The organism is Streptomyces griseosporeus, from assembly GCF_014656055.1.
In the GTDB taxonomy this organism is placed as follows: Bacteria; Actinomycetota; Actinomycetes; order Streptomycetales; family Streptomycetaceae; genus Streptomyces; species Streptomyces griseosporeus.
This window is the reverse complement of the sequence record NZ_BNBR01000002.1, coordinates 55,583-97,663: the sequence shown is the minus strand read 5'-3', so window position 1 is coordinate 97,663 and position 42,081 is coordinate 55,583. Positions and strand designations below refer to the sequence as shown.

The 42,081-nt window shown below is 73.2% G+C and carries 35 protein-coding genes (1 of these 35 running past the window's edge); 26 read left to right on the top strand and 9 right to left on the bottom strand.

Features of this window, described 5'->3' with window-relative positions:
* On the top strand, positions 1-449 hold a 449-nt coding region (locus IE308_RS09505; protein WP_190217493.1), incomplete at its 5' end, for a DUF305 domain-containing protein.
* A gap of 122 nt (positions 450-571) precedes the next feature.
* Here the strand turns inward: IE308_RS09505 and IE308_RS09500 are convergent.
* The gene (locus IE308_RS09500; protein WP_190217492.1) at positions 572-1,123 is read right to left on the bottom strand and encodes a CGNR zinc finger domain-containing protein; all 552 of its coding nucleotides are present in this window, start codon (positions 1,121-1,123) and stop codon (positions 572-574) included.
* A 125-nt stretch (positions 1,124-1,248) separates the two neighbouring features.
* Between IE308_RS09500 and IE308_RS09495 the strand changes: the two genes are divergently transcribed.
* Complete coding sequence (locus IE308_RS09495) at positions 1,249-2,502, top strand: MFS transporter (protein WP_229908792.1); 1,254 nt, start codon at positions 1,249-1,251, stop codon at positions 2,500-2,502.
* Between the two features lie 66 nt (positions 2,503-2,568).
* Here the strand turns inward: IE308_RS09495 and IE308_RS09490 are convergent, their stop codons facing one another.
* The gene (locus IE308_RS09490) at positions 2,569-3,018 is read right to left on the bottom strand and encodes an Lrp/AsnC family transcriptional regulator (protein WP_190217490.1); all 450 of its coding nucleotides are present in this window, start codon (positions 3,016-3,018) and stop codon (positions 2,569-2,571) included.
* A gap of 93 nt (positions 3,019-3,111) precedes the next feature.
* Here IE308_RS09490 and IE308_RS09485 point away from each other — a divergent pair, with 93 nt between their 5' ends.
* The 7 genes from IE308_RS09485 to IE308_RS09450 all read left to right on the top strand — a co-directional run bounded on the left by IE308_RS09485 (position 3,112) and on the right by IE308_RS09450 (position 8,934).
* The gene (locus IE308_RS09485; RefSeq protein WP_190217489.1) at positions 3,112-3,924 is read left to right on the top strand and encodes an LLM class flavin-dependent oxidoreductase; all 813 of its coding nucleotides are present in this window, start codon (positions 3,112-3,114) and stop codon (positions 3,922-3,924) included.
* Positions 3,921-4,361, top strand: coding sequence for a nucleoside deaminase (locus tag IE308_RS09480; protein ID WP_190217488.1), 441 nt, complete (start codon positions 3,921-3,923; stop codon positions 4,359-4,361). Before IE308_RS09485 ends, IE308_RS09480 begins: the two co-directional genes overlap by 4 nt.
* Positions 4,362-4,617: 256 nt before the next feature.
* Positions 4,618-4,863: a low temperature requirement protein A gene (locus tag IE308_RS37205; protein WP_190217487.1), complete on the top strand. Its 246-nt coding sequence runs from the start codon at positions 4,618-4,620 to the stop codon at positions 4,861-4,863.
* Positions 4,797-5,507 carry a low temperature requirement protein A gene (locus tag IE308_RS09470; protein WP_190217486.1) on the top strand — a complete coding sequence of 237 codons (711 nt, stop codon included), beginning with the start codon at positions 4,797-4,799 and terminating at the stop codon, positions 5,505-5,507. Before IE308_RS37205 ends, IE308_RS09470 begins: the two co-directional genes overlap by 67 nt.
* Positions 5,483-5,737 (top strand): hypothetical protein, encoded by a 255-nt coding sequence (locus tag IE308_RS09465; RefSeq protein WP_190217485.1) that lies wholly within the window; start codon positions 5,483-5,485, stop codon positions 5,735-5,737. The genes IE308_RS09470 and IE308_RS09465 overlap by 25 nt, the downstream gene beginning before the upstream one ends.
* Before the next feature lie 127 nt (positions 5,738-5,864).
* Entirely contained in the window at positions 5,865-6,233 is a 369-nt protein-coding gene (locus IE308_RS09460) for a DUF805 domain-containing protein (RefSeq protein WP_190217484.1), read from the top strand.
* A gap of 304 nt (positions 6,234-6,537) precedes the next feature.
* Positions 6,538-8,934 carry an ADP-ribosyltransferase domain-containing protein gene (locus IE308_RS09450; protein ID WP_229908791.1) on the top strand — a complete coding sequence of 799 codons (2,397 nt, stop codon included), beginning with the start codon at positions 6,538-6,540 and terminating at the stop codon, positions 8,932-8,934.
* A gap of 72 nt (positions 8,935-9,006) precedes the next feature.
* On the opposite strand, the gene IE308_RS09445 is transcribed toward IE308_RS09450, so the two are convergent.
* Positions 9,007-9,459, bottom strand: coding sequence for a winged helix-turn-helix transcriptional regulator (locus IE308_RS09445; RefSeq protein ID WP_190217483.1), 453 nt, complete (start codon positions 9,457-9,459; stop codon positions 9,007-9,009).
* Between the two features lie 104 nt (positions 9,460-9,563).
* On the opposite strand from IE308_RS09445, the gene IE308_RS09440 reads away from it, so the two are divergent.
* Positions 9,564-10,793, top strand: a complete 1,230-nt coding sequence (locus tag IE308_RS09440) for an MFS transporter (RefSeq protein WP_190217482.1) — start codon at positions 9,564-9,566, stop codon at positions 10,791-10,793.
* Positions 10,794-11,005: 212 nt separating this feature from the next.
* On the opposite strand, the gene IE308_RS09435 is transcribed toward IE308_RS09440, so the two are convergent.
* Positions 11,006-12,271 carry a helix-turn-helix domain-containing protein gene (locus IE308_RS09435; protein WP_190217481.1) on the bottom strand — a complete coding sequence of 422 codons (1,266 nt, stop codon included), beginning with the start codon at positions 12,269-12,271 and terminating at the stop codon, positions 11,006-11,008.
* Between the two features lie 655 nt (positions 12,272-12,926).
* Between IE308_RS09435 and IE308_RS09430 the strand changes: the two genes are divergently transcribed.
* Positions 12,927-13,613 carry a PAS domain-containing protein gene (locus IE308_RS09430; protein WP_110625906.1) on the top strand — a complete coding sequence of 229 codons (687 nt, stop codon included), beginning with the start codon at positions 12,927-12,929 and terminating at the stop codon, positions 13,611-13,613.
* Between the two features lie 301 nt (positions 13,614-13,914).
* Here the strand turns inward: IE308_RS09430 and IE308_RS09425 are convergent, their stop codons facing one another.
* Together IE308_RS09425 and IE308_RS09420 are read right to left on the bottom strand one after the other, a co-directional pair.
* The gene (locus IE308_RS09425) at positions 13,915-14,433 is read right to left on the bottom strand and encodes an RNA polymerase sigma factor (protein ID WP_190217480.1); all 519 of its coding nucleotides are present in this window, start codon (positions 14,431-14,433) and stop codon (positions 13,915-13,917) included.
* Between the two features lie 60 nt (positions 14,434-14,493).
* Positions 14,494-15,792: a phthiocerol/phthiodiolone dimycocerosyl transferase family protein gene (locus IE308_RS09420; RefSeq protein ID WP_190217479.1), complete on the bottom strand. Its 1,299-nt coding sequence runs from the start codon at positions 15,790-15,792 to the stop codon at positions 14,494-14,496.
* A gap of 485 nt (positions 15,793-16,277) precedes the next feature.
* On the opposite strand from IE308_RS09420, the gene IE308_RS09415 reads away from it, so the two are divergent.
* The 4 genes from IE308_RS09415 (at position 16,278) to IE308_RS09400 (ending at position 30,309) form a co-directional block, all read left to right on the top strand.
* Positions 16,278-24,911 (top strand): non-ribosomal peptide synthetase, encoded by an 8,634-nt coding sequence (locus IE308_RS09415; RefSeq protein ID WP_190217478.1) that lies wholly within the window; start codon positions 16,278-16,280, stop codon positions 24,909-24,911.
* On the top strand, positions 24,904-28,806 hold the full coding sequence (locus IE308_RS09410; RefSeq protein ID WP_229908790.1) for a type I polyketide synthase: 3,903 nt from the start codon (positions 24,904-24,906) through the stop codon (positions 28,804-28,806). The genes IE308_RS09415 and IE308_RS09410 overlap by 8 nt, the downstream gene beginning before the upstream one ends.
* Before the next feature lie 11 nt (positions 28,807-28,817).
* Positions 28,818-30,047 (top strand): crotonyl-CoA carboxylase/reductase, encoded by a 1,230-nt coding sequence (gene ccrA, locus IE308_RS09405; RefSeq protein ID WP_190217477.1) that lies wholly within the window; start codon positions 28,818-28,820, stop codon positions 30,045-30,047.
* Positions 30,048-30,114: 67 nt separating this feature from the next.
* Entirely contained in the window at positions 30,115-30,309 is a 195-nt protein-coding gene (locus IE308_RS09400) for an antitoxin (RefSeq protein WP_190217476.1), read from the top strand.
* Positions 30,310-30,358: 49 nt separating this feature from the next.
* Here the strand turns inward: IE308_RS09400 and IE308_RS09395 are convergent, their stop codons facing one another.
* The 3 genes from IE308_RS09395 to IE308_RS09385 are packed head-to-tail and all read right to left on the bottom strand — an operon-like array spanning position 30,359 to position 32,872.
* Positions 30,359-31,120, bottom strand: coding sequence for an enterobactin synthetase (locus IE308_RS09395; protein WP_190217475.1), 762 nt, complete (start codon positions 31,118-31,120; stop codon positions 30,359-30,361).
* A gap of 19 nt (positions 31,121-31,139) precedes the next feature.
* Positions 31,140-32,624 (bottom strand): class I adenylate-forming enzyme family protein, encoded by a 1,485-nt coding sequence (locus IE308_RS09390; RefSeq protein WP_190217474.1) that lies wholly within the window; start codon positions 32,622-32,624, stop codon positions 31,140-31,142.
* Positions 32,624-32,872: an acyl carrier protein gene (locus IE308_RS09385; RefSeq protein ID WP_110625900.1), complete on the bottom strand. Its 249-nt coding sequence runs from the start codon at positions 32,870-32,872 to the stop codon at positions 32,624-32,626. The genes IE308_RS09390 and IE308_RS09385 overlap by 1 nt, the downstream gene beginning before the upstream one ends.
* Positions 32,873-33,195: 323 nt before the next feature.
* On the opposite strand from IE308_RS09385, the gene paaA reads away from it, so the two are divergent.
* From paaA to IE308_RS09330, 11 genes are all read left to right on the top strand, one after another.
* The gene (gene paaA / locus IE308_RS09380; RefSeq protein WP_229908789.1) at positions 33,196-34,257 is read left to right on the top strand and encodes a 1,2-phenylacetyl-CoA epoxidase subunit PaaA; all 1,062 of its coding nucleotides are present in this window, start codon (positions 33,196-33,198) and stop codon (positions 34,255-34,257) included.
* A complete protein-coding gene (gene paaB / locus IE308_RS09375) occupies positions 34,254-34,565 on the top strand; it encodes a 1,2-phenylacetyl-CoA epoxidase subunit PaaB (RefSeq protein WP_190217473.1) in 312 nt (103 codons plus the stop codon). The genes paaA and paaB overlap by 4 nt, the downstream gene beginning before the upstream one ends.
* A 25-nt stretch (positions 34,566-34,590) precedes the next feature.
* The gene (gene paaC / locus IE308_RS09370; RefSeq protein ID WP_190218252.1) at positions 34,591-35,364 is read left to right on the top strand and encodes a 1,2-phenylacetyl-CoA epoxidase subunit PaaC; all 774 of its coding nucleotides are present in this window, start codon (positions 34,591-34,593) and stop codon (positions 35,362-35,364) included.
* A gap of 8 nt (positions 35,365-35,372) precedes the next feature.
* Complete coding sequence (paaD, locus tag IE308_RS09365) at positions 35,373-35,873, top strand: 1,2-phenylacetyl-CoA epoxidase subunit PaaD (protein WP_229908788.1); 501 nt, start codon at positions 35,373-35,375, stop codon at positions 35,871-35,873.
* A gap of 10 nt (positions 35,874-35,883) precedes the next feature.
* The gene (locus tag IE308_RS09360; RefSeq protein WP_190217471.1) at positions 35,884-37,053 is read left to right on the top strand and encodes a 2Fe-2S iron-sulfur cluster-binding protein; all 1,170 of its coding nucleotides are present in this window, start codon (positions 35,884-35,886) and stop codon (positions 37,051-37,053) included.
* A 29-nt stretch (positions 37,054-37,082) separates the two neighbouring features.
* Positions 37,083-37,859 (top strand): SDR family oxidoreductase, encoded by a 777-nt coding sequence (locus IE308_RS09355; protein WP_190217470.1) that lies wholly within the window; start codon positions 37,083-37,085, stop codon positions 37,857-37,859.
* A gap of 25 nt (positions 37,860-37,884) precedes the next feature.
* Positions 37,885-38,733 carry a tryptophan 2,3-dioxygenase gene (locus tag IE308_RS09350; protein WP_190217469.1) on the top strand — a complete coding sequence of 283 codons (849 nt, stop codon included), beginning with the start codon at positions 37,885-37,887 and terminating at the stop codon, positions 38,731-38,733.
* A complete protein-coding gene (locus tag IE308_RS09345) occupies positions 38,723-39,571 on the top strand; it encodes an alpha/beta hydrolase (RefSeq protein ID WP_190217468.1) in 849 nt (282 codons plus the stop codon). Before IE308_RS09350 ends, IE308_RS09345 begins: the two co-directional genes overlap by 11 nt.
* Positions 39,568-40,827: a kynureninase gene (locus IE308_RS09340; RefSeq protein ID WP_190217467.1), complete on the top strand. Its 1,260-nt coding sequence runs from the start codon at positions 39,568-39,570 to the stop codon at positions 40,825-40,827. Before IE308_RS09345 ends, IE308_RS09340 begins: the two co-directional genes overlap by 4 nt.
* A gap of 360 nt (positions 40,828-41,187) precedes the next feature.
* Positions 41,188-41,814 (top strand): 2OG-Fe(II) oxygenase, encoded by a 627-nt coding sequence (locus IE308_RS09335; protein WP_190217466.1) that lies wholly within the window; start codon positions 41,188-41,190, stop codon positions 41,812-41,814.
* Positions 41,811-42,081 carry the start of a hypothetical protein gene (locus tag IE308_RS09330; protein ID WP_190217465.1) on the top strand. The gene runs 470 nt beyond the window's last position, so only the first 271 of its 741 coding nucleotides appear in the window; the start codon lies at positions 41,811-41,813; its stop codon lies beyond the right edge, outside the window. The genes IE308_RS09335 and IE308_RS09330 overlap by 4 nt, the downstream gene beginning before the upstream one ends.

Below are 42,081 nucleotides of genomic sequence, written 5' to 3'. Positions count from 1 at the left end.
CGGAGGCGTTCAACGCCACCGACACCGCGTGGATCCAGCTGATGATCCCCATGGACGAACGAGCCCAGCTGCTCACCGCCCTGGCGCCCACCCGCGCCGCCCACCCGGCCCTGGCCGGGTGGGCAGCCCAAGCGGGAAGGAGACTGAAAGACGAACTGGCGGACCTCCAGGAGCTGCTGAAGCTCTCGGGCGTCCCCGACACCCGCCCCCACGAGGGCCACAACATGCCGGGCATGATCACCCTCGACACGGTGCAGCGAGCGAAGACCGCCACCGGAGGCAGCTTCGACCGCCTCGTCGTGCCGAGCCTGCGGGCCCATCTCGTCCATGTACGTGTCCTGTGTGCGAGCGAACGCACGTCGGGCAGCGCGAAGAGAGCGAAGGAAACCGCCACCGCGATCGAGAGGAGCGCGACCGAACAACTCACCCGGCTCGACGCCGTGCGCTGACGATGCCGCCTTCGGCCGTCGCGCTTCCGCGATCGTGACGATTCGGTGCTCGAAACAAGAAGCCACTCTGTGAGCACCGTCTCCAGCGACCCGGCCTCGGAAGGCGTTTCAGCGTGTCGGGGTCAGGTCGGGAGGTCCTCGCGGGTGCGACGGCGGTAGGCGGCGGAGTTGATCCTGCTGCCGCAACTTCGCTTGGAGCACCAGCGTCGGGTGCCTGCTCGTGAGCGGTCGAGGAAGAGGCGGGTGCACGGCTCAGCGGTGCACTGCCGGATGAGCAAGCGCTCGGGACCGCCCAGCAGATCGCTGGCGCTTGTCCCGAGCGTGGCCAGCACTTCCCGCACCCCGCCCCGGCGTTCCACCCGGCCCACGGCCTGCAGCGCGAGGCGCACCGGAGGGTGCTCGGCCGCCTGCCGGACCAGGGCGATGTCCTCACCGTCGGACGGCCCGCCTTCCACGGCGGACAGTGCCAGCCGGTAGATCGCCTCGCGTAGCGCACGCGCCTCGGCCAGGTCCGCCCGGGCCACCGCATCCAGCTCGTCCACCACGCCGGCTTCGACAGCCCACCGGACGAAGTCGTGCGGCTCGGCCAGGAGTTCTGTGCGACGCGTGGTGCGCCAGGCCATGGTGGCAGCGAAGTCGAGAGCCAGATGATCACTGACGAAGGCGAAGCTCACCCCTTGAGTATGAGCATCGTGAACGCCCACCACACATGCCGTCATACCTTCAGGGTATGACGAAGAGTGGCAGGACAAGCCACGTGGGGCGTCCCGGCAGCGGGGTCCCGGTCGGGAGGCACGCAGTGCTTTTACAGACGTCCGTGGAGCAGCGCAGGCGTCGAGGCGCGCAGAGGTGGGTGCTCGTCCGCTACCTCCAGGTAGCCCTGTTGGTCCGCATCGCCTCAGAGGGGGCGCGGGTCGCCCTGGTGGTGCTCGCCGTGGACCGCACCGGGAGTACCGGCTATGGGGGTGCCCTCAGCGCGGCCCTGCTCGTGCCCAGCGTCTTGGCTGCCCCGCTGGCCGGTGCCCTCGCCGACCGGGTCCGGCGACGTCGGCTGTTCCAGGCGGGTGGCCTGGTGTTCTACGGGACTGGGCTGGGCGCCGTCGCCCTGCTGGTCGGGAGGGTGCCCGCCCCTGCGGCGCTGTTGGTGGCCGCGGCAGCAGGCTGCTGCACCCCTTTGCTGACGGGAGGTCTGACCAGTCTGTTGAGCGACCTGCTGCCGCCCACGGCGTTGAGCCGCGGCTTCAGCCTGGACGCCGTCTCCTACAACCTGGCCGGGATGGCCGGACCCGCCCTCGCGTCCGGGCTCGCTGTGTCGACGGGTCCCGGCCGCGCCCTCGTGCTTCTGGGCGCCGGTGCCGTCGTCGGCGGGCTACTCGTCTTCGCCTTGCCGCTGGGCCCTCGCACGGGGGGAAACCCCGCGCTGCGCCCCGCGGACCTGGGTGCCGCAGCCGTCCTGCTGGTCCGCGACCCCCCGCTGAGGTCGCTCTCCTGGGCCAGCGGAGTGGGACAGCTCGGAATCGGTGCCCTGCCCGTGATCTCCGTCCTGCTCGCCGCTCATTACCGGGCGCCCTGGGCCGCAGGAGGTCTGATGACCGCCCTGGCACTCGGCTCACTCACCGGCTCCCTGGCCTATGCCTGGCGGCCGTGGGGGAGTCGGCGCCCTGAATGGACCGTCATCGGCATGCTGTGCGCGACCGGGGTGGCGCTGGCCCTCGTGCCGTGCGCGGACAACGTTGCCGTGGCGGCCGGCGGCTTCGCGCTGGCCGGGTGCTGCACGGGCCCGCTCTTCGCCGCGCTCCTCGCCGGGCGCGATCGCTACGCGCCCCCGGCCGTTCGGACCCAGGTGTTCACTCTTGGAGCAGGTATCAAGAGCACGTTCGCCGCAGGGGGAGCCGCACTGGCGGGCTGCTGGCAGTCGCCCGGGTCGGGAAGCCTGGTTCTCGCAGCGGCCGGCTGCCAGGTTGCTGCGGCTGTGCTGGGCGCGTGCTTGCTGAGGGGACGGAAGGAGACCAAGGCGAAGTGCCCGCCGTCGACGACGAAGGCGAGGCGCTGACCTCTCCCTTGCTGACACACCGTGCACTCCGGATCGCCGAGAACCTGGGACACAACGATGTCCGTGTCACTTCGGGGCGATGGGACCGCGGTAGGGGAGGGTCTGGCGGTAGACGACGCTCGTGGTGGTGCTGCCGAAGCCGGCGAGTTCGTCCATGAGGGTCTCCAGGTGTTCCATGGACGTCGCGGCCACCTTCAGGGTGTAGCAGTCGTCGCCGGTCGTGCGCAGGCACTCCAGGATCTCGCGGCGTTCGGCGAGGAGGCGGCGCAGCGGTTCGTGGCGGTTGCCCGGATATTTGAGGCGGACGATGGCGAGGACGGGGTAGCCGACTTTGGCCAGGTCGATCTCGGCGCGGTAGCCCGTGATGATGCCCGAGGCCTCCAGATTGCGCACGCGTTCGGTGGTGGCCGAGGGGCTGAGGTTCACGCGGCGGCCCAGTTCGCTGAGGGAGATGCGGGCCTCCCGTTGCAGCTGCTCGATGATCGCCCAGTCGACGTGGTCAAGATTCCCGGCCATGCGGCGAAAGTACCAACAAATTCACGGAGAAGCGGCAGCTACGCAAGGAGCTTCCCGTTCCGTCCGCCATGATCACCGGCATAGGCTCGGCCCATGCAACTCGGCGTCAACGTACCGAATTTCGGCCCCGGAACCGATCCCGGCATCCTGCGTGAATGGGCACGGCTCGCTGAGGACCTCGGCTTGGGAGCCCTCATGGTGTCGGACCATGTGGCGATCACCCCGGACGTGGCGGAACGGTACCCGGAACCGTTCTACGAGCCGTTCACGACCCTGTCCTGGCTGGCCGGCCTCACCACCACGGTGCGGCTGGGCACGACGGTGCTCATCCTGCCGTACCGGCATCCCCTGCTGGTGGCCCGCATGGCTGCCAACCTCCACCAGCTGAGCGGCGGTCGCTTCGTCCTCGGGGCGGGCGTGGGCTGGGCCCGGCAGGAATTCGAGGCACTGGGCGTGCCGTTCACCGCGCGCGGCCGCCTGACGGACGAATGCCTGGGCGTCCTCCGGGGGGCCAGGGGTGCCGGGCGCCATGAGGGGGAGGTCCCCCTCTGGATCGGCGGCCACAGCGAGGCGGCCCTGCGGCGGGCGGTGAGGTTCGGTGACGCCTGGCACCCGCTGCGGCTCTCCATGCCCCACATGCGTGAAGTCCTGCGACAGCACGAGCTGCCGGGGTTCGCGCCCCGCATCGCCCTGCGCGTCACCAGCGCACCGGTCGACGCCTCCGACCGGCCTGCCGGCGTCGGCACCATCGAACAGATCCTCGACGACCTCGACCAGTTGCGCCTGCTCGGCGCGGACACCGTCGTACTCGACCCCTACCACGGAGACCCGGAAGAGACCCGCCGGCCCGGAGCGGCATGGCAAGCAATCACCACTGTGGCAACCCACTGGAGCACCCCATCATGATCACCCCGGCCGACGAGGCCCTTCTGCGGCGTGCCATCGGCATCGCCGCCCACGCGGTCACCCTGGGCGACGCACCGTACGGTTCCCTTCTCGCCGGACCGGACGGCACCGTGCTCGCGGAAGCCCACAACACGGTCCGGCGGGACAACGACATCAGCGCCCACCCGGAACTGAAGCTCGCCCGCTGGGCGGCCCGCGAACTCGACCCGGACACGGCTGCCCGCACCACCCTGTACACCAGCTGCCAGCCCTGCGGCATGTGCGACGGCGGCATCGTCCGCTCCGGCATCGGCCGGGTCGTCTACGCCCTGTCGACCGAGCAACTCGTCGCGCTCAACCCACCGTCGGGCGCCTGGCCGACGGTGCCGCACGACGGCCCGGCCCTCCACGACGAGGCGCGCGAACCCGTAGCGGCCTATTACCGGCCCACCCGATGACCACGACCGGCAGTCCGTCAAGCACCCGAAGTCCCGCAACAGCAGCTCGTCGACGACGAGTTCGTGGCTCTCAGTAAGGGTGTTCGCGACCTATACGGTCGTCGATCTACGGGCGTGAGCGCTTCCCGAGCAAGACCTCGGGGCGTACGCAACTGCCTGCTCCCGCTGCTGCGTCGCTGCGCACAGGTGGAGTCTCAGCGGCCTTACTGTCGGGCAGGGCACCTGCACCGTGCCGGCGGAGACACCGAGGAGTGACGTGGACGCTGCGGCTGGACAGAAGCCGGAACCCCATGACTCGCAGGAGCGGCATGCCAGCTGGCTGGAGCTGTTCTTCGATCTGGTCGCCGTCACAGCTGTGGCCCAGGTCGCCCATCTTCTCCGCGGCGACCTCGGCCCGTCCGACCTGGGACTGTACGCACTGCTGTTCCTGGCACTGTGGACGGCCTGGATCATGAGGAGGAGGACCAGCACGCCCGCGTCCTCGCCCTCGCCTACGTCCTGATCCGCGTTCTGGCCAACCAGTCGTGGCAGCGCCGTAGGCAGCTGCTCGTCGACTGGCCCGCGGCCCAGATGTCACTCGGGGTGACCCCGTGGATCGTCTCGCTGTGGGCACATGCACCAGTGCGTTACTGGTTGTGGGCCCTCGGCGTCGCTCTGGACCTGTACGTCACCTTCGCGGTGTCCGCGCGGGAGTTCGTCAAGCGTCACAAAGACGAGAACCAGCACGAGGCTCTCGAACGCAGCACGAGCCGGATGGAGGGTGGCTCCTCCCGTTCCCAGCCGCCGGTCACCGGTGTCGTGGTGGCCCGGTCTCAGGCCGAGCATCTGAGTGAGCGCCTGGGCCTGTTCGTCCTCATCGTGCTGGGCGAAGGCATCGCCCAGGTGGTCTACGCCGCCTCCGACGTCGCGTGGCACAGGGACGTGTGGACGCTCGGCGTCGCGTCGTTCTTCCTGCTCGCCGCCGTGTGGACGCTGTCGTTACGGCACGGCTACTCCGGCGTCCCCCACTGGCCGAGGGAGTCCTGCCGACCCGAGCCGCCCTGCCGCTGCACTGCTTCCTGTCCGGCTGTCTCGCGGCGCTCGCCGCCGCGCTGGGGTCGGCTGTCGAACACCCCGACTCGTTGTCCGACGGCACGCGCTGGCTGATGTGCTCGGCCCTGGCCGGCTACTTCCTGCTCAGCGGCATCGCCTGGTTGCCCGACGCCCACCAGGAGGGCCGGTGGCTGGGGTGGGTGGCTCTGCCGTGCACTGGGCTGCCGCTCCTGCTGGCGGCGTTCGGCACGGGCGTGCGGACCGGAGTGGTCATCTGGCTGCTCGTTCTCGTGGCGCTGTGGCCGATCTTCTACGATCGCCGGCGCAGGACTGAGCTCCGGTAACGGTGCACGACCGCGCCCGTACACCCAGCGGGGAGTCTGTTTGACGTGTACGCGGCCCCACCGTAGCTTCGTCCGCCGGTCCGGTCGTCCGACCGGGCCGCTGAAAGCCGCCCCAGGGGGAAACGCAGTGCACTGGTACGTTGACGTCCTCAAGAACTACGCGGTCTTCCACGGACGCGCGCGCCGCCAGGAATACTGGATGTTCGCAGCCTTCAACGTGGGCATCTACATCGTCCTGATGTTCGTGGACGGGTACGTCGGCAGCGAGGTTGCGAGCACCCTCTACTCGCTGGCGATCCTGCTGCCCTCGCTCGGCGTGACCGTCCGACGGCTGCACGACACCGACCGATCTGGCTGGTGGTGCCTGATCGGGCTGCTCCCCCTGGTCGGCTTCGTCGTCATGCTCATCTTCATGGCGACCGAAGGCACCCCGGGTCAGAACAAGTACGGCGTCAACCCGAAGGAAGCCGGCGTTCTCGTGACCGGGCAACCCTGATTGGACGACAGGTGTCGGGGAACCGGGCCGCCGCCATAAAAGCGCTGCTGGCCCTGAACACCCGGGGACATCGCGGTCGGCCGGCGAGCCGGCCCTGCCGAGGCCAGCACCTCGTAGGGCGAACCTCACCGACATCGATGCCGTACGCGGTTGTGCCGATCAGGGCTGTGTGTACTGGTGGGTGCGGGGTTGGCGGCCGTGGCCTCGGGGGAGCCCGTCACCGGCCCCTTGCCGAAGCTGCGTTGTCAGTGGTGGGCGATACGTTCGCGGTCTTGGAATCGCTGTTGCACGACAGGAGTGGACGATGACCGAGAGCAGTGTGCTGCCCGCGCTCAGGGTGGTGCTGACGGACGTCAACGAGAGTGTGGTGGAGGCGTGGCGCGCCGCGTTCGCCGACACCCCCGGCATCGAGATCCGCAAGGGCTCGATCCTCGACGAGGACGTCGACGCCTGGGTCACCCCCACGAACTCCCGGGGGCGGATGGACGGTGGGGTCGACGCCGTCATCAAGCGGTACCTGGGGTCCGGCATCCAGGTGCGCGTCCAGCGGGCGATCCGCGACCGGTTCGCCGGGTCCTTGCCGGTGGGCAGCGCGGTCTGCGTGCCGTCCGGCGCTACCGTCCCCCGGTACCTGATATCGACGCCCACGATGGTGCGGTCCTCGCAGAATGTGAGCGCCACGCTGAACGTGGCGCTGGCGTGCGCTGCCGCATTCCAGGCCGTTCACCGGCAGAACCGCAAGAAGCCGGGCAGCATCCGATCGGTGGCGCTGGTCGGGTTGGGGGCGCAGACCGGCCAGGTGCCGGCCCGGGTGTGCGCCAACCTGATGTGGACCGGCTACACGCTCTTCCACGACCACTGGTTCGAGGACGACGACGAGCTGCGGTCCACGATCATCTCCCAGCTCCACGGGATCGAGAACGCGCCCGTCGACCAGCGGGTGCGCATCGTGCCGCCGACGCCCGTCGCGCCGGAGCCCGAGACCGTCTCTCCCGCTCCCTCCGCCGCCCTCTCCTCTCCTCCTGCCGCGACGAGCGACAGCGCCGCCGCCGCGACCGGACCGTCGACCGGGGCCCCGGCACCGGGGCAGCCGACGCAGTCCCAGCCCGATCCGAACGACCCCCTCGCCCTGACCGAGCTCTTCGATGGCGGCGGGGAGGCCTGGCTCCCGCTGCTGAAGCCCGTCATCGAGGCGCAGCCGGATGCCGAGCGGTTCATCGGGAAGAGCCGCAGCCACGAGGTGGTCCCGGTCCGCGAGCTGACGTTCCAGGCGCTCAAGCCGAACCCACCGCACAAGTGGAAGGTCGTGGTCTTCGGCCAGAACCCGTACCCGCGGCCGGAGAGCGCCACCGGCATCGCCATGTTCGACAACACCTTCAACGACTGGAAGGACAGCCAGTTCGGCCGGGTCGTCAGCATCCGGTGCCTCATCAAGGCAGCGGCGATGTGGAAGTACGGCATCCCCAAGAAGACCCCCATCGCCGACGTGCGGGCGCTGCTGAAGGACCGGGACGCGGTCCAGCCGCCGGAGTGGTTCCAGGCGATGCTGACGCAGGGCGTGCTCCTGCTGAACGCGTCGCTGACCGCGAGCGGTGACGGGGCGATGGGGGCCGACCAGCACACGGCGTTCTGGCGGCCGGTCGCCGAGCGGATCGTCGAGGAGATCCTCAAGGCCAAGCAGGACGCGGCCGAGGAGGACCGCGGCGTCGTGTTCGCATGGTGGGGGGCGCACGCCCGCAACCTTAAGCGGGTCGTCCTGCGCCTCCAGCAGAAGTACCCGGACGTCGAGGTCCGGCATCTCGACCACGCCAACCCGGCGGCACAGGGCGACATCTTCTGCGAGGGCGACCACTTCACTCAGGTCAACGACGCTCTGGCCTCGCTGGGCGCCGACGGCATCGACTGGCTGCCCAGCAAGGGGTGGAACGAGACGGCGGCCGGCGCAGGCGGTGCGGACGGAGGTGTCGCGGCGCGCATGGGTGCGTTCATCGAGTCGACGATGAACCTGCACCAGCTGTACCTGGAGCGCCTCACCAGCGTCAAGGACGAGGGCCTTGTCCTGCCCGCGATCACCGGCGTCTTCGACACCCCGCTGCTGGACTTCCACAACGCCGTGGCCCCCGTCTCCGCGGCGCTGCCCGGGCTGGCCGGGCACATCGGACGCTCCCACGACTTCGGCAAGCAGCGTGCGGACGAGGCGGCAGGCGGCGGCCTGTCCGCGGACGCGATCGCCGCGCTCCACCTCTACACCTGTGAGTCAGCCTTCTACCGTGAGATCAACCGCGTTCTGCGCTCCCCGGACCGCAGCAGGCTCACGCCCTATCTGCCGTACCTGCGGCTGCTGTTCTCGGCGGTGTCGGAACTGCCCGCCTACACAAAGCCGTTGTGGCGCGGGGTGTCGCTGGACCTGCGGGCGCAGTACCCGCTGGGCCGGACGGTGACCTGGTGGGGCGTCTCCTCGTGCACCTCCGAGCTGAAGGTGGCCCGGGCGTTCCTGGGAAGTCGCGGCAAGCGGACCCTCTTCGAGGTGACGCCGGCCAGGGCGGTCGGGATCAAGAGCTTCTCCGCCTTCACCGGCGAGGAGGAATACATCCTTACGCCAGGCACCCAACTCAAGGTGACCGAGGTGAAGAGTGAGCCCCGCGGGCTGTGCACGGTCCGGCTGAGCGAGGTCACGGACGCCCCTCCCGTGGTGTCCTGAACCGCTCCCGATCACGTTGGCCACGGTGTTGGTTGCCGGGCGTCCGCGCCCCTGCCCGGTCTCCGGCTGAGATCACTGATCGGAGGTCTTGTGGACGGTGGTGTCGTCGGGGTTCAGCCGTCGGCCGTCCGCGGACAGCACTTCCAGGGGGCGAAGGGGTTGCCCCTGTTCGCGGTCGACAAGCTGTGAGTGGGGTTCGCCGGGGGCGAAGAAGTTCTGTTCGCCCCACTGCCGCAGCGCCACGATGACGGGGAAGAGCGCCTTGCCCTTCGGAGTGAGTACGTACTCGCGGTAGGCGCTGCCGTCCGAGGCGGGGACGGATGCGAGGACCCCGCCGGCCACCAGGGCGCGCAGGCGCGCGGTGAGGATGTTCTTGGCTACGCCGAGGCTGCGCTGGAACTCGCCGAAACGCCTGCTTCCGTCGAAGGCATCGCGCACGATCAGCAGGGACCACCAGTCGCCGATCGCGTCCACCGACCGGGCGACGGGACATTCGCTGTCGTCGAAGCGCGTCCTGGCCACCACAGCGTCCCCCTCTCATCGCGGTTGCAACATGCTACCAATATGGTTTAGCGTCAGAATCGGTAGCAAGTTGCAACCAGATTGAGGTCCGCGGAGGAGCACTGCTGATGCCCGGCAACGCTGAGACCGCGATACGACGATGCGACGCCCGAAGCGCGTTCGTCCTGTCCCGTGGCGTCGTCCTCCTGTTCGCCGTCGCCTGCGGGGCGGCAGTGGCCAACGTCTACTTCTCGCAGCCGCTCCTGGTGACCATGGGCGACGACCTGTCCATGGACCCCGCGCTCGTCGGGAGTGTGGTCACCCTCACGCAGGTCGGATACGGGCTGGGGCTCTTCTTCCTCGTGCCGCTGGGCGACGTCGCCGACCGCAGGCGGCTCATCGTGGCCCAACTGCTGCTCCTCGTGGTGGCCTTGGCCGTGGTGGCCACAGCCCACACGGCAGTGATCCTGCTCGCGGGCATGGCCGCCGTGGGACTCCTCGCTGTCGTCACACAGACGCTGGTGGCCTTCGCGGCAGCACTGGCCCCTCCCCGTGAACGCGGACGCGTCGTCGGTCTGGTCACCAGCGGCGTGGTCATCGGAATCCTGCTCGCCCGCACCGCGTCCGGTCTCCTGGCCGATCTCGCCGGCTGGCGAAGCGTGTACCTCGTCTCGGCGTCGCTCACCGCCCTCCTCGCGCCGGTCCTGTACCGAGCGCTGCCGTGCCACGGCGACGCCGAGCCGACACCCCTGCGCTACCGACAGCTGCTCCGCTCGACCATCACCCTGTTCGCGCGGGAACGACTGCTGCGTATCCGGGCCCTGTTCGGTCTGCTGGTCTTCGCGGCCTTCAGCACCCTGTGGAGCAGCGTCGCGCTGCCCCTCAGCGAGGACCCGTACTCCCTGCCCCATAGCGCGATCGGCGCACTGGGACTGATCGGTGTCGTCGGCGCCCTGGCCGCGACCGTGGCGGGGCGCCTGAACGACCGCGGACTCTCTGGAGGGACCACCGGCATCGCGCTGGCCCTGCTCACCGCCTCCTGGCTGCCCTTGTCCTTCACCCGGCACTCGCTCTGGGCCCTGATGGTCGGGGTGATCCTCCTCGACCTCGCGGTACAGGCGGTCCACGTCACCAACCAGACACTGATCTACGCGCTGCACCCGGACGCGGGCAGCCGGCTGATCGGCGGATACATGGTCTTCTACTCACTCGGCAGCGCCGTCGGCGCCATCGCCGCGACCTCCGCCTACACCCTGGCCGGCTGGGGCGCCGTATGCGCACTGGGCTGCGTGTTCAGCTGCCTGGGGCTTGTGCTGTGGGCGCTGACCAGGCACCTCGCCCCCCGCCCGGTCCGTTGAGAGGGGGGGAACGGCGTGGCTGCGAGGCACCGGACGCAGACGCGGAGCCCCGAGCGGAAACCGGCCGTGCGACAACGACTGGCCGTACACGCCTGTGCGGGACACACGAAGACTTCTGCCGTCGGCCAAGTTCGCCTCGCCTCGTTCCTCGCCAGGCCAGCCGTTGGACGGTGTGCTCGCCGGTGAGGCGGCGGCCCATGCCGGGGCCGTCGTCACACCCCGGGACCGGAGCGGATGTGCTCCGGCGCCGGCCCGGGGGAGCGCACATCGGCCAGGGTCGTGGCCAACGCCTGCCAGACGTGGGCCGCCAGGTCGACGTTGCCGGACTTCGTCGCCTGCGCGCCGAGTCGTCGCAGGACGGCGATGCCCTCGTCGGCGTGGCCCGTCAGGATCATCAGCCGGCCGTGGAGGACGTACAGACGTACCCGGTCGGGGTAGGCCAGGCGCAGGTCCTGCCCTTGCAGGAGGGCCCGGGCGAGCGCGCGGGCCTCGCCCAGCTGGCCCTGGTGGAAGGCGAGATGGGCCTGGAGCGCCCGCAGTTCCTGCAGCTGGACCGGGGTGCCGATCAGGTCGAGGACGCAGGCGGCCTCGGCCAGCCAGCGCTCGGCGGCGGCCACCCGGGGAGGGGACATCGCCAGCGCGGCGGCGGAGGCGGCGGCCCGCAGTCTGGTCCACAGGAGTAGGTCGTCCTGGCCCCGCAGAAGATTGAGGGCCCTGTCCAGCCGGGCCAGGGCGGCATCGTCGTCACCCTGACGGCTGCTCACCACGGCGGCCGCCCACAGTGCCTCGGCTGCCTGGGCGGGCGCGGCCCGGTGCAGCAGGTCCCGCTCCATGTCCTCGACGTGCCGGCCGGCCGCCTTCAGCCTGCCGAGTGCCGTCTCGACGCCGATCAGCACCGACAGCGCGGCCAGGGTGTCGGAGACGGACAGTTCCGCGGCGCGGGCGATGGAGAGTGCCTGTGCCGCCGTCGGCTGCGCCGTGCGCAGGTCGCCCAGGGCGTGCGCGCAGCGGGCGTACTGCACGCGTGAGCGGGTCCTGAGATCCGGCTCCGCCAGCAGGTCGCTCAGCTCGACGAGCTCGCGCAGCCGTGCGCGCTCTCCTTCGTGGTCGCCGTCGCGGCCGGCGGCGCGGCTCAGTAGCCACAGGGCCTGCCAGCGGGCGGCGGGATCCTCGCCCTCGTCCTCCTCGACCGCGCGGCTGAGCGCCGCCGTGTCGTCCATGCCGGGCGGTGCCGAGGTCACGGCGGCCAGCACCCCGGTGAGAGATCTGCCTTCCGCCGGGCCGGTAAGGGCGGACGGATCGACGCCGAGCCGGTCGGCGAGATAGGACACGGCGTGCTCGGTGGGGCGCCGTTCCCCCGACTCCAGGCGTGACAGGTAGCTCGTCGACATGCCGTCGCCGACGAGGCCGGCCTGGCTCAGGCCCCGTGCCAGCCGGAGTCTCTTCAGCCGACGGCCGAAATGCGGCTGTTCGAGCATCTCCCCCCTTGGTTCCCATGGCGCGACCGGCGGGGCATGTCCGACCCCACCCTGTGCGGGCCTGCCCGCTCGGGCACGGAGTTGTCAACACTTTAGGGAGCGCGGCAAGCGGCGACAACCTGTAAGCACAGGTCAACTGCGCTTTTCCCGGGCGGTTTCCGGTTCCTCGGTCATGTTTGTTTCGCGGGTTGCGGTGCCCGGAAAAAGCCCGTATTCGCAAAGGAGTTGACAGGTTGCCGAGGTCACTTGGCAAACCCTTGCCATGGGCGTTGACGGCGCTTAATCTCGTCAGCGTTGTTCCCCCCCGGTTGCGATCCCTCTTCGTCCACTGGAGGTTTTCGTGCTGCCCAGTTTCCCTCCGGGCCCGTGCCCGGCCATGGAGATCGAGTGGCCTTGACAACGTTATCCGCAGTGCTGTCCTCGTTTCGCCGTCGGCTGCCCCGGCGCGGGCCCCCTCCGGACACCCTGATCCCACCTCCGGAGCCCGGCGCCGAGCGCCGGGCTCCCGGGACGACGCGGACACCGGCCCCGCCACCGACAAAGTGGCACCTGCGCCACCGGGCGCTCGCCGACATCCGGGCACAGCGCATCGATCAGCTCCGCGTTCGTTCACCCTTCCCAGCCCCCCACGCGCAGGAAGAAGGACGGTACGTCCGTGGCGACCACGAGTTTCCCCGACGCCTCGCCCCGCAAGAAGAAAGCCGCCACCCCGGTTCCTCCCGCCCGCCGCGAAGCCGCCGCAAGCGGCGCGCTCCGCGGTGCCGCGTCGGCGGGAGCCTGCACCGCACATGCCTCACCGGAGGACCTGGTCGTCACGGCCGCGGAACCCGAATTCGCCCGGCAATTCGGCCTGAACGCCGATGAGATATGCGGGCACCATCTCCTCGACCTTCTCCGTTCACCCGTTCCCGGCCGACTGCAGGAACAGTTCACCGCCCTTTCGGCGGGGCGCCGTCGGCGCTTCACGGAAAGCGTGAGGGGCCGGGACGGCACCGGCGGGGAATTCCTTGCCGACGTCACCGGCGTCGCCGTACGGAATCCCGCCGGCGCCTTGGCCGGCGTAGTGGTCTTCCTGCGCCGCACTGCGGACGGGATGTCCGCCGGGCCGGTGCTCAGCGCCCTCGACGCGCGAGTCCTGGAGGGGGTCGCGAATGGCGAATCCACCGTGCAGTTGGCCTCCCGTCTCTATCTGAGCCGTCAGGGAATCGAATACCGCGTCGGGCAGATGCTGCGGAGGTTCGACGCGCCCAACCGCCCCGCGCTGGTGGCGCGTGCGCACGCGCTCGGGATGTTCGCCGCCGGGCAGTGGCCCCCGCGCGTCCTCCCCGAGCGCGTGCGCTAGCTGGTGTCCACCAAGTCGCGTCGTCCGCCCGAGGAGCGGCCGGGCGCGCTCTGGTGATCCCTCCTGCTCGAAGCTTGGGAGAGTGCCGGGCGGACGCCCGCGTACCACGAGTACGCGGGCGTCCGCCCGGTGCGGCGAGTGGGGGGTCCCCCTGCTCGAAGAGCTTGGGGGTGCGTGCCGGGCGTCGAGCGGCGGACGGGACTGTGCAGGACACGGCCCAGCCCCCGGCCGGGCTCACCCGGAGTTCGGCCGGCGGCCGTCGGGCTGACCCGAACACCGCCACGGCCGCCGCCCGGGCGTCTCACGCCGCCGAGGGCTGCCACGCCTCCAGGAAGCGGCGGCGGGCGCGGAAGAGACGGGAGCGCACGGTGCCCACGGGCAGTGCGAGCACCTCGGCCATCTCCTCCTCGTTGAGCCCGTAGGCCCGCAGGGTGAGGACCTGCCGGTGCGCCTGGGACAGACGCTCCAGCACATCGGTGATGTGCACCGCGTCCAAGAAGTTCGCCTCTTGCCGGGACTCCAGTTCCCAGCAGCTGTGCTCCTCGCCGTGGCGTTTGGCGGTGCGGACGGCCTCGCGGACCGTCACCGAGCGCACCCAGCCGTAGAACGCGGATGGTTCGCGCAGGGAGCGCAGGCCGCGGTAGATGGCGAGCAGTGCCTCCTGGGTGGCGTCGGCGCCGTCGTCGTGGGTGATGGACCGGCAGATGCGTGCGACATACGGGGTGATGCCGGTCAGGAGGTGGTTCATCGCGTGCTCGTCGCCCGCCTGGGCTCGGGGGAGCAGCGTCAGGGGAGAGGGCAGTTCGCTGACGGTGGACATGTCGGGCTGGGGCTCCTTACGGCAGCCGGGCGGGCGGGGAGCGTGAGCGGGGGAAGGCGTTCAGGCCGTGAGCGCGCCGGCGGCCCGCGGGTGTGCCGCCGTCGCGAAGCGGAGCAGACCGGCGCGCACGTCGTCGCGGAACGCCCGCATGAACGACGGGCTGAAGCAGGCCGTGGAGTGCGGGAACTCGATGGACAGCCGGCCCTCGAAGGAGACGACGCACGCCATGACAGGGCTGCGGCCTGCCTGCGGGAAGTACTGCTCGCGGGCAGGCACCAGGCGCACGTCGACCGCACGCAGACCCTCCGGCAGCTGCGGGCCGGGGACCACGCCCATATTGGTGGCGATCACCGTGGCCAGTTGCAGCGCGGGGGTGGTGGGGATCTCCGGGGCGATGCGCATCTCGCGGAGGTGGTCGCCGCGGGCGAGGAAGTCGCTCAGGCGGCCGTGCACTGTACGGGCCAGCTCCTGCGGTTCGCTGTCCTCGGCCACGTCCAGGGTCTGCAGATGGGTGGTGACCGCGGGGACCAGGGCGGTGGCGGGCACCGGCGGAGAGAGGCGGGAGCGCAGGTCGACGGGGGAGAGGCAGCCGAGGGTGCGGGGGCCGCCGCCGTCCAGCCGCCGACGGGCCGTGGCCAGCAAGGTCGCGGCGATCAACGCGTGCACGGAGACACCCGCGTCGCGTGCCGTCCCGCGCAGCCGGGCGGTGCGGTCCGCGTCCAGGGTCAGCCGGCGCACCTCGATGCGCCCCTGCGGGCCGGTCCCGTCGCCGGTGGCGGTGTCGTACGGCACCAGCGTGACCGGATGCCGCCGTACTTCCTCCAGGCGTCCGCGCAGGTACTCCGCCGTGTCGGCCTCGTCGGCCGGGGGCAGCAGCCGGCTGACGGGCTCGGGCCAGCACGGCCCGGAGTTCTCAGCGGTGGGTTCCCCGTCGACCAGCGCCCGGTAGCGGTCCCACAGCGCGTTGTGCAGGGCGATGCTGCTGTGGCCGTCCGTGACGGTGTGGTCGATCACCAGGACGAACAGGTGGCTCTCCTGGTCCGGAGCGCTGACCAGGACGGCCCGGCTCAGCGGCCCCCCGACCGGCAGAGGCCTGTTCAGCTCCGCCGCGTAGACCTCCTCCGGGTCGCCGGACCGGGTGGTCAGGCGGGGCCGTTCGTCCTCGTCCAGCAGACGCAGCAAGTGGCCCGTGCCGTCGTGTGCGATGCGGGCCCGCAGCCCCGGGTGGTCCTGCGTCATGGCGTCGTAGGCGGCCGACAGCGCCGCGACGTCCACGGGCCCGCGCAGGGCGCAGGAGAGCACGGCCCTGCTTCTCTGGCCCACATAGAGCGTCTCGACCGGACAGAGCGCACGGTGCATGCCGTCAGCCTTCTTTCCGTCGTTCGTTTCGGGGGTCCCACGGCCCGGGATCGGTGTGCCGCCGCGGCTGTCCGCGGGGGGCGGGGGCCCTCCGAGAGTGCACGGCACGACATGGCCGAATCCAGCGCGGAACCCGCCCTGCGGGGAAGTCGCGTGATTTCCCTAGAAGTTGACGGCCGGGAAGCGGGAGCGGCGCCGCGCACTCCCCGGCATCGCATTCTTCAGGGAAACCCCTGAATCGGCGTGCGCGGGGCCGGGTGGCGCTTGACCCGACCCGTTGCGGTGACCCACCGTGCTGTGCCGGAAGACCAGGACCGGGCGACGTGATCGCCCCCGCCCCCGGCGTGCGACCTGCCTTTCCACCCGTGGGCCTGCCCGGCGCGTACCGGCACGCGAGGGCGGCACGGAGCGGTGGCCGCATCCGTCCGATCCGGCCGGGACTTCGCCGTCCGGGACATTACGGCTTGTCACGTGAGGGTTGTGCTATGTCACTCCAGGAGGACGAACGTCGACCGCTGTCCGGAGCCCAGGAGGGCCTCTGGTACGCCGGACGGCTCGCACCGGACAGCGCCGCGTTCAACACGGCGGAGGCGGTGGAGATCCACGGCCCCCTCGACACCGCACTGTTCGAAACCGCGCTGCGGCGCGTCGTCGGTGAGGCCGACACCTTCGCCCTGCGGTTCGCCGACACCGACGAAGGGCCCCGCTGCCACCCGGCCGCCGACGCCGGCGACTGGCCCCTGCACCGGGTGGACGTCAGCGGCGCCGAGGACTCCGAGGCCTCGGCGTGGGAGCATGTCCGCGCCGACCTCGCGACGCCCGTGGACCTGGAGAAGGGCCCGCTGTTCGCACACACCCTGCTGACCCTCGCCCCCGACCGCCACCTGTGGTTGCTGAGGGCCCATCACCTCCTGCTCGACGGCTACGGCTACAAGCTCCTCGGACGGCGCCTGGCCGAGGTGTACAACGCGCTGGCCGAGGGCCGCGAGCCGGACCCCGCCGGGTTCGCGCCGGTGCGCCGGCTCCAGGAGGAGGAAGCGGCCTACCGCGCCTCGGAGGCGTACGCCCGTGACCGCGACCACTGGGCGCGACACCTGGCCGGCCTGCCCGAACCCGCCCGGCTCACCTCGCGCACGGCCGCCCCCACCGCACCCTTCCTGCGCCGCACCGCCGAGCTGACGCCCGCCGAGACCGGCGCCCTCGACGCCGCCGCGGCCCGCCTCGGAATCCGGCGCACCGACCTGCTGACCACCGCCACCGCCGCCTACCTGCACCGGATGACCGGCGCCCGCGACCTGGTGCTCGGCCTCGCCACCATGAGCCGCCTGGGCAGCGCCGCCCTGCGCACCCCCGGCACCGCCTCCGACGTCCTCCCGCTGCGGGTGCCCGCCGCCCCGGACACACCGCTCGGGCAGCTGGCGGCGACCGTCGCGGCCGAACTGGAGGCGCTGCGCCGCCACCAGCGCTACCGGGGCGAGTTCCTCCGCCGCGACCTGGGCCTGCTGGGCACCGGACGCCGGCTGTACGGGCCGGTGCTCAACATCGTCCCGTTCGACGAGTCCCCTCGGTTCGGCGGCCACCCCACCACCTGGCACCACCTGTCCGGCGGAGCCGTCGACGACCTCCAGATCTCGGTTCGGCCCGGCACCGCCCACGGCGGGTTGTGGCTGGCCTTCGACGCCAACCCCGCCCTGTACGAGGAGGCGGAACTCGCTCTGCACCGAGACCGGTTCCTCACCGTGCTGCGCCGGCTCGCCGAGGCCGACCCGGCGACCGCGCTGGGCGACCTGGACGTCCTGCTGCCGGGCGAGCATCCCCGCGACACCCCCGTACACACGTTCCCGGTCCAGCGCACCCTCACCGAGCTGTTCGAGGAGTGGGCGGCGGCCGTGCCCGAGCGGACCGCCGTCACCTGCGGGGCCGAACGGCTCACGTACGCCGCGCTCAACGCCGAGGCCAACCGCCTGGCCCGGCTGCTGACCGACCACGGCGCGGGCCCCGGCCGTGTGGTGGCCCTCGCCCTGGAACGCGGGACGCGGCTGCTGCCCGCCCTCCTGGCGGTCCTCAAGACCGGCGCCGCCTACCTGCCCCTGGACCCCGGCCATCCGGCCGAACGGCTGCGGCTGGTCGTCGAGGACGCCAACCCCGTCGTGCTCGTCACCGAGCACGCGCACGCCCACCTCGCCGGCGACGCGCTGCCCGTCGTCCGCCTGGACGACGAGCAGGTCACCGCGGACCTGGCCGGCCGCTCGGCCGCCGACCTCACCGACGCCGACCGGCACGGGCGGACCAGCCCGTCCGACATCGCGTACATCATCCACACCTCCGGCTCCACCGGCCGCCCCAAGGGCGTGCCCGTCCCGCACGCGAACGTCGTGCGCCTCTTCGCCGCGACGGCCGAGCACTTCGACTTCCGCGCCGACGACGTGTGGACACTGTTCCACTCCTACGCCTTCGACTTCTCCGTCTGGGAGATCTGGGGTGCCCTGCTGCACGGCGGCCGGGTCGTCGTCGTCCCCCACGCCGTCAGCCGCTCGCCCCGCGATTTCCTGGAACTGCTGCACCGCGAGGGCGTGACCGTCCTCAGCCAGACCCCCTCCGCGTTCGAGCAGCTCATCGACGCCGACCTCGAACGCGGCGGTGACGCTGGGGCGTTGCGGTACGTCGTCTTCGGCGGCGAGGCCCTGCGCCCGGCGAGGCTGCGCCCCTGGGCCGACCGGCACGGCCTGGACCGCCCGGCGCTGGTGAACATGTACGGCATCACCGAGACCACCGTGCACGTCACCCACCACCGCCTCACCCGGGCCGACCTGGACGACCCGCGCCGCGGCAGCGTCATCGGCACCCCCCTCGCCGACCTGCGCGTCCACCTCCTCGACGCCGACGGCCGCCCGGTACCGCCCGGCGCGTCCGGCGAGATGTACGTCTCCGGCGCCGGCGTCGCCCCCGGATACCTGAACCGGCCCGACCTGACCGCCGACCGCTTCCTCGACGACCCCTACGGCCCGCCCGGCACGCGCATGTACCGCTCGGGCGACCTGGCCCGGCGCCGCCCCGACGGCACCCTCGACTACCTCGGCCGCGCCGACGCCCAGATCCAGCTGCGGGGCTTCCGCGTCGAACCCGGCGAGGTCGAGGCCGTGCTCACCGCCCACCCCGGCGTCACCCGGGCCGCCGTCGTGCCCCGCCGCTCCGAGAACGGCGCCCTGCACCTCGTCGCCTACACCGTCCCCCGCGGCGACACCTCGCCGAGCCCCGCCGAGCTGCGCGCCCATGCCGCCGCGCACCTGCCCGAGCACATGGTCCCGGCCGCCTGCGTCCCGGTGGACACGCTGCCGCTGACGGCGAACGGCAAGCTCGACGTCCAGGCGCTGCCCGCCCCCGACTTCACCGCCGCCGCGTCCGGCACCCCGCCCCGGACCCCGCAGCAGACCCAGGTGTGCCACCTGTTCGAAGAGGTGCTGAAGCTGCCACCGGGGACTGTGGGCACCGACGTCAGCTTCTTCGACCTCGGCGGTGACTCCCTGCTCGCCACCCGTCTGCTCGCCCGCCTGCGCCACACGACCGGCACCGAGATCCCCATCACCGCCCTGTTCGAGACCCCCACCCCCGCCGCCCTCGCCCGGCGGCTCGACGCACCGGCTCACGGCGCCCTGCCCCGCCCGGCCCTCGGGACCACCCCGCGCCCGGCCCGGGTGCCGCTGTCGTACGCCCAGGAACGCATGTGGTTCCTCAACCGGCTCGACGACGGAGCCGCCACCTACAACATCCCGCTCCTCGTTCCGCTCGACACCGCGATCGACGCCGACGCGCTGCGGGCGGCCCTCGGTGACCTCGCCGACCGGCACGAGATCCTGCGGACGGTCATCGCCGAACACGACGGCGTGCCCCACCAGCGCATCCTGCCGCCGGGTGGGCTGCGCCCCGCCCTGCGGCACGTCGACTGCCCCGCCGCGGAGACCGCCGCCCACGTCGCCGCCGCGCTGCGCCACCGCTTCGACCTCACGGCCGAAAGCCCCCTCGCCGTCTGGCTGCTGGACTCCACCCTGCTGTTCGTCCTGCACCACAGCGCCGCCGACGGGTGGTCGCTGCGCCCCTTCGCCGAGGACCTGAGCACCGCCTACGCCGCCCGCCGCGCCGGCCGGGCACCCGACTGGACGCCACTGCCCGCGCAGTACGCCGACTACGCGCTGTGGCAGCGCGCCCTGCTCGCCCCCGGACCGGACGGGCCGGGCCGGCTGGAGCGGCTCACCGCCCACTGGCGCGCCGCGCTGGACGGCCTGCCCGAGGAGTGCACCCTGCCCGGCGACCGGCCGCGCCCCGCCACACCGCGCGGCGGCGGCGCGCACGTCGAGACCACCGTCGACGCGGGCCTGCACCACGCCCTGCTGCGCCTGGCCGACCGCGAGGGTGCCAGCCTCTTCATGGTGCTGCACGCCGCCGTCAGCGCCCTGCTCACCCGCTGCGGCGCCGGTGAGGACATCGTCCTCGGCACCCCCGTCGCCGGCCGCACCGAACCCGCCCTCGACCCGCTGATCGGCCTCCTCACCAACACCTTGGTGCTGCGCGCCGACACCTCCGGCGACCCCGCCTTCCGCGACCTCCTCGCCCGGCTGCGCACCGCCGACCTGGCCGCCCTGGACCACCAGGACCTGCCCTACGACCGGCTGGTCGACGACCTCAACCCGCCCCGCACACCCGGCCGGCACCCCCTGTTCCAGGTGATGCTGGCCCTGCAGAACAACGAACCCGCCGTCCTCCGGCTGGACGGCACACGGGCCCGGTTGCGGCCCACCGCCACCGGCACCGCCAAGTTCGACCTCTTCGTGGACGTCCTGGAACACCACACCCCCGACGGCATCCCCGACGGCCTCACGCTGCACGTGGAGTACGCCACCGACCTGTACGAGAGCGGCACCGCCGAGGCGTTCGCCCGCGCCCTGCACGACGTCCTGCGCACCGTGGGCGCCGAGCCCGCCACCCGTCTGGGCGCCCTGCCCGCGCTGCCCGAGCGGACCCCCGCCCCGGCCGCGGCCGACCCCGCCGAGCTGGAGGACGCGGCGCTGTCCGTGCCCGGCATCCGCGACGCCCGCGCCCTGCCCGGCACCGACGGCGCCCCGCCGCGCCTGTACGCGGTGCCCGGGCGGGCGGACGCCGCCGAACGCGTCGAGGAACAGCTGCACCGCGCGGGTCACCCCACCGCCCGCGTCACAGCGGTCAACGCGCTGCCCCGCGCCGAGGACGGCACCGTCGACACCGAAGCGCTGTACCCCCTGCCCGCCGTCGACCGCACCGCGGCCGACACCTGGCGGCAGCGGCTGACCCGGATCCCGGGCGTCACCTCGGCCGACGTGACGGTGGAGCACACCCCCGAGGAACTGGACCGCCGACACACCGGCCTGCCCGACCGCACCCCGCACCCCGCCCCCGCCCCCCGCGGCACCGGCGACGCGCGCGCCGTCCCGGCCCTCAGCGAGGGCCCCGCCCTCACCGAACCGTCCGTGCCGGGCTGGGCCGACGCCCTGCGTCGCGCCGCCGCCCAGGACCGGGGCGGCATCGTCCACGTCCACGCCGACGGCAGCGAACACCGGCGGAGCTACGCCTCCCTGATCCCCGAGGCGTCCCGCGTGCTCGCCGGTCTGCGGCGGGCCGGTCTGCGCCCCGGCGACCAGGTTGTCCTCCAGTGTGACGCCACCGAGGACTTCCTCGCCGTACTGTGGGGATGCGTCCTCGGCGGCTTCGTCGCCGTCCCGCTGACCGTCCCCACCTCCTACGACAGCCCGTCGGCGGCCCTGACCAAGCTGGAGGGCATCTGGCGGATGCTCGGCCGGCCCTGGATCGTGTGCTCCGCCGACCGTGAGGCCGGGCTGCGCGCGGTCGCCGCCCGCCAGGACTGGTCCGGCCTGCGGCTCACCACGGCCGACGCGCTGCGCGAGGCGCCCGAGGACCACGACTGGTACCCCGCGGCACCGGACGATCTGATGCTCATGCTGATGACGTCCGGCAGCACCGGCCTGCCCAAGGCGGTGCGCCTCACCCACCGCAACGTCCTGACCCGGTCCGCCGCCACCGAGCAGATCAACGGGCTCGGCGCGGACGACGTCTCCCTCAACTGGATCCCCCTGGACCACGTCACCGGCGTGGTGATGTTCCACCTGCGGGACGTGTACCTGGGCTGCCGCCAGATCCACGCCCCCACCTCCTACGTCCTCCAGGACCCGCTGCGCTGGATGGACCTCGCCGACCGGCACCGGGTCACCGTCACCTGGGCGCCCAACTTCGCCTTCGGGCTCCTCGCCGAGCAGTCCCACCGCTTCACGGACCGTGCCTGGGACCTGTCGCCGATGCGGCTGGTGATGAACGCCGGCGAGGTCGTCGTCGCCTCGGCCGCCCGCCGGTTCCTGCACGCGCTGAAGCCGTTCGGCCTGCCGCAGGACGTCATGCACCCCGGCTGGGGCATGTCCGAGACCTGCTCCGTGGTCACCGACGCCGTCCTGCCCGCCGAACCCGCCCCCGACGAGGGCACGTTCGTCAGCTGCGGCCTGCCCTACCCCGGCTTCGCCATGCGGATCGTCGACGAGCGGGGCACGCTCCTCACCGAGGGCGAGGCGGGCCGGTTCCAGGTCCGCGGCACCTCGGTGACCGGCGGCTACCACGACAACCCGGGCGCCAACGGGGAGGCGTTCACCGGCGACGGCTGGTTCGACACCGGCGACCTGGCGTACCTGCGCGACGGCGAGCTGTACATCACCGGCCGCGCCAAGGACGTCATCATCGTCAACGGCGTCAACCACTACAGCCACGAGATCGAGGCGTGCGTCGAGGAACTGCCGTACGTGGAGCGCAGTTTCACCGCCGCCGTCGCGGTGCGCTCCGCTCCGTCGTCGCCCACCGACGAACTCGCGCTCTTCTTCCACCTCGCCTCGGACGTCACCCCCGGCGCTCTGCGGGAGATCTCCGGAAAGGTCACCCGGGAGATCGGCGTCAGCCCCGCGTTCCTCATCCCGGTCGAGCGGGACGCCGTCCCCAAGACCGAGATCGGCAAGATCCAGCGCACCAGGCTCCGCAAGAGCTTCGAGGCGGGCGCCTTCGACGACGAGGTCCGCCGCACCCAGCTGCTGCTGGGAACCGCCGCGACCGTCCCCGACTGGTTCCTGCGGCCGGTGTGGCAGCGGACGGAACGCCCCGCCGCCCGGCCGGCACCGGCAGTCCGGCACACCCTCCTCCTCGCCGGCGGCGACCCCCGGATCCGGGATCTCGCAGAGCGGATCGCCGACGTCCTGCGGTTGGCCGGCGGCCTGTGCACGGTGGTCGAGGAGGGCACGGCGTACGCCCGTATCGACGCCGCGCACCACCGCGTACGGCCCGCCGAGGAAACCGACTACGCCGAGCTGCTGCGGCGGCTGGAGGAGGACCGGCGGCCGGTCGACGCCGTCCTCCACCTCGACGGGGTGCCCGGCACCCCTTCGCGGGAGACGGCACCGCAGGACACCACCGGCGCCGAGGACCTGCTCGCCCTCGCCCGCGCCCTCGCCGCCCGGCCCGGCCGGCAGCGCTCCGTCGACCTCGTGTACGTGACGGCGGGCGCCCAGGCCGTACGCCCCGGCGACCGTCCGTCCCCGGCCCACGCCCCGGCGGGCGCGCTGCTCAAGTCGCTCACCGAGGAGTTCGGCTGGATACGAGGCACCCACCTCGACTTCCCCGACGGCGACGGCGACGGCTTGGACCTGCCGGCCGTGCTGGCGGCCGAGGCGACGGTCACCCCGGACGGCGCGGAGGTGGCGTACCGCGACGGGCACCGCTACGTACGCCGCCTGGCCGCCCTGCCCGACACCCCGCGCCGCGCCGAGCCGCCCGCGCACGACGGCTTCACCCTCCTCACCGGCGGCCTCGGCGGAGTCGGCACCGAGATCGCCGCCCACCTGCTGCGCACCGACGGCACCCGGCTGCTGATCATCGGCCGCACCCCGGAGGCCGAGGCGCACGCCCTGCCCCGCCTGCGGGAGCTGGGCGAGGTCCGGTACGCCCGCGCCGACGTCACCGACGAACACCAGGTGAGGTCCGCGGTGGAGGCCGCAGGCGAGGCGTGGGGCGTCCCCCTGGCGTCGGTGCTGCACCTGGCCGGCACGCTCGCCGAACGCCCCGTGGGCGAACTCGACGCCGCCACCTGGCACCGGGCCCTCGCGGCGAAGACGCGCGGCGCGTGGACGCTGCACCAGCTCACCGCCGACCACCCGGTCACCTCCTTCATCACCTTCTCCTCGGTGAACGGCTGGTTCGGCGGCGCGATGAACGCCGCCTACGCCGCCGCCAACGCCTACCTGGACGCGCTCGCCCTGTACCGGCGCAGCCTCGGCCTGCCCGCCCAGTCGATGGCGTGGAGCATGTGGCGCGAGCGCGGCATGAGCCGGGGCTACCGGCTGACCGCGCTCACCGAGGCCCGCGGCTACCGGCTGCTCGACGTGCCCGCGGCGCTGCGCTCCTTCGACCTGGCGCGCACCCTGGACGAACCGCACCTGCTGATCGGCGCCGACCGCACCGCCCCCTGGGTCCGCAGCCACGTCGTCGCCCCCGTGCGCCAGACGCGTCGCCTGGTCGCCCGAGTCGGCCTGGAGGACGGCACCGACCTGGGCGCCCTGTACCGAGCCGCGGCCGACGGCATCCGTGCGGCCGGGCTGCCCGGCGAGGCGTGGACGCTGCGCTCGGCGGGCGCCTCGGCCCGCCCGGACGAGGCGCGGGCGGGTGCGGGGGAGGAGCTGCGACGGCTGGAGGGCCGGCTCGCCGAGCTGTGGTGCGCCGTACTGGGCCGCGACCGGGTGGGCCGGGACGAGAACTTCTTCGACCTGGGCGGCAACTCGCTGCTCCTGGTCACCGCCCAGACCGCCGTCAACAGCGCCTTCGGCACCGAGCTGTCGGTGGTCGACCTGTTCGCCCACCCCACCGTCCGGGACCTGGCCCGCCATCTGTCGGTCACGGGGGCCGGCGCCCCTGCGGGCGACGGACAGCCTCCGCGGCAGGAGGCCGGCGGCCTGGACCGCGCCAAGGAGCAGGCGCGGCGGCAGCGCGCCGCCCGCGCCCGCCGCACCGCACGGCACGGCAAGGACCGGGGCCGTGCCTGACACCACCGAGCCGGGAGAGGACGAGGCACAGGCCGTGCACGACACCAGCGCATCCCACGACGAGGAGTTCCCCAGCGCCCCTGACGTCCCCGCCGTCGCCGTCATCGGCATGGCGGCCCGTTTCCCCGGCGCCGACGACGTCGACGCCTTCTGGGAGAACCTCGCGGCCGGGCGGGAGGCGATCCGGCCCGTCACCGACGAGGAGTTCCTCGCCGCGGGCGGCGACCCGGGCGACCTGGACGACCCGACGCTGATCCGCATGGTGTCGGCCGTCGAGGGCATCGACCGCTTCGACTCCGGCTTCTTCGGCTACAGCCCCGCCGAGGCCGCCGTCGTCGACCCGCAGCAGCGGCTGCTGCTGGAAACGGCCTACCACGCCCTGGAGGACGCCGGCTGCCTCGGCGGCGAACGCACGGGCGAGGCGTTCGGCGTGTACGCGGGTGCCGGCGACAGCCGGTACTACCCGGCCCACGTGTACCCGCGCTTCGCCGGGCAGCCCGGCTCGGTGGAACTGGTCCACGCAGCCACCGCCAACTCCCTCGGCACCCTCGCCACCCGCCTCTCCTACGAACTCGGCCTGACCGGACCGAGCGTGTCCCTCCAGACGGCCTGCTCGACCGCACTGGTCGCCGTGCACACCGCCTGCCAGGATCTGCTGGACCACCGCTGCGACACCGCGCTCGCCGCCGCCGTCTCCCTCAACCCCTCGGCCGCGCTCGGCTACCGCCCCGTACCCGACGGCCCGTTCTCGCCCGACGGCCACTGCCGTGCCTTCGCCGCCGACGCCGCCGGCACCACCTCCGGCGACGGCGTCGGCGCCGTGGTCCTCAAACGCCTGGAGGACGCCCTCGCCGACGGCGACCGCATCCGCGCCGTCATCCGCGGCAGCGCCGTCAACAACGACGGCCGCCGCAAGGTCGGCTTCAGCGCGCCCAGCGCCGCCGGGCAGACCGAGGTGATCCTCGCCGCGCAGGCCCAGGCCGAGGTCGACGCCGGCACCATCGGCCTTGTCGAGGCGCACGGCACCGCCACCAAGCTCGGCGACCCGATCGAGGTGTCCGCCCTCACCGAGGCGTTCCGGCACAGCACCCGGCGCACCGGCTACTGCGCCCTCGGGTCGGTCAAGACCAACATCGGCCACCTCGGAGCCGCCGCCGGCATCGCCGGACTCATCAAGGCCGTCCTCGCCCTGGAACACCGGCAGATCCCGCCGAGCCTGCACTTCGACCGGCCCAACCCGCTCATCGACTTCGCCGCGAGCCCCTTCCGCGTGCCCACCACGCTGGAGGACTGGCCCGCGGTCGACCATCCCCGCCGGGCCGCCGTCAGCGCCTTCGGCATCGGCGGCACCAACGCCCACATCGTCCTGGAGGAGGCCCCGCCCGTCACCCCCGACGCGCCCCGCCCGCCCGAGGACGGCCGCCGCCTGGTGCTGCCGCTGTCCGCGCGCACCACAGGCGCCCTGCGCGGCCAGGCCGAGGCCCTCGCCCGGCACCTCGAACGCCGCCCGGACCTGCGCCTGGACGACGTCGCGCACTCCCTGCGCACCGACCGGCCCGCGCTGCGCCACCGCCTCACCGTCACCGCTGCCACCCGCGAGGAAGCCCTCGCCGCGCTGCGCTCGACCGCCCCCGCCACCCCGCCGCTCTCCGACAACCCGGCCCGCGTGGCGTTCCTGCTGCCCGGCGGCGGCACCCAGTACCCCGGCATGGGCGCACAGCTGTACCGCGACCAGACCGTCTACCGCGACACCGTCGACGAGTGCGCCCGCATCCTGCGGCCCGTCCTCGGCACCGATGTGCGCACCGCCCTCTTCGAGGAGCGGCACCCCGACGACACCGCCGCGTTCCTCGGGCTCGTCGTCACCGAATACGCCCTCGCCCGCACGCTCATCGCATCGGGCGTGCGCCCCGACGCGCTGATCGGCCACTCCCTCGGCGAGTACACGGCCGCCTGCCTGGCCGGCGTCATCGATCTGGCCGACATGCTGCCCCTGGTCACCGAACGCATCCGGCTCATCAGCTCCGCCGGCGGCGCCACCGTAGGCGTCGCCGCCCCGGCCGAGGAGATCCGCCCGCTCCTCGACGCCGACCTGTCCCTGGCCGCCGACAACGGCCCCGGCGCCTGCACCGTCGCCGGACACCTCGACGCCGTCACGCGCTTCGAGGCGGAACTGACCCGCCGCGGCGTCCCGTACCGCCGCCTGCGCATCCCCGTCGCCGCCCACTCCCACGTCCTGGACCCGGTCCTGCCGGCCTACGAGGCCCACCTGCGCCAGGTCACCCTGCGCCCGCCGCGCATCCCGTACGTCACCAACGTCACCGGCACCTGGGTCACCGACGCCCAAACCACCTCCGTACGGCACTGGCTCGACCACACCCGCCACACCGTGCGGTTCGCCGACGGCATCGCCGCCCTGTGGGACCGCCTGCACCCCGTCCTCGTCGAGATCGGACCAGGCGACACCCTCACCAGGCTCGCCACCGGCCGCCTCACCGACGCCGCACCCGTGACGGTGACCACCATGCGGCACGCCAAGGCCGAGGCGTCCGACGGCTTCGTCCTCGCCGAGGCGCTGGGACGGCTGTGGAGCGCGGGCGTGGACAGCGCCCTGCCCCCGGTGCCGGGCACGCCCCGGCGGGTCCCGCTGCCCCCGTACGCCTTCGAACGCCGCCGCCACTGGATCGACGCCCCCGGCACCCGCCCCCACCCCACCGCCGACGACATGCCGGCCGCGGCGGCACCCGCCCCCGGCCGCGCCCCGCGGCCCCGGCTGGCCACCGAGCACGTGGCGCCCCGCACCGACCGCGAACGGGCGGTCGCCCGGATCTGGGAGGACACCCTCGGCATCGACGGCATCGGACTGCACGACAACTTCTTCGACCTCGGGGGCGACTCGATGCGCGCCGTGCTGCTCGCCGGCCGCCTGCGCCAGGCCGGTGTCCTCGACGTCCCGGCGGCCGCCCTGCTGGCCGCGCCCACCGTGGCCGGCGTCCTCACGTCCGCCGACGACCAGGACGGCCCAGCACCCGGGACCGCCCCCACCGCGCTCGCGCCGCTGCTGCCGCTGCGCACCGAGGGCACCGCCACGCCCCTGTTCTGCATACACCCCGGCGCCGGCGTCTCCTGGCGCTACACCGGCCTGCTGCCCCACCTCGGCGGCGACCAGCCCGTCTACGGCATCCAGGCCGCCGGCCTCGACGGCACCCGGCCGCCCGCGCCGGACGCCGCCGCCATGGTCGCCCACTACCTCGACGTGGTGCGGCAGGTCCAGCCGCACGGCCCCTACCGGCTGCTGGGCTGGTCCTACGGCGGATTCGTCGCCCACGCCATGGCCTGCGCCCTCCAGCGCGACGGCGAGCGCGTCGAACTCCTCGCCCTGCTCGACGCACCTCAGCCGCACGGCACCCCCTACGACCCCGACGCCGCCGAACGCCAGGTGGCCGCCCTGCTGTCGAGGGTGGCCGGCCTGCCCGCCGACACCGGGGCGGCCGTGGAGACCGTCCTGGACCACATCGACACCCGCGTCCGCGCCGAAGCGGCGAGCGTGCCCGTCACCCGCGCCGAGGCCGCCGCCATCGCCGCCGTCATGCGCAACAACCTGCGTCTCGCGCCTCAGTTCGCCCCCGGCGTCTACCGCGGTGACGTGCTGTTCTTCAGCGCCGCCGAGGAGCCGTCCCCCGAGTTCCCGGCGGACCTGGCGGTGCTGCCCGGCAAGGCCGACAGCTGGCGGCCGTATGTCGACGGAACCCTCCACGACCACCACGTGCCCTGCGGTCACTACGAGATGACCGATCCCGAACCGATCGCCCGCATCGGCGAAGCAGTCGCCAAGGCCCTTGGCGGCACCGGCGACCGGGCCGCCGCACCCTCCCGCCCCCTGACACCGCGTTGAGGAGAACCAGCGTGAGCGCGACCCAGGACCTCTACGAGCTCGGAGACGCACCCGAGATCGGCACCGTCCCGACGAAGATGTACGCCTCGCTCATCCGCCGCGAGCGCTACGGCCAGCCCGTCGACGCCTTCCGCACCGAGGTGGTCGACGTGCCGCCCGTGGGCCGGGGCCAGGTCCTGGTGAAGGTGATGGCCGCCGGCATCAACTACAACAACGTCTGGGCGGCGCTGGGTTCCCCGCTCGACGTGATCGCCGCCCGGCGGAAGGCGGGCGCCACCGAGGACTTCCACATCGGCGGCTCCGACCTCTCCGGGATCGTCTGGGCGGTCGGCGAGGACGTCCGCGGGGTGCGGCTCGGCGACGAGGTCGTCGTCCTCGCCAACCGCTGGGACGAGAGGGCCGAGGACATCCGCCTCGGCGGCGACCCCACCTGGTCCTCCAGCCAGCGGGTGTGGGGCTACGAGGAGAACTACGGCTCCTTCGCCCAGTTCGCCGTCGTCGACGACTACATGTGCCACCCCAAGCCCGCCCGGCTCTCCTGGGCCGAGGCCGCCTGCTACATGGCGACCGCCGCCACCGCCTACCGCCAGCTCTTCGGCTGGCGCGAGCACACCGTGCGCCCCGGCGACCCCGTGCTGGTCTGGGGCGGCGCCGGCGGCCTCGGCTGCATCGCCATCCAGCTCGTGCGGCACGTCGGCGGCCGACCCGTCGCCGTCGTCTCCAGCGAGGAGCGCGGCGAGTTCTGCCTCAAGCTGGGTGCCGAGGGGTGGATCGACCGGCGGCGGTTCGACCACTGGGGGCGACTGCCGGACACGTCCGACGAGGAGGCGATGGGCCGCTGGCTGGCAGGGGCCCGCGCCTTCGGCCGGGCCTTCTGGGACGTGCTCGGCGAGCGCCGCGGCCCCCGCGTCGTGCTGGAGCACTCCGGGGCCGACACCGTCCCCACCTCGCTGTACCTGTGCGACAACGGCGGCATGGTCGTCCTGTGCGGCGGTACCACCGGCTACAACGGCGACGTCGACCTGCGCTTCCTGTGGATGCGGCAGAAGCGGCTGCAGGGCTCGCACGTCGCGACCGCCCGTGAGGCACGGGAAGTCACCCGGCTGATCGACCAGGGGATCATCGACCCGTGCCTGTCCCGGACCTTCGATTTCGACGAGATCGGTCTCGCCCACCAGCTCATCCACGACAACCGCCATCCGGCGGGGAACATGGCCGCCCGGGTGGGCGACCGGGGATGATTCCTCCCGCCCCAGAGGGGTACCTGCGGCGGGTACGACGCACACGCCATTCCCGGAGGTACCCCCCATGGGCAAGCTGGGCGACATGATGAACAAGGCCAAGCAGATGGTCAAGGGCCACCCCGACCAGGCGGACAAGGGCGTGTCGGGTGCTGAACGCATGGTCGACGAGAGGACCGGCAACAAGTACGACGCCCAGACCGACAAGGCGGCCGACGCGGCACGGCGTTCCTACCGGGACGGCGGCGGCACGCAGCGCTGATTCCGTACCCGGGTCCCCCGCCCCCGTGCGCCGGGAGCGGGGGACCCGTTCATTCGGGGCCGTCGACCCGGCCGACGACGCAGCTGAACACGCCCGCCCCGACGCGCACCACCCGCACCCGCACCACGCGTGCGGGTTCCGCGCGCAGCCCGACGCGCAGACAGTCCCCGTCGGGGCCGGCCCGCAGGTCGCGCAGGCTCCCCACGGCTCCGGCCCGGCGCCCGCCGCCCGGCCCGCCGGCCAGGGCCTTCCAGGCGGCCTCCTTGGCGGAGAACAGCTCCGTCACCGACCAGCCCGCCGGACCCGCCCCGAGCAGCGCCTCCTCGTCCGCGCGCAGCACCAGGCGGGTCGCGCCGCGGGGCAGGGGACGCAGTTCCAGGTCGCAGCCGAGCGGCAGGTCCCGGTCCGGGGCACGCGCCACTGCGACGGCGATCCCGGCACTGTGCGAGATCGACGCCGCCCGGCCCGGCGGGAACACCGGCAGCCGCCCGGACCGGGGGATCTCCCCGCACTCCAGCCCCACCGCGCGCAGCGCCCGCCGGGCGGCCCGCCGACCGGCCAGGAACTCCAGTCGGCGCGGCGGCGGCATCGGCGCCGCGGCGGCGGCCTCGGCGGGCCCGGCCGGTTCCGGCTCCGGCTCGCAGACGGCCGCGATGCCCAGCCCCAGCCCGGCGGCGGCCAGCGAGGGCCGCAGCGCTGCCACCTGACCGCACACCGCCCACGCGGTCTCGCCGCCCACCGGCCAGCCGTCACGGGCCGACCGCGACGTTCCCGTCCCGATCGGCCCGGTCCGCAAGGGGCGTGCGGTCATCGACGCCCTCCGCTCGCGCTCACACCCGCAGCAGCTTCTTGACGATCTTTCCGGCGGGGTTGCGCGGCACCTGCTCGATGAACTCCACCCGCCGAGGGCGCTTGTACGGCGCGAGCAGCTTCGCGACATGCGCGAGCAGGGCCCGCGCGTCCGCCTCCGCGCCCGCCTCCAGGGCGACGTACGCCAGCGGCACCTCGCCGTAGTCCTCGTCGGGCATCCCGACGACGGCCGCGTCCCGCACCGCGGCGTGGGTCATCAGGGCGCGCTCGATCTCCGAGGGGTAGACGTTCTGGCCCGCGCGGATGATGACGTCCTTGGTGCGGTCCACGAGGCTGATGCGGCCCTCGTCGTCGACGAAGCCGAGGTCGCCCGTCCTGGTCCACCCGTCGAGGGTGATCTCGGCGGTGGCCTCCGGGTCGTTCCAGTAGCCCTGCATGACGCCGGGTCCGCGCACCACGATCTCGCCGATCTCGCCGGGCGGCACCTGCCGGCCGGCCTCGTCCACCGCGCGGGCGGACATGCCCGGGATGACCCGGCCGCAGGGGATGCGTGCGGTGACGTCGCCGGGGGCGGGGTGCTCGTCGGGACCGAGCGTGACGAAGGGGCCGCCCACCTCGGTCATGCCGTACACCTGCCGGAAGCCGCAGCCGAGCCGCCGTACCGCGTCGGCGTACACGTCGAGCGGCATGGGGGCCGCGCCGTACAGGATCTCCCGCAGGGAGGACAGGTCGGTGTGGTGGGAGCCCTTGGCCTGGAGCATGAAGCGCAGCATCTGCGGCACCAGCCACATGTGCGTGGCCCGGTGCCGCTCCACCGCTGACAGGGCCCGCTGCGGGGTGAAGCCGGGCATCAGCACGACCGTGGCACCGGCCGCGAGATAGGTCAGGGACACGACCATGCTGCCGTGGTACAGCGGACAGCAGTTGACCATCACGATGCCGTCGGTGGGCCGGGCCATCACCAGCCAGCCCAGGGCGATCGCGCGGAAGGACCCGCTGTCGACGGTCACGCCCTTCGCCTGCCCGGTGGTCGCCGAGGTGTGCAGGACGGCGATCGGATCGGTGTCGGCGACCTGCGGCAGGTCCCGCGCCCCGGCCGGCGAGCCCAGCGCCGCGAAGGCCGGCTCGTCCAGCGCCAGCCGCATCCGCACCGACGCGGGCAGCTCGGGGTGCCGGTCCAGCAGCTCCGACTCCCCGATGACGGCCACCGCGCCGACCCGTTCCATGATCCCGGCGACCTCGGGCCCGGCCAGGCTGTGGTTCAGCGGCACGAACAGCGCGCCGAGCCGGGCCAGCGCGAAGTAGCTCTCCAGGACCTCGATCCGGTCCTTGGCGAGCACGGCGACCCGATCACCCCGCTCGATGCCCAACCCGGCCAGACCCCGGGCCAGTTCCAGCGTACGGTCGTGGAACTCCGCCCAGGTGACACTGCGTTCCTCGTCGACCAGGGCGGTCCGGTCGGGCCAGCACTGGCGGTTGCGTTCGAGCAGCTGGGTCAGCCACATCACGCACCGCCGCTCGCGCCGGCGACCGTGCGCTCGGCCACGAAACGCTCGTAGTCGGCGATCGTGCGCAGCCCCTCCATGTCGTCGGCGGTGATCTCCACGCCGAGCCGCTGCTCGACGAGCAGCACGAGACGCACCAGATCCCCGGAGTCGATGCCGCTCGCGGCCAGGTCGACGTCGTCGCCGACCTGGTCGGCGTACTCGGCCGTACCGGTCAGTTCGACCAGCAACTCCCTGATGGTGCTCATGGTTTCCCCTTTCGCTCCGGCGTGCCGGCCGCCGTGCGGTGTACGACTGTCACCCCCTGAAGAGGCGGGCGGGGCCGGGCCGCACTCCACCGGTCCGCCCGTGAGCTTTGTCACGCGCCGCGATCTCGCGCCGCGGGGATAGCCGGGCCCCGCTCGGCACCTCTTACCGCAACGAAGCCACCCGCTCCGCCCGGCCCCGCGCGGGCGGCCCGAACCGAAGGAGTGATGCGCGTGCCCAGGCAGCCGGTACGGGTCCGCACCCGGGCACGGTGCCCGCACCACGGCACCACAGCGGCGGTCACCGGACACCCGGGCGGTGCCCGGTGACCGCGCCGACCACCACCTCCGCCGCCGACGAGGGCGACCTGCTCGCGCACTTCGACGCGCTGATCGCCGCCGGTGAGACGATCGAACCGCGCGACTGGATGCCCGACGGATACCGCCGCATGCTGGTCCGCCAGATCGCCCAGCACGCCCACTCCGAGATCATCGGCATGCAGCCGGAGGGCGCCTGGCTCACCCGCGCCCCATCCCTGCACCGCAAGTCGGTCCTCATCGCCAAGGTCCAGGACGAGGCCGGCCACGGCCTGTACCTGTACTCCGCCGCCGAGACGCTCGGCGTGGACCGCGCCGACCTGCTGGACGCCCTGCACCGCGGGCAGCAGCGCGCCTCCGCCACCTTCAACCACCCCGCGCTCACCTGGGCCGACACCGGCGCCATCGCATGGCTGACAGACGGTGCCGCCGTCATCAACCAGGCGCCCCTGTGCCGCACTTCCTACGGGCCCTACGCCCGGGCGATGCGCCGCGTCTGCCAGGAAGAGGCGTTCCACGTCCGGCAGGGATACGACCTGATGCGCGCGTTGTGCGAGGGGACGCCCGAGCAGAAGGCCATGGCCCAGGACGCGGTCGACCGGTGGTGGCTGCCGGCCGTGGCGCTGATGTTCGGGCCGCCCGACACCGAGGCGGGCGGCGCCGACGTGCGGACCGCCGCGCTGGGCGCGCAGGTCTCCCGCCGTGCGATGGCCTGGGGCGTCAAGCGCCACACCAACGACGAGCTGCGCCAGCGCTTCGTCGACAGCTGCGTCCCGCAGGCCGAACGCCTCGGCCTGGTGCTGCCCGACCCGGCGATCCGCTGGAACGAGGAACGCGGGCACTACGACTTCACCCCGGTCGACTGGGACACCTACCGCCGGGCCCTCGGCGAGGACACCCACTGGGCGCGGCAGCGCATCGCGCACCGCCGGGCCGCGCACGAGGACGGCGCCTGGGTCCGCGAGGCCGCGTCCGCGTACGCCGCCACCGCGTCCGCGTACGCCGCCGCCACGCACGCCGCTTCCGCGTACGCCCCGGCCGAGGACGCGCCGCGGGGAGACGACGCATGAGCCCGACACGGGAGGGCGCACCGGCGTCCTGGGAGGTCTTCGTGCGGGCCCGCCGGGGCCTGGCCCACCAGCACGTCGGATCGGTGCGCGCGACCGGCCCCGACGCGGCGCTGGCCGCCGCCCGCGACCTCTACACGCGCCGGGGCGACCCGCTGTCGGTATGGGTGGTCCGCTCCGACGCCGTGCACACGGCCTCCCCGGACGAACGCGACCCGTACTTCGCCGGCGCCCGCCACAAGCCCTACCGCTATCCCGAGCACTTCGCGCCCCTGACCGAGGAAGGCCCCGAAGGTGAGCATCACCAGTGACGCCCCGGCGGCGCGCCCGCACCCCCTGCCGGGCGGACCGCCGGCCGCGGACCCCGACCTGGCCCGGCACCTGCTGCGCCTCGGCGACGACGCGCTCGTCCTCGGCCAGCGACTGTGCCAGTGGATCACCCGCGCGCCGACCATCGACGAGGACCTCGCGCTGTCCAACATCGCCCTGGACCTGATCGGCCACGCCCGTGCCCTGCTCACCCGCGCCGGACGGCTCGACGGCACCGGCCGCACCGAGGACGACCTCGCCTACGGCCGTACCGACCGTGAGTTCACCAACGTGCTGCTGACCGAACTCCCCAACGGGGACTTCGCGGTGACCGTGGCCCGCCAGCTGGTGTACAGCCATTACGCCGTCCTCTACTACGGCAGCCTGGCGCACTGCCCGGACCCCGACCTCGCCGGGTTCGGCGCCCGCGCCGCGAAGGAGGTCGCCTACCACCGGCTGCACGCCGACCGCTGGACGGTGACGCTGGGCCGCGGCACCGAGGAGAGCGCCCGCCGGATGCGGGACGGCCTGGAACGGGTGTGGCCGTACACCGCCGAACTCTTCGAGGAGGACGAGGGGCTGCGCCGCCTCGCCGCCTCCGGCAGGGTGCCCTCCCCGGCACCGCTGCGTGAGACATGGCTCGGGCGGGTGACCGAGGTCGTCACCCGGGCCGGGCTCACCGTGCCCGGACCCGCCTGGTCGGCCACGGGAGGCCGCGCGGGGCTGCACACCGAGGAGTTCGGGCCGCTCATCGCCGAACTTCAGTCGGTACGGCGGCAGTTCCCCGGGGGCACCTGGTGAGCGGGACCGTGCCCGAGACCCCCCGCCGCGCTGCCGACGAGGTACGGGAACGGGTGGCGGCCCTCCCGGACCCGGAGCTGCCGGTGATCGGCCTCGGTGACCTCGGCGTGGTCGGTACCGTCGCCCCGGCCGACGACGGCGTACTGGAGGTGGAGATCACCCCCACCTACCTGGGCTGCCCCGCGCTGCCCGAGATCACCGCCGCCGTACGGGAGGTCCTGACCGCCTGCGGCCACCCCGACGGCCGGGTCCGCCAGGTCCTCACGCTGCCCTGGACGACCGACCGCATCACCCCCGAGGGCCGGCGCAGGCTCGCAGCGCACGGCATCGCCCCGCCCGTCTCCCCGGCTGCCGGCACGCCGGTCACCGTCGGTCTCGGCGAGGTGCCCTGCCCGCACTGCGGCTCACGGGCCACCCGCCCGCACAGCGACTTCGGGCCCTCCCGCTGCCAGTCGGTGCTGTGGTGCACAGCGTGCCGCGAGCCCTTCCCCCACCTGACCGCGCTGTGAGGCACACCCCGTGAACACCGCCGCCCCCGCCCCGCCCGCCGCAACCCCCCGCACCCGCTGGCACCGGCTCCGCGTCACCGAGGTACGCCACCTCACCGCCGACACGGTGGCCGTCACCTTGCACGTGCCCGCCGCCCTGCGCCAGGACTTCACCCACCGCCCGGGGCAGCACGTCATCGTCCGGCACCGCCAGGGCGGCGGCGAACTCCGCCGCTGCTACTCGCTCTGCCCACCCCCCTACGCCCCTACGACCCTCCGCCTGGTGATCGGGCGGGGCAGCCCCGACGGCTTCGGAACCTACGCCGCCACCCGCCTCACCCCCGGCGACCACCTCGAACTCTCCGCGCCCACCGGCGCCTTCGCCCTGCCGGACCTGCCCGGCGCCCACCACGTCCTCCTCGCGGGGGGCACCGGCATCACCCCGCTGGCCCCGATGGCCGCCCACGCGCTGCGCCGGGACCCGGCCTGCCGCGTCACCCTCGTCCACTCGGCGCGCACCGCCGCCGACGCCCTGCTGGCCGACGAACTGGCCGAGCTGAAGGACGAGTTCGTCGACCGCTTCACCGAGCTGCTCGTGCTGACCCGGGAGGACCGGGGGAACAGGGGCGGCCCGCTCGCGGGACGGCTCGACGCGGCCGGCCTGCGCCGGCTGCTGGCGGCGCTGGACGCCCGCCCCGGCCCGGACACCGCCTACGCCCTGTGCGGACCGCCCGGGCTCGTCGACACCGCGCGGCGGGTCCTGGCGGAGACGGGCGCGGACCCGACGCGCGTGTGCTGGGAACTGTTCACGGCCGGCGACACGACTGCGCGGTCACCGGAACCGACGGCACTGCAACCGGCCTCACCCCCGCCCGCGCGGGGACCGGCACCGGAGTCGGCCTCGCCCGCACCCGGTGGGGGAGAGGCCCGGGTCACCGCCCTGCTCGACGGCCGCCGCCGTACCGCCACCGTCCAGCCGCACGACCCGTTCCTCCTCGACGCCCTGCTGCGCGCCCACCCCGACGTGCCGTACGCCTGCCGTGAGGGGGTGTGCGGCAGCTGCCGCGCCAGGGTCCTGTCCGGGCAGGTCGCGGCCGACCGACAACACGCCCTCGACGCACGGGAGCGGGCCGCCGGCTACACCCTCGTCTGCCGCGCCCGGCCGCGTACCCCCGAGCTCACCCTCGACTTCGACGCCTGACCCGACCCCCTCGCGAAGGAGACCCAACGATGACCGCCACCGCCCGCCACGAGGGCAGGACCGCCCTGGTCACCGGAGGCAGCCGGGGCATCGGCAGAGCCATCAGCCGCCGCCTTGCCCGCGAGGGTGCCCTGGTGGCGGTCCACTACGGCCACGACCAAACGGCCGCCGAGCGGACCGTCAAGGAGATCCAGGCCGACGGCGGCCGCGCCTTCTGCGTGCACGCCGAATTCGGCGTCCCGGGCGACGCCGACACCCTGTGGTCCGCCTTCGACGCGGCCCTGGCGGAGCACGACGCCCCGGCGGGCCTGGACATCCTCGTCAACAACGCGGGCATCACCCTGCCCCGCCCGCTCGCCCAGGTGACCGAGGCCGACTACGACCGCGTCTTCGCGATCAATACCAAGGCACCCTTCTTCGTCATCCAGCGCGGTCTGGGCCGCCTGCGCGACGGCGGCCGGATCATCAACATCTCCTCCGTCGCCACCCGCGTCGCCTTCCCGGCGATCGTCTCCTACACCATGACCAAGGCCGCCCTCGACTACCTGACCCTTTCCCTGGCCCAGGAACTGGGCCCGCGGGGCATCACCGTCAACGCCGTCGCACCCGGCTACACCGAGACCGAGATCAACCCCACCCTCGCCGTCCCGGGGATCCGCCGCCGCTACTCCGAGGCATCCGTGTTCGGCCGGCTCGGCGACCCCGTGGACATCGCCGACGTCGTCTCCTTCGTCGCGAGCGACGACGCCCGCTGGGTGACCGGCCAGTGGATCGACGCCTCCGGCGGCGCCCACCTCGGTGTGTGACCCCTCCGCACCCTTAGGAGATGCGATGAACGACCGCACGTCCACCCTCGGCGATCCGGTGACGGACGACGCCCTGACCCGGCCCTTCACCGGCGCCAGCCCGTACGACACCTACGTCCACGCGTCCGTCCTCAACTCCCTCCAGCACCCCCTGACCGAGGCCCCGGACGAGATGGGCTTCCTCGTCACCAGCCAGGTGATGGAACTGTGGTTCACCCTGATCGTGCACGAGTGGCGCACGGCACGGGTGGCCTTCGCCAAGGACGACCTCCCCGCGGCCCTGGACGGCCTGACGCGCAGCCGCCGCGCGCTGACCGCCCTGAACGGCGCCTGGACGCCCATCGCCGCGCTGACACCCGCCCAGTTCAACGGCTTCAGAGCCGCCTTCGGTAAGGCGTCGGGGTTCCAGTCTGCGATGTACCGGCACATGGAGTTCCTCCTCGGCGACAAGTCCGCCGCCCTGCTGCGCGCCCACCGCGGCGACCCGGCCGTCCACGAGGCGCTCGCCGAGACCTACCGCGAACCGTCCCTGTACGACGAGGTACTGGCCCACCTCCACCGGCAGGGCCTGCCCGTCCCGCGCCACGTCCTCGAACGGGACATGGCCAGCCCGTACACGGCTGACCCCGGGGTGACCGAGGCGTGGAGGCAGATCTACGCCGGACCCCAGCACCATCCCCACCTGGCGCTCGGGGAACTGCTCACCGACATCGCCGAACTCGTCACCCGCTGGCGCTTCGACCACGTCCTGGTCGTCCGCCGCGCCATGGGCGCCAAACCCGGCAGCGCCGGTTCGGCCGGCCTGGCGTGGCTGGAGGAGCGGGCGGCCCGCCCGGTCTTCCCCGAACTGTGGGAGGTGCGCGGTGACGTCTAGGGTCATCTCCGCCTTCGCCGCCGAGGAGGAACGGCGGGTCCTGAGCCTGAAGCCGGTCCTGGCACCGGTGCGCGGCCGCTACGGCGACCACCCCCACCAGTCGTACGACGCCTGGCCGTGCGAGGACCCCGACGCCCCGCTGGTCGTCCTGCTGCACGGCGGTTACTGGCGCTACGACCGCATGCACCTGACCCCGTTCGCGGCCTGGTTGTCCCGGCAGGGCTTCGAGGTGCTACTGCCCGGCTTCCGCCGCTCCGGCGGGGCGGGCGGCTACCCCGAGACCTTCGACGACGTGGCCCGCATCGTCGACACCCTTCCCCAGGGGCGGCCCTACGTCCTGGCGGGCCACTGCTCCGGCGGCCACCTGGCCCTGTGGTGCGCCGCCCGGGGACTGCTGCCGCCCGGTTCCCGCTGGCACACCCGCACCCTGCCCACGAGCGTCCTCGCCCTCGCTCCGATCACCGACCTCACCGCCACCCGCCGCGACCGCCTCAGCAACGACGCCGCCCTCCAACTCCTCGGTGGTGAACGGCACTTCGCCGAGCGGCTGCCGGAGGTCGACCCGCTCACCCTGCTGCGCGACGCGGGCACCACCGGAGTCCCCACCGTGCTGCTGCACGGCGCCGCCGACGAGGAGGTCCCGCTCACCCAGTTCGGCGACTACGCGGCCGTCCACCGCGACCTCACCACGGTCGTCCTGCCCGGCACCGGCCACTACACCCTCATCGAACCGGACGCGCCCGGCGCCCGCGCGGTCGCCGGCACCCTCCGGGACATGACCGCCCACTTCCCCCCGGAGAACCCCCACACAGCGGGCCAGGAGGCCGCACACCCATGACCACCGCACCGCCCGCCCCCGCCGAGCTGCGTGAACGAGCCGCCCAGCTCGACACCGACGACCCCCTGGCCCCTCTGCGCGCCCGCTTCCTTCTCCCGCCGGACGTCGTCTACCTCGACGGCAACTCCCTCGGTCCGCTTCCCGCCGCCGTCCCCGCCGCCCTGGACGACGTGGTGCGCCGCCAGTGGGGCACCGGCCTCATCGGCTCCTGGAACGACAACGGCTGGTGGGAGGCGCCTCTGCGGATCGGGGACACCATCGGCGCGCTCATCGGGGCCGCACCCGGCCAGACGGTCGCGGGCGACTCCACCAGCGTGCAGCTGTTCACCGCGCTCGACGCCGCAGCCGCGCTGCGCCCGGACCGTCCGCTGCTGGTCACCGACCCCGGACACTTCCCCACCGACCGCTATCTCGCCGACGCGGTCGCCGGCCGCCGTGATCTGGAGGTACGCCGGGTGCCGCCGGCGGATCTCCCGCGCTTCCTCGCCGCCGAGGGCCACCGGGTCGCCGTCGTCAGCTACTCGCCCGTCGACTTCCGCACCGGGGAGCTGTACGACATGCGGGCGCTGACCGCCGCGGTCCACGAGGCCGGGGCCCTCGCGCTGTGGGACCTGTGCCACGCGGCCGGTGCCCTGCCCCTCGACGTCGATGCGATCGGCGTGGACCTGGCGGTGGGCTGCGGCTACAAGTTCCTCTCCGGCGGCCCGGGCGCCCCCGCCTTCCTCTACGTGGCGCAACGCCACCACCCCGCGCTGCAGACGCCGCTGCCCGGCTGGACCGGTCACGCCGACCCCTTCGCCCTGACCCCCGGCTACGCACCCGCCCCCGGCATCGCCCGCGCCCGCATCGGCACCCCGCCGATCCTGTCCCTGCTCGCCCTCGAAGCGGCCCTCACCGCCTTCGACGGCGTCGACCTCGCCGACGTCCGCGCCAAGAGCCTGTCCCTGACCGGCTTCTTCCTCACCTGCGCGGAGACACTCCTGACCCCCCTCGGCTTCACCCCCGTCACCCCGGGCGACCCGGCCCGCCGCGCCAGCCAGGTCACCCTGCGCCACCCGCACGCCCGCGGCCTGGTCGCCGCCCTCGCCGCGCAGGGGGTGCTCGCCGACATGCGCGCCCCCGACCTCCTCCGCTTCGGCGTCAACGCCCTCTTCACCACCCACCAGGACCTCCTCACAGCGGCCCAGCACCTGCACACCCTCACCCGCGACGCCGCCTACGACCCCGCGCCCCCGGCCACGGGACCGGTGACGTGAGCGAACCTCGACCGGGGTGCGGGGCACCAGCCCGGTGCCTCGGTTTCCCGCGAGCCTCGTCAGCAGGAGGGCCGGTAGTCGAGTTGGAGGAAGAGGGCTTTCCCCTGGTCGGACTCGACGCCCATGAGGTCGGCGCCGGTCGCTGCCGCCGGCAGCCCACCACCCAGGCACTCGGCCACCACCAGGCCTCCCTGGGTACTGGCGCTGCAAAGGCACTGGCCGGGCTGAGCGGGACGACGCCCGCCCCCCTCATACCGCCGTGCGGGCTATTCCGGCGTGCCGGTCCCCGAAGGCCGGGACCGGCTGCAGGAGTCTGGACGCACCCCAAGCGACGTACCCCACCGGGAGGCGTCAGTACTCATGCGACCCCAGTTCAGGACGCAGAACGTGGCGTCGGTCCCGGGCTTCCTCTCGGCCGACGAGTGCGCCGGCGTCATCCGGGCCATGGACGAGTCGCCCCGTGAACCGGCCCAGGTCGTCCGCGCCGGCGAATCGCTCCTCGACTCCTCGCTGCGCCACTGCTTCGACCACCACTACCCCGAGGACGACAAGCGGCGCATCGGCGAGCGCATGGCGTCCTACTTCGACGACCATCGCGCGGCGTTCGAATCGGACGCGGACTTCCTCTACGGCCCGTACTTCATGTCGTACGAGAAGGGCAGCTACTTCCGCGCACACCGCGACGTCGCCAACCACAAGAAGGATCCGCCCCGGCTCGCCGCCCACCGCTGGTCGCTGTTGCTGTACCTCAACGGCCGCCGCGCCAACGGGGCCCTGCCGGCGTTCGACGGCGGCGCGCTCACCATCTACGAGACCGACCCCCGGCTGCGCGACCGCCGGGTGGTCGTCGTGCCCGAGCCGGGGATGCTGCTGCTGTTCCGCTCCTCACTGATGCACGAGGTCGCGACCGTGCTGGACGGCACGCGGTACGCAGTCGCCGGGTGGATGTCCAGTGCCAGTTCCCCCGCTCTCGGAGGCCCGCGATGACCTACCACTCCTCCGCCAACGAGTCGGTCCGGATGGCCGTGTCCCGTGACACCGACCCACAGACGCGGACCGCGCTGGCGGCGTTCTGCCGCCGCAACGGCTACCCGTACCTCTTCACCGAGGTCCTGGAACCGCTGCTGTCCGCGCAGGCTCTCGTCCTGGCGCTGGCCGTGACGGAGCGGCCATGGCCGCCCAAGGGGATCGGGTCACAGACGATCGAGGCGGTGGGCATCGCCATGATCGGAACCGAGGGCCGGGCCCACCTCA

Bases quoted from the DNA above. Each gene is read 5' to 3' on its own strand.
- IE308_RS09355 (WP_190217470.1), top strand. From the start codon at position 37,083: ATGACCGCCACCGCCCGCCACGAGGGCAGGACCGCCCTGGTCACCGGA.
- IE308_RS09400 (WP_190217476.1), top strand. From the start codon at position 30,115: ATGGGCAAGCTGGGCGACATGATGAACAAGGCCAAGCAGATGGTCAAG.
- IE308_RS09480 (WP_190217488.1), top strand. From the start codon at position 3,921: ATGATCACCCCGGCCGACGAGGCCCTTCTGCGGCGTGCCATCGGCATC.
- IE308_RS09350 (WP_190217469.1), top strand. From the start codon at position 37,885: ATGAACGACCGCACGTCCACCCTCGGCGATCCGGTGACGGACGACGCC.
- IE308_RS09390 (WP_190217474.1), bottom strand. From the start codon at position 32,624: ATGTGGCTGACCCAGCTGCTCGAACGCAACCGCCAGTGCTGGCCCGAC.
- IE308_RS09420 (WP_190217479.1), bottom strand. From the start codon at position 15,792: ATGCACCGTGCGCTCTGTCCGGTCGAGACGCTCTATGTGGGCCAGAGA.
- paaB (WP_190217473.1), top strand. From the start codon at position 34,254: ATGAGCCCGACACGGGAGGGCGCACCGGCGTCCTGGGAGGTCTTCGTG.
- IE308_RS09435 (WP_190217481.1), bottom strand. From the start codon at position 12,271: ATGCTCGAACAGCCGCATTTCGGCCGTCGGCTGAAGAGACTCCGGCTG.
- IE308_RS09440 (WP_190217482.1), top strand. From the start codon at position 9,564: ATGCCCGGCAACGCTGAGACCGCGATACGACGATGCGACGCCCGAAGC.
- IE308_RS09385 (WP_110625900.1), bottom strand. From the start codon at position 32,872: ATGAGCACCATCAGGGAGTTGCTGGTCGAACTGACCGGTACGGCCGAG.
- IE308_RS09425 (WP_190217480.1), bottom strand. From the start codon at position 14,433: ATGTCCACCGTCAGCGAACTGCCCTCTCCCCTGACGCTGCTCCCCCGA.
- IE308_RS09340 (WP_190217467.1), top strand. From the start codon at position 39,568: ATGACCACCGCACCGCCCGCCCCCGCCGAGCTGCGTGAACGAGCCGCC.
- IE308_RS09395 (WP_190217475.1), bottom strand. From the start codon at position 31,120: ATGACCGCACGCCCCTTGCGGACCGGGCCGATCGGGACGGGAACGTCG.
- IE308_RS09415 (WP_190217478.1), top strand. From the start codon at position 16,278: ATGTCACTCCAGGAGGACGAACGTCGACCGCTGTCCGGAGCCCAGGAG.
- IE308_RS09450 (WP_229908791.1), top strand. From the start codon at position 6,538: ATGACCGAGAGCAGTGTGCTGCCCGCGCTCAGGGTGGTGCTGACGGAC.
- IE308_RS09490 (WP_190217490.1), bottom strand. From the start codon at position 3,018: ATGGCCGGGAATCTTGACCACGTCGACTGGGCGATCATCGAGCAGCTG.
- IE308_RS09485 (WP_190217489.1), top strand. From the start codon at position 3,112: ATGCAACTCGGCGTCAACGTACCGAATTTCGGCCCCGGAACCGATCCC.
- IE308_RS09335 (WP_190217466.1), top strand. From the start codon at position 41,188: ATGCGACCCCAGTTCAGGACGCAGAACGTGGCGTCGGTCCCGGGCTTC.